Below are 55,521 nucleotides of genomic sequence, written 5' to 3' on the forward strand. Positions count from 1 at the left end.
ACACCCGCGAGAAAGCCGTCACCAGCCGCTGGCTCGACCCCGCCAAGCACGGCGGCATCAACCTCGGCTTCCCCGAGAACGACTGAGCAGCCCAGAACGGCTGAGCCCCGTTCACGACAGGCCGGGACAGACCTCGGGCTTGCACATCCGTTTCCAGAGATCCGGATGCGCAAGCCCGAAGTCTGTGACTGCGTGCGTGCGTACGCCGGGACAGACCTCGGGATTGTGCGTCCCTCGCAAGCAATCCGGATGCGCAAGCCCGAGGTCTGCGACTGCGCGCGTGTGCAAGCCCGGGGTCTGTGACTGCGTGCATGCGCATCCCCGGGCCTGCCGGAGCCTGGGCGTCTTCCGAGGCGAGCAGGTGAGGATGTGCCAGTGCGCATCCTCCTGAAGCTCGAGCTCGACTGCCCAACCGAACTGCTCGCCGACGCTCTCCAGCGGCCGGAAGCCTTCCGCGCAGTGGCGGGCCCCCTCGCGGAAGTGCGCTCGCTCGAACCTGGCGGCTTCCCCGAGCGTTGGTCACCCGACAGCCCGCACCGCGTCGAGATCCGCCTGCTCGGCGTGGTCCCGCTGGGCACGCAGGTCATCGACGGCCAGTACCGCGACCTGGGAGACGGGATGCACGAGCTCCGCGACCGCGGGTACCCGGAATCCGGGCTCATGGCCGTCATGACCACCTTCGATCACCGGATGGTCGTCTCGCCGCTGCCCGGCGGCCGCACGCTCTACCGCGATCAGCTGAAGATGGGCGCCGGCCTCCTGACCCCGTTCGTGTGGCTCGGCATGTGGGCCTTCTGGCAGAAGCGCGCCCTCAGCATGCGGCAGCTCGCGGCGAAGCTCCGCGACGAGCACTGACGGCCCGGCGCGGGCCGCCAGCCGAATCACGTCACGGCCGAGCCGAGTCTCAGGCCGCGTCGCGCCGCGGCCAAGCAGCCGCAGCTCAGGCGTCGTCGAGGAGCCGCATCGCCGACCAGACCTCGGCACGCCCGGCGAAGGTCTGCAGGTCGATGCCGAGCAGCTGCTCGGCGGTCGTGACGCGGCTGCGCAGTGTGTGCCGGTGGATGCCAAGCGACTTCGCGACCGGGTCCCACGCACAGTTCCCCTCGGTCCACGCGGCGAGCGTGTCCAGGAGGAGTCGACCCTGTTCTCCGTGCTCGAGCAGGGGCTGCAGCACACGGCGTGCGGTGACGCGGCCGTCGGCGGCCTCGAGTGCACCGAGCATGCCGGTTGTCGCGAGGTCCTCGAAGCGCACCGAGGGCCGGCTCGGTGTGCTGCGTTCCGCCGCCTTGCGCGCCTCCGCGAGCAGCCGAGGCAGCTCGGCCCAGTCACCCGGTGCGGATGCTCCCGCCGAGAAGCCAGCGTCGGCGAGGGCCTCGACGAGAGTGGCCCCGCCGCCAGCGGGGACGATCGCGATGAGCTCCTGCTCCCTCGCCGCGAAGAACAGGGGCTCGCCGCCAGACCCGGCAAGTCGCTCGAGTCGGTCCAGCAGCGCCTGGCCGGGTTCCCCGCCCCTCGCCTGCACGACGCGGACGGGAGCCGCAGGCAGCTCGCCCCAGACAGTCTCCGCGGTGCGCCTCGCCACCTCCATCTCGCCAGCGAGCAGCAGCTCGAGCAGGCCGACGCGGAGATGCCCGCGCGCTGCGTCGAGCTCCCGATTCTGTTCGAGCGCAATCGACGCGTGGCCGATGGCGCTCGCCACCAGATCATTGCCGGCGAGGTCGAGCGGCGCCCGGCCGCCGACGGCGAGCACCCCGCGCAGCTGCCCGTGCTGGCCGACCGTCTGCAGCGTCACGTCGCCGCTGTCACCGTGCAGACGCGCGCCCGATCGACCCCCGCGAGCGAGGAGGCTCTGCACCATCCGCTCCACCTCGGGCGCCTCGCTCTCGGGCACGCGGATGCGCGTCGGCGCATCCACACGAAGCCCCGTCGAGTCGTAGAGCGCGACCCAGCTCTCCAGCTGCCGTTCGAGCTCGACCAGGATCGCACCGAGCCCGCCGGGCCTGAGCGCCGCTCGTGCAAGCTTTCGCTGCGCCTGCAGGGACCATTCGAGGCGAGCCCGCTGCTCCAGGGCTCGCTGGTCGGCGAGGTAGCGGATGATGCCGATGAACGGGGTCCGCTCGGTCACCTCGACCAGCGTCAGGCCGTGACGCGTGCACGCGGTGACGAGGTCGGCGGGCACCTCCGCGTGGATGACCTCCGTCGCGAAGCCGAGCGCAGCGACGTCCGCTGCGCGAAGCCTCGCCACGTAGGCGTCGAAGAAGCCTTCACTCGCGAGCGCCTGGAACCGCACGGTGGCCGTCGCCGACACGGGTGAGCGCAGGATCGGTGAGCGCGAGACCGGTGCGCGGGAGATCGCGGCGGACGTGCCCACCGCCGCATCAAGGCCGGACGCTTCCGGGTCTTCCGGGGCTTCGGCTACGGCGAACTGCATTCCGTCGGTCAGGAGGAGCTGGCCCGCCTCGAGCCACGGCGTGGGGTCGACCAGGTCGGAGCTGTGCGCCCAGACGACCGCGCGTTCGAGGGCACTGTCGTCTGCGGCGTGCAGCACCCGCAGCTTGAACTCCGTCTCTTCGACGAGTTCGCGCAGCGAGACACTCATGACAGGCCCCACCCTGTCGGGGGTGCGTGACGCTTTTGTCGAGTCATGGCACCCATTCTCGCCGATTTGTTCACCTGCTCCGCGCATCCGCGGCCGCAGAGTTGACGCATGACCGCCCCAACCGTGAGCCGTGCCGCCAGCAACACCGACGTTCGTGACCGCGACCTCGCGTCCGTGTTCCATTCATGGTCTGCCCAGGGCAAGATCTCCCCGCTCCCCATTGCCCGGGGCGAGGGCGCCAAGCTCTGGGACCACGACGGCAACGAGTACCTCGACTTCTCGAGCCAGCTCGTGAACGTCACGATCGGCTACCAGCACCCGAAGGTCATCGCCGCCATTCAGGAGCAGGCCGCGCAGCTCATCCCGATCGCCCCCGCGCACGCCAACGAGACCAGGGCGAGGGCCGCGGAGCTCATCCTGTCGCACGCCCCGGAAGGCTTCTCGAAGGTGTTCTTCACGAACGGCGGAGCGGATGCGATCGAGAACGCGATCCGCTTGGCCCGCCTCTCGACCGGGCGTGACAAGGTCGTCTCCCTGTACCGCAGCTACCACGGCAACACGGGCGCGGCGATCGTCGCGACGGGTGACTGGCGGCGCATCCCCAACGAGTATGCAACCGGGCACGTGCACGCCTTCGGGCCGTACCTGTACCGCTCGGAGTTCTGGGCTGAGACGCCCGAGCAGGAGAGCGAACGCGCGCTGCACCACCTCGAGCGCGTCGTCCAGGCCGAAGGGCCCGCCTCGGTCGCCGCCATCCTGATCGAGAGCATCCCGGGCACGGCCGGCGTGCTCATGCCGCCGCCCGGCTACCTAGCGGGTGTGCGCGAGATCTGCGACCGCTACGGCGTGCGCCTCATCCTCGACGAGGTCATGGCCGGATTCGGGCGCACCGGGGAGTGGTTCGCGTTCGACGCCTTCGACGTGCGCCCCGACCTCATCACCTTCGCGAAGGGCGTCAACTCCGGATACGTGCCCGTCGGCGGGGTTGTCATCTCCGAGGAGATCGCGGCCCAGTTCGACGAGCAGGTCTTCCCCGGCGGTCTCACCTACTCGGGGCATCCGCTCGCCGCCGCCTCGATCGTCGCGACGCTCGAGACCATGGCAGAGGAGGGCATCGTCGAGAACGCGGCCCGCCTCGGCCGTGACGTCATCGGGCCAGCCCTGCACGAGCTCGCGGCCCGCCACGAGGTGGTGGGGGAAGTGCGCGGCAAGGGCGTCTTCTGGGCGATCGAGCTCGTGAGCGACCCCGTGACCCGGTCGCCGCTCGCCGCCGCCGACATGGCCACCATCAAGTCGCAGCTCGTCGCGCGCGGCCTGCTGCCCTTCGTCGCCGACAACCGCATCCACGTCGTGCCACCCGCCGTCATCGCCGACGCGGATGCACGCCGTGGCATCGCGATCATCGACGAGGTGCTCGTGGGCTTCTAGGCGCCCGCAAAGGTTCGCGTGCGTCGGCCGCGGGACGCGCGCTACTTGCCCTTGGGCGTCGGGATGAGCGCGATCAGCGTCGTGATGCCGCCGATGGCAAGCCCGGTCTTGGTGTGCGCGGCAGTCACTCCTCGTTCGGCGCGGCGCTCGCCGAACCGATAGATCCCACGCTCGGCGGCCGCGATTCCGACGACGGTCGCGAGCGCACCCGCGACGCCGACTCCGCTGAGGGCTGCCCGCCTCGCCGGGGTGAGCGAGAGCCAGAACGCGGAGAAGCTGTTCTCCGTCGAGCCAGTGCCGCCCTCGTCACGGGATCCCTCGGCTGGATGCGGCGCGTCGTTCTCGTCGCGCGGGCCGCCGATGAGCTCGCCGGGTGCCTGCGCCGCCGGCTGCACGAGCAGATCCGAGTCTTCGAGGGCTCCCTGCTTCGCGTCGCGGTACTCGAGAACCGCCAGCCCGGTGATGCCGAGCGTGATCGCGGTCTTCAGGACGCCGCGAGCCGCCTTCGAGGGGATGAAGTCGGGGGTGGCGTAGTAGGCGGCGGTCAGCAGCCCCTGCCCGGTCGAGAGGATCGCGCGCTTGCCGAAGGCCTTGCTCTGGGAAGTCATGAGGAGCAGTCTCGCGAGTGCACCTGACCAGACCCTCCGCGTCGGCCCGTCGGCGCTTCATCCGCCGCAGCCGCTGCGCATCCAATGACGGCGCAGCCACCGGCCGCACAGCCACCGACTCGGGATGGCGAAGTCACTTCGCCTCGGAGAACTTTCCTCAACGAAGTGACGTTGCCATCCCGAGTCGAGTGAGGCTAGCTCGCGCCGCCGCCTGCGGCCATGCGCATGAGGTCGGAGCCCAGCTCGATGCCCAGCTCGGTTCCACCCGCGCTGCCGAGCTCGTGCTGGTAGCCGCCCCAGTTGTCGCCGCGGATCGTCTGCTCGACGCCGGCTTCCATGAGGGCAAGCAGTTCGACGGATGCGCGTTCGATGCGGGATCCGAGGCCCGTGTCCTGCCAGTCCTCGGTGGAGGCGAACAGCGACGTCGGCACGGTCATGGTGCGCAGGTAGGCGAACATGGACCGCATCTGCTCGTCGACGACCAGCGCGTGGCGCGCGGTGCCCGCCGTCGCGGCGAGGACGACCGGCTTCGCGATGAGGAGATCGTTGTCGAGCGTCTGGAAGAACGAGGTGAAGAGTCCGCTGGGCCCGGCCTTGTAGACGGGCGCGGCGGCGATGATGCCGTCGGCGTCGCGAAGCGCGCTGATGGCACGCTCGAATTGCGGGCCGAAGCTCTGCGAGCCGAGGGCGGCTGGGAGTTCGGGGAGGAGCATCCGCAGATCGATGTGCGTCGATACAACATCGCGTCCGCGAGTGGATGCGAGCTTCGCGACGCCGCGCTCGATGCGGTCGGCGAGCAGCTTCGTCGATGACGGGTCGCTGATGCCGGCGTTGACGACGACGAGCCGGTAGGCGCCTTGTGCGTTGGTCATGAGAGTCCTTCCGAACATGTTCGAGCCAAGAGGGTGCTGGGCGGGCGGATGCGCGCGGCCGGCCGACGGGGCCGGCCCCGCGCATCCGCTCAACGGCGGGAGCTACGCGACGAGCGCAGTGTCCTGGTAGGGCGAGGAGCCCGTGACGTTGTCGCCGCGGTTCTCGTTGGGGCGCGGCTGACGCGGGGCGGCGTCGCCGTACTTGGCGAGGACGAGCGACTCGTGGGTGGGGGCGTCCGGCACCTCGGCGGGGCGGAGCGCCTCGAGTTCGCGACGCAGGACGGGCACGACTTCGGAGCCGAGCAGCTCGAGCTGGTCGAGCACCATGCCGAGGGGCAGACCGGCGTGGTCCATGAGGAACAGCTGACGCTGGTAGTCGCCGAAGTGCTCGCGGAAGGTCAGGGTCTTGTCGATGACTTCCTGCGGGCTGCCGACGGAGAGCGGCGTCTGCTGCATGAAGTCCTCCATGCGCGGGCCGTGGCCGTAGACGGGCGCCTCGTTGAAGTAGGGGCGGAACTGGTCCTTCGCGTCCTGCGAGTTCTTGGCGATGAACGCCTGCCCGCCGAGGCCGACGATCGCCTGCGACGCCTTGCCGTGGCCGTAGTGCTCGTAGCGCTGGCGGTAGAAGTCGATGAGGCGCATGTAGTGCTCCTTCGGCCAGAAGATGTTGTTCGCGAAGAACCCGTCGCCGTAGAACGCGGCCTGCTCGGCGATCTCCGGGGTGCGGATGGAGCCGTGCCAGACGAAGGGTGCCACGTCGTCGAGGGGGCGGGGCGTGGAGGTGAAGCCCTGCAGGGGTGTGCGGAACTTGCCTTCCCAGTCGACGACGTCCTCACGCCAGAGGCGGTGGAGCAGGTTGTAGTTCTCGAGGGCGAGGGGCAGGCCGGAGCGGATGTCCTTGCCGAACCACGGGTAGACGGGGGCGGTGTTGCCGCGGCCGAGCATGAGGTCCATACGGCCCTTGGAGAGGTGCTGGAGCATCGCGTACTCCTCCGCGATGCGCACGGGGTCGTTGGTCGTGATGAGGGTGGTCGACGTGGAGACCCGGAGCGTCTTGGTAAGGGCCGCGATGTGCGAGAGGAGCACGGCGGGCGATGAGGAGAAGAAGGGCGGGTTGTGGTGCTCGCCGATCGCGAAGACGTCGAGGCCGACCTCTTCGGTCTTCTGGGCGATCTTGACGATCGCGTCGATGCGCTCGGCCTCGCTCGGCGTCTCGCCGGTGACCGGGTTGCGTGTGATGTCGCTGACGGAGAAGATTCCGAACTGCATGATCAGCCCTTTCGTTGTTGGTGCATGGGGCTGGTAGGTCCGGAAGGGGCTGGATCCTGAGTCCCAACTCCATGCATATGCATACAACGTGGTGCGAGCGGAACTATTCCCGGACCTCCAGAAAGGCCATGACTCGGTCCACGATCACTGGAGGAGCATCGTCGACGTCGACCACGACCCCCGCCTCCCAGGCGGCGAGCGGTTCGAGCACCTCGAACTGGCTGTCGAGGAGGGTCGTCGGCATGTACTCGTGCTGACGAGTCGCGAGGCGGGAGGCCACGAGGTCACGCTGGCCGGCGAGGTGGACGAACTGCAGCTCGGGCACGCTCGAGCGCAGCAGCTCCCGGTACCAGCGCTTGAGTGCCGAGCACGCGACGATCGTCGTCCGACCCTCCGCCGCGTTGGCGGCGATCGTCGCACCGACGACCTTGAGCCACGGCACCCGGTCCTCGTCCTCGAGCGGCGTCCCGGCCGCCATCTTCGTCTTGTTGGCGACCGGGTGCAGGTCGTCGCTGTCGATGAAGGCCACGCCGAGCCGCTGCGCGAGCGCCGAACCGATCGTCGTCTTGCCCGTGCCCTGCACACCCATGACGATCATGGGCGGGTGGGTGAGGGCGGGATGCCCGGCTGCGGTTGCGCGCGCCCGCTGTTCGGCCTGGTCAGAGCTCACGAGGCACCCCTTTCTTCTGGTGATCCATCGTCCTCGGGGTCGAAGGAGAGCAGCACCTTCGACGAGCGGGATGCATCGCCGGCGACGGCGAACGCGTCGAGCGCCTGCTCGACGGGGAACTCGTGGGTGAGCACTGCATCCACGACGAGCGATCCGTCGGCGAGGGCGTCGATGACGGCGTCGATCTCGTCGGCGAAGCGGAACGAGCCGACGAGGGTCAGCTCGCGGGTGATCGCGAGAGAGAGGAGTGCTGGCACCTCGCCGCTGCGCTGCAGGCCGAGCAGGACGACACGCCCACCCCGCCCCGCGCCGCGGATGGCGCTCGCGAGCCCGGGCACGGTGCCGGACGATTCGATGACGACGTCGGCGTGCACTGCGGCGATCGCGTCGGCATCGCGCGCGTCGACGACGCGGCTGGCGCCGAGCTCGGTCGCGACGGCGAGCGGCAGCTCGTGGAGGTCGCTCGCGATGATCTCGCCCGCGCCCTGGTGCTTCAGCACGGCGACCACGAGCGCCCCGATCGGGCCGGCGCCGATGACGAGCACCCGCTTGCCCCGGACCTCGCCGGCCTGCCCGACGCCATGCCACGCGACAGCGGCTGGCTCTGCGAGCGACGCCAGCTTGAGGTCGAGCCGGTCCGGCAGCACGCGGAGCATGCGTGCCGGGAGGGCGACTCGGCGGGCAAAGGCCCCCTGCGTGTGCGGGATGCGCGCGGCCGAGCCGAGGTAGGTGCCGGCCGGCGAGAGGTTTGGACGGTCGGCCGGGAAGGGCGTCTCTCCGTCGTCGCCGGGCGTGGCCGGGTGGACCGCCACGCGCTGTCCGACGGAGGGGCCGCTGCCGTCGGCGGCGGCGTGGAGGACGGTGCCGACGATCTCGTGGCCGAGGACCAGCGGGTCGCGGAGGATGGACTCGCCGGCAGCACCGTGCATCCAGTAGTGCAGGTCGGATCCGCAGACGCCGCCGTAGGCGATCGCGACGACCGCCTCGTCAGCGCCCGGCGTGGGCTCGGGCAGCGCGTCGAGCCGCAGGTCGCCCTTGCCGTGGGCGACGACTGCGAGGTTCTCCTGGGTCACGAGCACCCTCCCTTGGTGTCGGGGCGCGCCTGGTTCACACGCACGGGGTGACGAGGGGCACGCCCGCGACGGTGATCTCGACGAGGTCGCCCGGTTGGGCGGGGAACGCCGACTTGGGGGCGCCCGTCATGATGATGTCGCCGGGCCCGAGTGGCACCCAGCTCGTGACGTAGGCGACGCACTCGGCAACGCCGGCGGGCAGCTCATGGCTGCCGGTGAGCACCTTGCGCTCGCCGTTGATGCGGACCTCGAGCTCGGCGCTCGCAAGGTCGGCGCTCGTCTCGATCCACGGTCCGAGCGGCGTGTAGCCGACGCCGCCCTTGCCCTCGAAGTTGCGCGGGTCGACGCTGCCGCGCTCGGGGTTGGAGATGTCGTTGACGGCGGTGAGGCCGAAGATGACGGTGTGGGCGTCCTCGGCGGGCACGTCGGCCGCGTCACGACCGATGACGATGCACACCTCCCCCTCGATGACGACCTTGCCGACGTTGCGGCGCAGCTCGACGGGGGTGCCGCTCGGCACGACCGTCCGGGGGCTCTTCAGCCAGGCCTGCACGGGTGAGGGATGCTCTGGCCCGTTCTGCGCGATGCCGACGACGATGCGCGGCTCGGCCGGCGCGAGCAGCGTCGCGTCGGCGACCGGATCGCCCTGCCGCGCGGGTTCCTCCCCGCGCGCGAAGGCCTCGTAGGGGTCACTGCACGGCACCCACGAGTCGCCCTCGGCGAACGCGTGCGTGACCGTTCCGTCACTGGTCTGGATCCTGGAGATTCGCATCACACAACCGCCGTCATTCCGCCATCGACATAGATCGTCTGGCCGTTCACGAACGCCGAAGCGTCACTGGAGAGGAACACGAGCGTACCGACAAGCTCATCCACGTGGCCCCAACGCCCGGCCGGGGTGCGCTGCGCGACCCAGGCTGAGAACTCTGCGTCGTCGACGAGCGCCTTGGTGAGCTCGGTGGCGAAGTAGCCGGGCGCGAGCGCGTTCACCGTGATCCCCGACGGGGCGAGGTCGGCGCAGAGCCCCTTCGTGAGCATCACGATGGCGCCCTTCGTCGCGCTGTACGGCGCGATCGAGGGCCGGGCGATCTGCGACTGCACGCTGCCGATGTTGACGATCTTCCCGCTGCCCCGCGATTGCATGCCTCTGGCCACCCGTCGCGAGAGGAGGAACGCGCTCGTGAGGTTCGTGGCGAGCAGCTCGTGCCAGTCGGCATCGGAGAACTCGGCGATCGGGGCGCGCCGCTGGATGCCCGCGTTGTTGACGAGGATGTCGACGGTGCCGATGCTCGCCTCGAGTTCGCTGATACCCGCATCCACCGCCGCCGCGTCGGTCACGTCGAAGGTCGAGACGATCGGCTCGGACGCTGTGCCCGCGAGGCCGAGCGTCTCGGCGATGGATGCGGCGGTGCGCTCTGCCTTCGCTCGGTCGCGCCCGTGCACCACCACCCGCGCGCCCGCTGCTGCGAGACCGCCCGCGAGTGCGCGGCCGATGCCCTGGCTCGACCCCGTGACGAGGGCCGTCCGCCCGGTCAGATCGAACGACTTGAGTCCGACCGGCAGGCTCATCGCCCGCTCCCGGCCGCAACCGGCGCGGCCTCGTAGACATCCTGCAGGTCGATCAAACCGGTGTCCTCTTCGTCGGTGGAGACACGGATCGCGTCCTCCTTGCGGAGCAGGTCGCGCCCCTTCGTCTCGGGGACGAGGAACGTCGCTGCGGTGGTGATGGCGGCGAGCGTCGCGAGGTAGAGCCCCATGACCACCCAGTTTCCGCCGGTGAGGGTGAGCAGCCAGGTGCCGAGCACACCGGCGAGGCCGCCGGCGAGCACCGCGGAGATCTCTCGTGCCATCGCGACACCGAGATAGCGGTGCTTGTTGCCGAACAGTTCGGGGAGCATGGCGCACTGCGGTCCGAGCATCGAGTTGACGGCCACGCCGATGCCCACCGCGATGACCGCGATCGTGAGCGGCCCGTTGCCGAGCGAGAGCATCCACCAGGCAGGGAAGGCGAAGAGCAGCATGAACACCGCTCCGAAGCGGTAGACGGCGCGGCGGCCGAACTTGTCGGAGAGGTGGCCGGTGAGGGGCACCGAGAAGATGCCGATGAGCGAGCCGATCGTGACACCCCACGTTGCGACGCCACGGTCGACGGGGTTCGCGATGAAGGTGCCCGCCACGAACGCGAGCGACACGTTCTGGAAGATGTACGAGCCGCCGTTCTCGGCCATGCGAAGGCCGATGCCGGTGATGACGCCTGGCATGCCGCGCGTGAAGATCTCGCGGATGGGGCGGTCGGAGACCTGGTCGCTCTTCTCGAGCTCGACGAACGTCGGCGTCTCGCGGAGGCGCATGCGGATGAAGAGCGCGACGAGGATGAGCAGGAACGATGCGAGGAACGGCACACGCCAGCCCCAAGAGAGGAACGCCTCGTCCGGCATGAGGGTCAGGAGGCTGAAGACGACGGCGGCGAGGAGGGTGCCGGCCTGGATGCCCACGAAGGGCAGCGCCGAGAAGAAGCCGCGACGCTTGACGGGGGCGTACTCGGCCATGAGCACGGTGGCTCCGGCCTGCTCGGCTCCGGCGCCGAAGCCCTGAGCCAGGCGCAGCAGCACGAGCAGCGCTGGAGCCCAGAGGCCGATGGTCTCGTAGGTGGGGAGAAGCCCGATGGCCGTCGAGGCGCCGCCCATGAGGAGGATGGTGATGACGAGCACGCCCTTGCGGCCGAGGCGGTCGCCCATGGTGCCGAAGAAGAGGCCGCCGAAGGGGCGGGCGACGAAGCCGACGCCGTAGATCGCGAAGGCGCCGATGACGGCGACGGCCGGGTCGCTCTGGTCGAAGAAGAGCTTGTTGAAGACGAGCGCCGTCATGAGCCCGTAGAGCGCGAAGTCGAAGTACTCCAGGGCGGAGCCGATGCTGGAGGCCAGCGTGGCTCGGCGCAGGTTGTCGGCGTACTCCGGGTCGTCGGACGGCACGGGGGGCCGGGGGGTCTCAGTCACGGAACATCTCCTTTGATGTGCGGATTGCCGCGGCGTGGGTGACCGAGGCGTCCGGTGGTGCATGCTTCTCACCCCAAGCTAACACTCCACTGGACGACGTTCAACACTTTGAACGCGACGGTTTCGTGAGACCTGGGGAACTACCTCCCGGCGAGCGGGTTCGTGAGCTCCTTGGCAGCCTCGATGAGCGCCTCGCCGACCCTCGCGACGTGCTCTTCACTCGCGAGCTCCGTCGGCAGCGCGGCCCCGAGCGCGAACGGAGGATCGCTCGGCGACCAGGAAGCGAGCGGCACCGCGACCCCCGTCACCCCGCCGACCGAGCCGTTCGCGTCGATCGAGTAGCCGCGCTCACGCGCGACCGCGAGGCAGTCGAGCAGCTCCTGCGTCGTGCCGATGCTCTGCGGCGTCAGCTTCGGGAAGGGTGCGGATGCGCCCACGAGGTCGACAACCTCCTCGTCGTCCAGGCGCATGAGCAATGCCCGGCCGGACGCGGTGAGAGCCGCTGGCAGGCGCGACCCGAGCGGAGTGCCCAGCTGATAGCGTCGCCGCCCCTCGTGCCGGGCGAGGTAGACCGTGTCAGGCCCGTCGAGCATGACCACCTGCACCAGTTCACTGCGCAGCACCAGCGATGCGTCGCACACCCCGAAGAACTCGCGGATCTGGTTGAACTGCTGCGCGTAGGCTCCGCCGAGCTCGGCCGTGCGCCTGCCGAGCTGGTACCCCTGCGGCACGCGCTGCAGCATCCGCCCTTCCTCGAGCACCGTCACGAGGTTCGCCGTCGAGGACTTCGCGATGCCGAGGGCTCTCGCGATATCGCTGAGCGTCATGGGCGCGCCGTCCGCCTCGGCGAGCAGCGTCAGGATGCGCAGCGAGCGCGTGACGGCGGGCGCGAGGTCGCGCTCCGGTGCGTCCTGCTCGCCGGTCTTCGGTGATGCATCCGTTGCGTCTGGCACGGCGCCGCCCCTCGTGGTGAAACGTCCGGTGCTCGTCACGCTGCGACGAGCACCGGCCGTGGAATCAGTAGAACTCGACGATATCGACAACGTTCTTGAGCGGCTCGCCGTCGAGGAGCCTGCGCGCGTTCTCGGCGAAGAGCTTCGCGATGCGCGGCTCCTCGGCGCTCGAGAGTGCGGCCGTGTGCGGGCTGACGAGCACGTTCGGATGCGACCAGAGCGGACTCCCGGTCGGCAGCGGCTCGACCTCGAAGACGTCGAGCGCGGCGAAGCCGACGCGGCCGTCATCGAGCGCCTCAAGCAGCGCGGACTCGTCGATGACCGTTCCACGCCCCACGTTCGAGACGATGACGCCTGGCTTCACGTTCGCGAAGACCTCGGCGCTGAGCAGACCGGTCGTGGCGTCGGTTCCGGGGAGGGTGACGACGATCGCGTCGGCTTCGGACACCGCGGACGCGAGCTCATCGATGGGCACGAGGCGGTCGACACCCTCGACGGCCTCGCCGCTGCGCGTCGTGCCGAGCACGGTTGCGCCGAGCGCCGAGAACTTCGCTGCGGCCGCCTTGCCGATGCCGCCGAGCCCGACGATGAGCACGGTCATCTCATCGAGCTGGCGCATCTCCCAGCGGTCCGTCCACCGCTTGGCCACCTGCTGCTGCTGGAGACGCGGGAGGTCCTTCGCCCCGGCGAGGACACCGAAGAGCGCGAACTCCGCGAGGGTTCCTCCGTGGACGCCGGCGCTCGTCGTGAAGACGATGCGCTCGAGCGCATCCTGGTCGAGACCGGCAGCCTTCACCTGCCCGCCGCCGCCAGCGGCGGTCGCGTGCACCCAGCGGAGTCGCGGGTTCGCGGCGACGGTGCGCGCAAGGGAGGCGGGGTCGACATCGGGAAGCCCGAACAGGATGTCCGCCGAGTCGACGAGCTCGTCGAATGCCGCCTGCTGCTCAGGAGTGCGTGTGACGCTCGGGTCGCCGGACCAGTCGGCGGGTCCGCGCATCGGACGGTAGAAGGAGTGGTCGCGCACGACCTCGAGGCGGGGCTCGAGACGCTCGATGAGCTGGCACAGCTCTTCGCTCAGGTCGACGGCGACGACCGCGCGCAGTGTCTGGGGGCTGTCAGTCATAGGATCCTCTTCGATTCGGTGGCGACAGGGAGAGCTTACGCTGATTCAACACTGTGAACACTGTCCTACACAATGTTCTCGGGGCTAGGGTGTGCTCATGACCACTGCTGCTCACTCCCCTCGCGTCGGCGTCCTCGGCCTCGGCGCCATGGGCCTGCCGATGGCGGGCCACCTGCTCTCTGCACACGGCACGCTGCACCTCACCGGCCGCCGCCCCGAGCGAGCGGCCGAGCTCGTCTCCGCCGGGGCCACCTGGCATAAGACACCGCGCGAGCTGGCCGCCGCCAGCGACGCGGTCCTCGTGATGCTGCCCGACCTGCCCGAGCTCGAGGCCGTGCTCGGCGGCGAAGACGGACTCCTCGCCGGCGCCGGCGAACTGCTCATCATGGTCGGATCGACCGTGTCGCCGACCGGGCTCCGCGAGCTGGCCGACCGCCTCGCCGCCGAAACCGACGGCCGAGTGCGCGTCGTCGACTCCCCCGTCTCCGGCGGGGAGGACGGCGCGAAGGCCGGCACGCTCTCCATCATGCTCGGCGGCCCGGACGACGACGTCGCCACCGCCGCGAGCATCCTGAACACCTGCGGCCGCCCGGTGCACCTCGGTCCGCTCGGCGCGGGCGAGGTCGCGAAGGCCTGCAACCAGATGATCGTCTCGTCCACGATCCTGGCCCTCGGGGAGGCGAGCGTCCTCGCCGAACGAAGCGGCATCGACCTCGACGTGCTCTGGGATCTGCTGGGCGGCGGCTACGCCGGCTCGAACCTGCTCGAGAGCAGGCGGGAGAAGCTCGTCTCCGGCGACGACTCCCCCTCCGGCGTCGCGAAGTACATGGTCAAGGACCTCACCTTCGCCGCCGACGTGGCGTCGGCCACAGGCACGAACACCGTGCTGCTCCCAACCCTCCGGGCGGCCTTCGACGAGCTCGTGGATGCTGGCCTCGGCGAGCGGGACATCGCCGTCACGAGGCGGTTCATCGCCGACCGGTGAGGGCTCTCACGCCCGTCGAGCTCAGGCGAACGGCACCGCTGCGAGGACGCTGACGCGCTGCTGTCCCGCCGGTGGCGTGAAGGTCACGGTGCTGCCGACCGTGCTGCCGACGAGCGCCCGGCCCAGAGGCGAGTCGGCTGAATAGACATCGACCTCGACCGTGGGATCCAGCCCGGCGAGCGCTCGACTGCCGAGCAGGAACGTCGCCTCCCGACCGGTGCTCTCGAAGCGGACGCTCACCTGCATGCCCGGCTCGACACGGCCGTCGTCGGGCTTCGCCGCCACCTCGGCGTGCTCGATGAGCCCACGCAGCTCGCGGGCTCGCGCCGACGACTGGGCACCTCCGCGCGTCAATTCGGCGAGTTCTTCCTGAAGTCGCTGCAATGCCGTCGGCGTCATCCAGATCTTTTCCACGACGTCCTCCATGTGATGCCGCAACGCGGCGCGGGTAAAACCCCCAGCCTAGCCCAGAAGGCACCGGAGCGAGCGATTGGTGACGGCCGAGATATATTCCTTGAAATGGGCTATGGTCATCCGGATACCGCCAGCTGAAGAAAAGGGAAGCGAGTATTTCGATGGCAGAGAGAAAATCCAGGGAAAGCGCGAAGAAGGCACCGCAGCTCACCCTGAAGGAACGTCGGGCGCAGAAGCGCGAGAAGACGCAGGCAGCCGATCCGTTCAAGCGGAAGAGCTAGCCCGCCGGGCGGGCGCAGCCGCGGTGCGACTGCGCCCACCCCACTCCGCCGCCGGCCGCGCCAGTGCGATTCGAGCTGACGGCCAGAGCTCGCCGGAATCGTCGATCAATACATTGTGAAGCGTCACTGCTGTGGACAAGGAGTCACGCCATGACCTCGCCCGAGGCGGCCGGAGATTTCGCGGCGATCTCTCGCGGACCTCGTCGTCGCGAAATGCGTCTATTTCTGCTCGGCGACGCCCTGCCGTGCCTTTCCGCATTCTCGGCGACATATTCCCCCACCGATTGCCCGGCACCGAATTCGGTGCTTTTCGATAAGAATCCAGCCGCCGCGGTGATCGGCGCCGACGCCTCCTCCGCGACAACGCGACGCCAGCTCGCGTGGACGCTGGACTCCACGATCAGGACGGCGATCAAGCTGTCGTCGCGACTCCCGGCGCTTCACCACGTGGTCGTCGTCCTGGACAACCCGACGCTCCCGTCCCGACTCGTCCTCAGATGGGCAGACCAGGCAGCCAATCGCATCCACGAGCAGGTCGCGCGCGAGCACGGTGACTACGTCGTCGTCACCTTCCTCGTCGTCACCGACGCAGTCGATCCCGGGACGCTTGCCGAGCGCATCCACGATCGGATCATGCAGGCACCTGCCTCTGACGTCGCAACAGCGCTGAGCTGGGATGAGGTCGAGCACGGCTCGATCGCGCAGGCCGCGATCAACGACTACCTGTGAGCTCGTCTTCCTGCGCGGCCCGCTCCGTGACCCCGCCGACCCCTGCGACCCGAGAGAGCCGTCGGCGCCAATCTTCGAGCCGGTCGACGAGCTCCGGTGGCCCCACCACTTCACAGGGCGCCTCGAGCCGGGCGAGCAGGTAGACCACGTAGTCGAGTTCGTCAGTGCGCATGCGGACTTCGCTCCAGCCACCCTCGAGCTCGCTGACGCCTCCCCACTGGCCGACCTCCGCCCTCGCCAGCTCGGCCGGCACCTTCACGCGCACAACCGCCTCGTATCGCGCAGGGAGGTTCCGGATGCTGGCCTGCACGAACGCATCCGCATCACCTCCGGGGATGGGGCGGGACCCGAAGCGCTTTGGCCGAGACTCGACACGGCGCATCCGGTCAAGGCGGAATGTGCGCCAGTCGCCGGCGTCACCGTCGAACGCGACGAGGTACCAGCGCCTGGCGACGGGGACCAACGCGTGCGGCTCCACGAGGCGTTCCGAGAGCGCACCGTCGCGTTTCTCGTAGGCGAAAGCGAGCAGCGTGCGGTCGCGGCAGGCCGTGGCGACGCTCGCGAGCACGGCGACCTCCACCTGCGGCGCACCGTCGCGCGCCTGCGCCGCCGAGACCGTCGAGCCGATGCCCGCCGCCAGCTTGCGCACATGCATCGGCAGCACCGGGACGATCTTCGCGAGCGCACCGACCGCCGCATCCTGGACCCCCTGGACCCCGCTCGCCGTCACCGCCCGCAGCCCGAGCACGATCGCGAGCGCCTCCTCATCGCTGACCATGAGCGGCGGCAGCGAACCTCCCGCGCTGAGCCGATAGCCGCCGCCGAGACCGCGCGTGGTCTCCACCGGGTAGCCCAGCTCACGCAGCTGCTCGACGTCGCGGCGCAGGGTGCGCGGGCTCACCCCGAGCTTCGTCGCGAGTTCCTCTCCGGCCCAGAACCGGTGGTTCTGGAGGAGGGTGAGGAGCTGCAGCATGCGGGAGCCGGTGGACATGAATCCATCGTACGAACATTGCGGTCAAGCACTGACCGCAATGGCTGTAAACCTCAGTCCTGCAACCATCACCGAACCGCTTCCGAATGTCGGCGGCCAGGTGAATGATGAGATCACCGATTCACGAGACCAGGAACACTCATGACCGATCAGTCGACCCCGCCCGCTCTCCCGCACCAGGACGTGCCGACGCTCGCGACGCTCCGCAGCTTCTACCAGGTGCTCGTCAACACGCTCATCGCCAACGTCACGACGAGCTACCTGTGGTTCGCGCTCACGTTCTGGGCCTACCTCGAGACCGGCTCTGTGCTCGCGACCTCCATCATCGGCGGCAGCTACATGCTGCTCGTCGCGGTGTTCGGCATGATCTTCGGCGCGATCGTCGACCATCTGAAGAAGAAGGCCGTCATGCTCATCTCGAGCGCGGTCACACTCATCACCTACCTCCTCGCTGGAGTCCTCTACCTGAGCTTCCCCGAAGAGACGCTGGTCGACTGGAACGGCATCTGGTTCTGGCTCTTCGCGGGCGTCATCCTCGTCGGCGGCGTGGTCGAGAACCTGCGCAATATCGCCCTCTCGACGACGGTCACGCTGCTCGTGCCCGCCGATCGCCGAGACAAGGCCAACGGCCTCGTCGGCACAGTGCAGGGAATCGCCTTCATGGTCACGAGCGTGTTCTCGGGGCTCTCGGTCGGACTCCTGGGCATGGGGCCGACCGTGTTCATCGCCATCGTCGCGACTGCCGTTGCGTTCGCCCATCTCCTGTTCGTGTCGATCCCCGAGCGCGGCATCGCACACGACCCCGCTGCCGGAGCCGCGAAGGTCAACTTCCGCGGCGCCATCCCCGCGGTCATGCTCGTGCCCGGCCTGCTTGCGCTCATCCTCTTCACAACGCTCAACAACCTCGTCGGCGGCGTCTTCATGGCGCTCATGGACCCGTACGGTCTGACCCTCTTCTCCGTTGAGATGTGGGGCGTCTGGCTCGGCGTCACGAGCATCGGCTTCATCGTGGGCGGTGGCCTCGTCGCGAAGTTCGGGCTCGGCAAGAACCCGGTCCGCACGCTGCTGCTCGTGAACATCGGCGTCGCGCTCCTCGGGGCGGCCTTCACGATCCGCGAGTACGGCTGGCTGTTCATCGTCGGCATGTTCCTGTTCATGGCGATCATGCCCATCGCGGAGGCCGCCGAGCAGACCGTCATCCAGCGGGTGGTTCCGTTCGAGAAGCAAGGTCGGGTGTTCGGCTTCGCGGCGACCGTGGAGTCGGCGTCGACGCCGATCAGCGCGTTCATGATCGGCCCGATCGCCGAGTTCTGGCTCATCCCCTTCATGGAGACCCGCGAGGGTCAGGAGTCGCTCGGGTGGCTGCTCGGCGACGGGGACGCTCGCGGCATCGCCCTGGTCTTCCTGATCGCGAGCATCCTGCTGCTTGGACTGGTGATCGTCGCGTTCGCGTCACCGCAGTACCGGCTCCTGTCGAAGTCGTACGCGGAGACCCAGCCGCCGAACTCGGAGGCCGCCGAGTCGAAGGCGACGGCAGAAGTGGGCAATGCGGCTGCGGTGCCCACCTCTCCTGAGCCGTCCGAGACTTCAGGGGGCGCTTCTCGGGTCGGTCGAGGAGAATCGCGGCCATGAGCGATCGAGTCTCACCTAGCGAGTTCCGCCAAGCCGACGGCACCGGAGATTGGCGGGTCGTCGGCGACGGCGCCCGCGCGAACTTCCGGACCGGGGACTTCTCGAAGGGGGCCGCGTTCGTCGCCGAGATCGCCCGGGCTGCCGACGACGCGAACCATCACCCGGACGTCGACCTCCGCTACGGCTCCGTCATGGTGCGCCTCATCAGCCACGACGTCGGCGACCTCAGCGAACGCGACATCACCCTCGCGGCACGCATCTCCGAGATCGCACGCGGGCTGGGCATCGAGGCGTCCCCGGACACGGTGCAGAGCATCCAGATCGCGATCGATGTGGTGGACCTCGACGCCGTGCTCCCCTTCTGGGAGGCGGTCCTCGCATACAAGCGGCGAGGTGGTGAAGACCTGGCCGACCCTATCGCCGTCGGCCCCAACGTCTGGCTCCAGCAGATCGACGCGCCCCGCACCGAGCGGAACACGATGCACGTCGACGTCTACGTGCCGCGCGACCAGGTCGATGCGCGCCTCGAGGCGGCCCTCGCCGCCGGAGGGCGGGTCGTCAACGACGCCTCCGCCCCCGAGTACTGGACGCTCGCCGATCCCGAAGGCAACGAGGTCGACCTCGCCCTGTGGAGAGACGACAGCACCTGGAAACCCGAGTAGGGCACGCGTCGCAGTGGGTGCGCCACCACGTGCACCTCGGCTGGCTGCAGAACTCCTCCGCGATCGACCGGGTCGCGCATCCGTCAATAATGATGCCGTGCTTGCAGGATGACGATCCGCTCGTCCTCGACCAGGTACACAAGCCGATTGGTGTCGTCGATCCTGCGCGACCACGCACCGCTGAGCACGTGGCGGAGGGGCTCTGGCTTGCCGATTCCGGAGAATGGATCACGAAGGACATCACCGACGAGTTGATTGATGCGCCTGAGGGTCTTCCGATCCTGAGCCTGCCAGTAGACGTAGTCTTCGCAGCCGTGCGCGTCGAAAGCCAGCTGACGACTCATTCTTCGATGAGGTCGCGTACCGTGACATCACCGTTTCGAGCGCGCTCCATCGACTCCAGCAGCCGCTTCGCGTTCGCAGGACTGCGCAGCAAGTACGCAGTCTCCGCCAAGGCGTCGTAGTCGTCCTTCGACATCAGGACTGCGTTTCCATGCTTTGAGACGACTTCAACGGGTGCGTGATCCTCGTTCACCTGTTGAATCAAACCGAACAGACCCTTGCGTGCTTCCGTGACGCTGATAGCTGCCATAACGCACCTCCAGATGGTACCGGATAGCGTACCACTCCAGCCTCGGGTCAGGGAGTGACAACCACGTCGAGCACCCAGGTCACGCCGAACCGGTCGCGCAGCATCCCGAAACCGGGCGACCAGGCGGATGCGGCCAGCGGTTTGATGACGTCAGCCCCACCCGACAACGCTTCCCAGTAGCCCGTGACCTCGTCGAGCGTCTCGCCGCTCGCCGCGAGGAAGAACGGCGCGCTCGTGACGGTGGCGCCCTGCTCGCGCCTCGTCTCCCCCGCAGTACCGGCGAGCCCCTCCCCTGGCCGGCCCGGGGTGTCGTAGGCGAGGACGCGGAAGCCGTTCGGCGCATCCACTCGCCCGAACACGACGTTGGATGCGCCGGGCAACTCGGCGGGCATCCCGAACTGCGCGTAGGTGGCGATGGAGACCTCGCCGCCGAAGACCTCGGCGTAGAACTCGAGCGCGGCCCGGGCCGTCCCGGTGAAGTTGAGGTGGGTTGTCGTGGTGATGCTCATGGTGTTCCCGCTTCCTTGGTGATGTGCTGGCCGCGGCACCTGCCGCTGCGGTGAGCCTCCCAGCAGTAGAGGACGGGTTCGGTCCGCTACTGCTGGGAGACTGGGCGCATGACCTCGGCTACCTCTTCGCGCATCCTGACGCTGCTCTCGCTGCTGCAGACTCGGCGCGACTGGTCTGGGCAGGAGCTCGCCGACCGCCTCGACGTGACGCCGCGCACGGTGCGCCGCGACATCGACCGGTTGCGCGAGCTCGAGTACCGCATAGAGGGGTGGAAGGGGCCGGCCGGCGGGTATCGCCTGGCTGCGGGCTCTGAGCTGCCACCGCTGCGGTTCGATGACGAGCAGGCCGTCGCGATCGCCGTGGCGCTGCGGGGCGCGCCAGCTCTGGGCGTCGACATCGACGAGGCTGCAGCGCGGGCCCTCCAGACGGTGCGGCAGGTCATGCCGTCGCGGTTGCGGCATCGGGTCGACGGCATCCGGTTCACTGGGTCAGCGGCGGCGATGGTCGAGATGCGCGTGGACCCTGACGTCCTCGAGATCGTGAGCACGGCGACCCGCGATCGCCTCGTTCTCCGGTTCGACTACACCGCGGCGCCGACCGAATCATCCGCCCCAACCGCCGTCTCGACACCGCCCGCCCCTCGCCGGGTCGAACCTCACGCGGTCATCGCGCGCGGCGGGCGCTGGTACCTGGTGGCCTGGAAGCTCGACAGCGCCGAGTGGCGCGTGTACCGCCTCGACCGCATCACCCCCAAGGAACCCCTCGGGGCGCAGTTCGAGGAACGCAGCATCCCGACCGGTGACGCGCGCACGTTCCTCGAAGCCCGATTCAAGGGGGCGAGCGACGCCAACGAGTGGCCGTGCACGGGCGACGTGCTGCTGCGTGTGCCCGCATTCGAAGCGGCGAGCTGGTTGCCGGATGCGTTGATCACCGAAGTAGATGAGACTTCCTGCCTGGTCCGACTCGGCTCGTGGTCGTGGACCGGCCTGCTGGCCTCGATCGCGAGGTTCGACGCCGACTTCGACGTGCTCGGGCCTCCGGAGCTGGCCGAGGCCGCCGCCGCTCTTGCCGCGCGATTCGCCGCGGCCGCCGACGGTGCTCCCTGAGCGCGGCTCCAAGGTCGCCCGCGCAGACTCTCCTGGTGCCTACTCTCATCGTCACCGCGCATCCCGATCAAGATTCCCTGACTCACACGGCGGCGCAGCAGCTGCGAGAACGCCTCGAAGCGGAGGGCGTCGAGGTCGACGTGGCCCACCTCGCGCAGGAGGGCTTCGACCCGCGCTTCTCGGCAAACGACCGGGCCGATTACAAGGGCGGTTCGATCACTGGGCCCGACGTGCTCGCGGAGCAGGCTCGCCTCGACCGTGCCACGGATGTCGTGCTCGTGTTCCCTGTCTTCTGGTGGTCGATGCCCGCGCTGCTAAAGGGGTGGATCGACCGCGTCTTCATCACCGGCTGGGCGTTCGAGCTCGGCGAGAACGACCGGGTCGTGCCGAAGCTGGGTCATCTGACCGCGCACCTGCTGCCCGTGTCCGGCTTCTCGGAGGCTTCGTTCGCGCGGCACGGATATGAGGAGTCGTTCAGCACGCAGATCGAGCACGGGGTCTTCGACTACTGCGGCATGCCCCGAGGGGCGAAGGCGTTCATCCGCGAGTCGGAAGACCCGGATGCGGCGAGGGCCGGTCTCGAGGCTGCCGTCGCGCAGGTCGCAGCCGCGGTCACGACCCCTCGCGGCGACTGAGGCAACGCCGCTACGCTCGCCTCATGACTGACAAGCTCGTCTTCACCGGTGAAATCGTCAACCCCGAGTGGATGCCCTCGTGGTCCGTCATCGAGGTGCCCGGCTCGAAGGACTACTTCGGCACCGGCAAGTCGGTGAAAGCCGACACGACCGTCGACGGCGTCGTCGTGACGTCGGCACTCATGCCAACAGGGCAGGGCGACCACTTCATCTCGGTCAGCGCGGCGCTGCGGAAGAAGCTGAAGAAGGACGTCGGCGACAGCGTCGATGTGGTGATCGGGCGCTTGAACGCCTGATGCCTGGACTCCCGCGCGGACGCAGGTCAGCGTCGGCGCGCATCCAGCAGGAGATCGAGCTGCTGTTGAGCAGCTGAGCGCACCCCGACGAGCACAAACGCGACCATGAGCATGGCGAGTCCGACCAGGAACATGACCGTGCCCACCTTGGTGGGTGTCTCCGCGAGGTCGAAGGTGGCGCGGGTCGTCCCGGCGACCGTCAGGCCGCCGAAGAGCATCAGCAGCGGAGCGACGATGAAGAACGCGACGGCGAGCCAGTGGAGGCGCACGCGAGGGTGGTCGGGAGCGGCGGTGTTCGAGGATGCTGGCTTCGTCACGCAGCAACCCTACCGAGGCGCAGGCTTCGCTCGACCTCGGCTGCGACGGCGCACGCCGCGATCGCGCCGCTGGGCCAACACTCCGATGCACAGTTCCGCTCACGGGCTCGTCCAGCGTGAGCCTTCACGAATACGCTTGCACTGGGCAGTCGTTGTCGCTCGCTGCCAGCCACGCTCCGCTCGATAGATTCGGTCACTGACCGGTCAGCAGCGCAGCACGGGTCCGATTCACGTCAAATGAGGAAATCCCATGCACGAGATCACCTGCCCCCACTGCCACAAGGCCTTCACGATCGATGAGGCCGGCTACGCGGACATCCTGAAGCAGGTGCGGGACGGCGAGTTCGAGAAGGACCTCCACGAGCGGCTCGAGCTGGCCGAGGCGGCGAAGCGCGCCGAGATCGAGCTGGCGCAGGCGAAGGTCGCGCAGGAGTTCGAGGCGGCCGCGGCGAAGCGGAACATCGAGCTGCAGGAGCTGAAGGCGAAGCTCGAGGCCGGCGAGGTCAAGCGGCGGCTCGCCGTCAGCGAGGCGCTGCAGTCGGTGGAGAAGGAGCGCGACACGCTCGCGAACGAGCTCGAGCAGGCCCGCCACGACAAGATCGCCGCAGAGGAACTCGCGGCGGCCAAGCGCGTGAGCGACCTGCAGAAGGCTGCAGCCGAGCGGGAAGCCGAGGTTCAGGCGCTCAAGTCGAAGCTCGACAGCCTCGAGATCACGCAGAAGCTCGCCGTCAACGAAGCCGTCGGGAAGGTCGAGAAGGAACGCGACGAGCTGAAGGGCACCCTCGAGCGGGCCGCCCTGGAACGGCAGCTCGTCGAGACGTCGCTGAAGGACAAGTACGAGACGCAGCTCCGCGACCGCGACGACGCCATCGAGCGCCTCAAGGACATGAAGGCTCGCCTCTCCACGAAGATGCTCGGCGAGACCCTCGAGCAGCACTGCGAGACCGTCTTCAACCAGATCCGCGCCACCGCGTTCCCGACGGCCTACTTCGAGAAGGACAACGACGCTCGCACCGGAAGCAAGGGCGACTACATCTTCCGCGACTCGGACGCGGGCGGCACCGAGATCACCTCGATCATGTTCGAGATGAAGAACGAGGCCGATACGACGGCCACGAAGAAGAAGAACGAGGACTTCCTCAAGGAGCTCGACAAGGACCGGCAGGAGAAGGGCTGCGAGTACGCCGTCCTCGTCACGCTCCTCGAGCCCGACAGCGAGCTCTACAACTCCGGCATCGTCGACGTCTCGCACCGCTTCCCGAAGATGTACGTCATCCGGCCGCAATTCTTCATCCCCATGATCACGCTGCTCCGCAACGGGTCCATGAACGCACTCAAGTACAAGACCGAGCTGGCGTCCGTGAAGGCGCAGAACGTCGACATCACCGACTTCGAGGAGCGCCTCGATGAGTTCCAGAACGCGTTCGGACGCAACTACGAGCTCGCCTCTCGCCGGTTCGGGGAGGCCATCGACGAGATCGACAAGGCCATCGTGCGACTCCAGAAGGTGAAGGATGCGCTGCTCGGATCCGAACGCAACCTGCGCCTCGCCAACGACAAGGCGCAGGACGTGACCATCAAGAAGCTCACCCGCGGCAACCCCACCATGGCGCGCAAGTTCGCCGAGCTCGCGAGCGGCGACGCCGAGCGCTCACAGGACGACGACTCCGCGAGCGCATAGGCTCCCGCGCAGCACATCCGCCAGCACCGGCGGATGGTCGAACACCCCACCGGCAGGAGACGTGCCCATGGCAACGGCGAAGAGCAGAACCCGTGAGCAGCACATCGCAGTGTTCGGCGGCAGCGGCAGCGGCAAGACCGTGCTCGTCTCGTCTTTCTACGGCCCCACGCAGGAGCCGCAGTTCGCGAAGGAGAACCTCTACGAGGTCGTCGCCGACGACACCGGGCAGAGCGACAAGCTGTACCAGAGCTACCTCGGCATGAAGAACGCCGCGAAGGTGCCCGCATCCACCCGCTTCACCCACACCGCGTACTCGTTCCTGGTGAGGCCAAAGGCCTGGTCGGAGGAACGCGCGAAGAACTCGAAGCCGTTCGACGCACTCCGCCTCGTGTGGCACGACTACCCCGGCGAATGGTTCGAGGAGTCCGCGGAGGGCGAGGAGGAGAGCCGCAGGCGTGTCGAGACGTTCACGGCGCTCCTGAGCTCTGATGTCGCGCTCCTGCTCGTCGACGGTCAGCTGCTCCGCGACAATGAGGGCTCAGAGGAGCTGTACCTGAAGTCGCTGCTGACGAACATCCGCTCCGAACTGCTCCGCCTGAAGCCCGAGCTCCTGAAGAACGGCAAGCCCCTCGCGCAGTTCCCTCGCATCTGGGTGCTCGCTGTTTCGAAGTCCGACCTTCTTCCCCAGATGGATGCGCACGCTTTCAAAGCGCTGCTCGTCGAGAAGGTCAGCGACGAGCTCGATCAGCTGCGTCAGGAGCTTCGCGGTTTCGTTCAGGTGCCGGAGGCGATGTCGTTCGCCGAGGACTTCATCCTGCTGTCCTCCGCGAAGTTCGAGCCGGGCAAGATCGAGGTGACGGAGCGCGTCGGCGTCGACGCCGTCCTCCCACTCGCCGCGATCCTGCCCTTCGAACGCCACGTCAGCTGGGCGAAGAAGCTCCACGATGGCGGGAAGGTCGCGGAGAAGATCTTCAGCAAGGCGGGCGGGATGGCCGGCCTCGCCGCGATGGGGGCCCTGTTCGTCGTCAAGAAGATCAAGCTGCCTGGCCCCCTCGGACTCATTGCGGGGTTCGCGGCGTCACTCGTCTCGAAGGACTCCATCGAGCGGGGAGCGGCACTCGCCGGCGAGAAGCTCAAGACTGTCAACGCGGAAGCGCTCGCCAAGCACGACTACCTGACCGCGATGCTCACCCGCTTCAAACTCGACCTCGAAGAGGCAGAACGCAAGGGGATCCTCGTCAGGAGCAAGAAGTGAAGCTCATCTGGGCGACCCGTGGGCGCACGTGGGGGCACCGATTTCTCCTCGACGGCGGCTTCGCGGACCCGCTCCCCGAATACGACAGAGCCTTCGCGCAGCTCGGCGATGACTCGGAGCTCTGGCACCTCGGCGATGACAGGGCGGCGCTGCGCTTCCCTGACCCGGAAGGGCGCACAGACCGCGCCGGCAGGCCCATCACTCACGAGTTCGTGGTGTTCACGCCCGAGCTGCACGAGATCTCGTCCGTTGCCACCGGACTCTCCCTGATCTGGGCCCAGCCGATCGTCTCGGCCCGATTCGCCGACGTCTGGGATCTGCCGAAACCTCCGGCGCGTTCCTGAGCCGCGAGCAGACCGCCCGACCCCGAACTCCGAAGAGACGCGAGGATCCCGATGAACCACCACACTCTGGAGCCAGAAGCCACGGGAACCGTCGGCGACGGCGCCGTATGGACGCAGGACGCATCCGGATCGAGGACCCAGACGGATCCGCTCCGGTGCGAGTTCGCGGGCTGGCTCGGCGACGAGCTCGTCGGCGTCCATCCGGACTTCATCGTGGCCGGTTCACTCGCCGATGCACTGCGCGCTTCCGACCTCTCGGGGTTCGAGTTGCGCGAGGCGACCGTCACGACGTCGCCGGAGTTCGTCTCCTACGCCGGCGGTCTCCCGGAGCGTTGGGAGCGGCTCGAGCCGACCGGCCGCGCAGATGGGAACGACGACTTCGCCCAGCGGGACGGGACGCTGCTGGTCAGCGAACGCGCCCTCGCGCTCCTCAACGAACACCGCATCGTCGAAGCGCAGCTCGTGCCCGCCGAAGAGACCCCCGAGGCATCGCGGTTCGCGCATCACCGCGACGCGGCACGAGCCGCCGCCCGGCTTCGCGAGCGCGCCGGCCAGGAGGCCGAGGCTGACAAGGATGCCCTGGAAGTCGCTCGTCTCACCGCACTCGTCGACGCGCTCGACGCAACCGCATCCACACCGCCGAAAATGCGCGTCAACGGCGACGCGAAGCGCACGGTGGCGGGAGACCTCACCCTGGCCGCGGCCGCGCTCGGCAAGAAGATCGAGGATCCGGCGGCCCTCGCTCTCCTCGGACTCATCGACGGCCCCATCGAGATCAACCGCTCTGGCGCTTACCAGTGCGCCTACCGGAGCGCCGACCGCTCCCTGATCGTGGGGATGAAGGGAGGCGCCGTGAAATGCGTCGAATTTACCTTCCACCCGCACCGCAACGCCCCGGAAGCCAACTACCCGCGCACGGCGCACCTCATCGAGGGGCTTGCGACGTTCACTCGCGAAGGAGTTTTGGAGCATCTCGGGGAGCCCAAGGAGTTCCTGCCTCCGGACGACGAGGAGCGGAGCCGCGACGAGTATCGCATCGGACGACAGCGCGTGATGCTGTACTGGAGAGGGCAGGACTACTCGCCGCGGACGCTGATGGTCGGGCGCAAGGGCTGAGGGCCTCCCCCTGCGTCCGCGCGACTTATCCCCAGGCAGACAGGCGGTCCGTTTTCCCGCCGCACGGAGGGACAGACTGGGGGTCTCACATGAGTCGCCGGCCGGGGATGCCGCGCGGAGAGCACGGGGAGATCGACATGTCAGTGGTGCACGTAGTTGCCAAGAGGTGGCGCGGCGGATGGGAGTTCCACCTCGGGCCTGAGGACGTGACGCAAGGAGCGACGCTCGGTGACGTTGCACGGCAGGTCTTCGACTACCTCGAGACGCGCGAGCCCGGGCTTGACCACAGTGCGACCAGCCTCGGCATCACCTTCGACCTCGGCACGCTCACAGAAGCGGTCGACACGGCGAAGAAAGCGATCGAGAAAGCGCAACATGCGCATCTCGTCGCTGATACGCGCCTCAGGACTGCTGTCGCCGCGATGCACCGCGAACGGTACGCGAACCGCGATATCGCGTTGCTTCTCGAGATCGACCGCGATCGCGTGGAGGAACTGCTCCGAAGCACAGACTCTCGCTGAGCACCGTCCGCTGCGCGGGACTCCGCACATCGCGGACGTGCAAAGAACCGGACGTGCCGGTCGCGGCCTTCGGCCTCCTCCTCAAGACGAACAATCACCCCGTCCGGACGAGAGCAATCGAAGAGCCAGCTCCGCGTCCGATCAGACGGAGCCTGGTATCTGACATAGCCGAGTTGCGAGAACTATGGTCCTCCGCCGTCCGTGGCCCTGCTCAACGCCGCGCGCACCTGCTCGACAAAACGCGTTGGCGTGGGCCAGAGTTGCGATGTGGTCGCCCGGATCGCGAACCAGTCGATCTCCTGCAGACGGTTCACGCGCCCGATGTCCTTGCGCCATTGGCGCTTGTCGGTGCGGTGATGGTCCCCCTCGTACTCGATGGCGATCTTCTGAGCCCGATACGCGAGGTCGACACGCCCCACGAACTCCGACCCGTTCCAGACCTCGACGCCGACCTCCGGTTCCGGAAGCCCGCCAGCGACGATCACCAGCCGCGTCCAGGTCTCCATCGGTGATTCGACGCCTGCACGAACCCGTGCAACGGCCGCCCGCAAGGAGGCCCCACCCACACCGTTGCCCCAGGTTCGCGCGATCTCCTCGAGGTCCTCCAGCGTCGCGAGGGGCGGCGCCGTCCGCGCTCCCTCCGGTGGCTCCTCGGGCCGCACGATGCCCTCATAGTTCGTGGATGTGGCGACGAGGGCATCCCCCAGCACGACCAACTCGTTGACGTCGAGGTGGCGGGCGCAGGTTGCCCAGGTCAGCGCGGGCGACGCGACAGGTGCGCCGCGCAGCTCGCGAGCATCCCACAGCGACGCCCTGATGCTTCGCGACTTGACCCCCAGACCGGCGGGCCGGTTCCTCCCAGCCGGCACGAGGAGGTACACGGTCGAGTCGCGGTCAAGTCGGCGGGGCACGGGCAGACCCCAGATTCTCGCCGCTGTCAGCCCGCCGAGCACACAGCGGTCCTTGATCCTCGGCACGAAGGCGCGTGCGATCTCAAGAGGAGACCGCACTGCCCCTCGCACCCGCACGCCGCGGTGAGGTTTGGAGAATTCGGGGCCGTTCAGTTCCTGCCGTGTCAGGCCCGCGCGCAGCCCATCCCTGAACGCGAAGGGTTCGTTCCCCACTCCGGAGAGCATCTCCTCAGGCTCAGACATGGGCCAAGGGTAGGGGGATGCAGAGCTTGTCTTCCGAGATATCCACAGCCCGAAGGTGCGTTGAAAGCGATACCGAAGGTCGCGGCAGCCCGTCCCGGCGGATCATCCTGATGGGTTTCGCCGAGTCGTGATGGGAATCCCCCCATCGCGAGTCAGATAAACCCATCAATGTGAAGGGCCGACGAGCCCTGCGCCAGACTTCGATGGGTTTTGCCGACCGGTGGTGGGTAACGCCCCATCACGAGTCAGAGGAACCCATCAAAGTGGGCGCAGCTTCAGGAACCGCAGCCGACCTACTCCCCGCCCTCCACGACGTACAGCTTGCGCAGGGGTGCTCCGGTGACGGTCCACCGGGTGCGCATCCCTTCGCCGAGACGCACGATGGAACCCGGTTCGAGGTCGATCGACGGCAGCTCGGGCTCGAGGAACTCGACGGTCGCCGTGCCGCCGATCACGAGGAACACCTCGTCGGCCTCGACGTCGAGCATCGACCCGGCCGACATCTCCCACAGCCCGAACTCCGTGCCCGCGAAGGCGCCGAGCTCGTGCGCCGCGGTCGTCGGCTCGCCGCTCACCTTCTGCCATCCCTCGACGGGTTCGTGTGATAGGGATGCGCCCCGCGCGTGCACGACGGATCCGGGCTGCATCCCGGTCACACCACCGGCACCGGTCACGGCAGCGGCCTCATCGGCTGCGCTCTCACCGCCCGCGCTCACGAGTCGAACCCCAGGCCGACCGCGTCCATCGTCTTCAGCCACAGTCCGCGCTTGCCCTCGTTGCGGTCGGCGCGCGCCATCTCGGCGAGCGACACCTTCGCACCGATCGACGCGAACGGCTCCGGCGGGAACGGCAGCGGCTTCTTCTTCACGAAGTCCATGCGCGTGCGCTCCGTCTCCTCGCCGCTGAGCAGGTCGAGCAGCACGTTCGCCGCGTACCTCGTCGCGCCGACGCCGAGCCCCGTGAAGCCCGCCGCGTGCGCGACCCTGCCGTCGAACTCCGTGTCGAAGAAGGAGAAGAACCGCGTGCACGTGTCGATGACGCCGCCCCACTTGTGCGAGAAGCCGAGACCCTCGAGCTGCGGGTAGGTGGCGATGAAGTGCGCCGCGAGCTTCTCGAACGTCTCGGGGCGCTGGTCGTACTCCTGCTTGATGCGGCCGCCGTAGTTGTAGACGGCGTCGTACCCGCCGTAGAGGATGCGAATGCGGCCGTCGGCGTCCGTGACGAGCCGCGAGTAGTGGAAGCGATTGTTGAGGTCCGTGATGCCCTGCCTCCGCTTCCAGCCGATCGATTCGAGATGCTCGTCGCTCAACGGGTTCGTCATGAGCACGTAGTCGTAGACGGGCACCGTGTAGAAGCGGTCGCGTTTGATGAGCGCCGGGAAGGCGTTCGTGCCGAGTGCCACCCGCTGCGCGTAGATGCTCCCCTCGTCGGTGGTCACCGTGATGCCGCCGCCGTCTGCCTCGAGCGACCTGACGGGAGTGTTCTCGAAGATCGCGACGCCCATGCCGAGCACCACGCGGCGCAGCTCCCACACGAGCTTCGCGGGGTTCACGAGGGCGGTGCCCTCGCGTTCGTAGTTCGCGGCGAGGAACAGCGGGGAGGCGACTTCCTGCTGGAGCGTTTTCCTGTCGAGGAACTCGAGGCCGGAGTCGCCGACCGCCGCCTGCTCGAGCTCGGCGACCTGGTGGGGCTCGGTCGCGACGTTGAGCACGCCCGTCTCCTCGTAGTCGCAGTCCATCGAGTAGCGCTTGACGGTCTCCCCGATCTCGCGCAGGTTCTCGAGGCCGAGCGCTTCGAGCTTCGAGTACTCGTGCGGCAGCCGGTCCTTGCCGTTCGACTCCCCGTGGGTGAGGCTCGCCTCGCAGAACCCGCCGTTGCGGCCGGATGCGGCCCATCCGAGTCGCTTTCCCTCCAGCAGCATGATCTTCCGCTTTGGGTCGCGTTCCTTCGCGAGCAGCGCTGTCCACAGCCCCGTGTATCCGCCACCGACGATCACGAGGTCGGCAGTGTGGTTGCTTCGAAGCGGCGGCGACGCGGCGGGACGAGCCGGGTCGTCGAGCCAGTAGGTCGTCGCCTTCGCTCCGGCGAGAGACGCGGCAATGCGCTCCTCGCTGATCTCGGCTTCCGCTCGATCGAACGTGGTCATTGATGTCCTCCGGGTGGGGGTTGACGGCCATCTGCTGCTTCGTGTCTACCCTGCTTACCTACCGTTTGGGTGGACGCCGTGTCGGTTCGACGCACGACGCGTCGACGATCTGTCCGACAAGCTCAGCACGATCTGCGGCGAATGCACCACCCCCAGCGCTACCCTCGTGGTCACGCGACCCCATGATCGGTGTCGCGTCATCGAACAAGGGGAACCCATGACCGACATCAACGAACTGCTCAAGCTCATTCCAGTCGACGACATCGCCAACCAGCTCGGTGTCGACAAGCAGACCGCCCAGCAGGGGATCCAGGCAGCGTTGCCGACCCTCATCGGCGGTCTCCAGGCGAACGCGGCCGATCCCGCAGGTGCCAAGTCGCTCGAGCACGCGCTCGAGAAGAAGGACACATCCCTCGTCGAGGGCCGCGTCTCGCTCGCCGACATCGACACCAACGACGGCGAGAAGATCGTCAAGAACGTCTTCGGCAGCAACACCGACCAGGTCGCGGCAGCCCTCGGCTCAGCACCGGGCGGCCAGACTTCGGGGCTCGTGCAGAAGCTGCTCCCGATCCTCGCGCCGATCGTGCTCGCGTGGCTCGCGAAGAAGTTCCTCGGCGGCCAGCAGGGCGCATCCACGACCGCGGGCTCGGGTTCGGGCGGCGGGCTCGAGGATCTTCTCGGCGGGATCCTGGGCGGTGGGTCCGGTTCCTCCGCAGGTTCCGCGAACGCGGGCGGCGGGGCGGGCGGCGGACTCGGTGACATCCTCGGGCAGGTGCTCGGCGGCGCGAGCGGTTCCGGCAAGCCAGCAGGTGGAGGACTCGGCGGAGGCCTGGGAGACATTCTCGGCGGGCTGCTCGGCGGCGGCAAGCGCTGACTCGTCGGGCAGCGGATGCGCGCGGGAGGGAGCGCGGGTCGAGCAGCACCGGCCTGCCCCTCCCCCGCATCCCGAAGCGCACCAGACGGCCGAGCACCCAGCGGATCTGACCGCCCCTACCGCCTCGTGAAATGAGCCCAGCATCTTCGACCCCGCCTCCGAGACCTTCGTGCGCGCCCTCGCTCTCGTGGTGTTCGCGCTCGTCACCACCGGCGCGATCGCGCTCCTGTTCACAAGATTGCCGATCCGGCCCAGCTCGCGACTGCTGCTCACGCCGCTCGCAGCGCAGCACCGCCTGACCCGCCTCGACGACGACAGTCGTGGCTGGGAGACGGCGTTCGCGGGCGAACTCGTGTGGCTCGCCCACCGCGGCGCGCTTCGCATCCACGAGGTAGCGGATGCGGGGGCCGCGCAGCGGATCGGAGACGCCGGCTACCGCGCCCCACGATCGACCGGATGGGAGATCGAGTGGCTCGGCGCGGACCCGCTTCTCCCTGGATGGTCCGGCGCCGTCATCGACGCCTACTTCCCTGGCGGCAGGCGCGCCCGCGGCAACCGCGCGCGAGTGGACCGCACTGGTGGAGACGACTCCACCCGCCGCGCCGCCATGAAGTCCGCGGTCGTCGCCGAGCTCGACCGCGCCGGGGTCGACCGCACTGACCGCGACGGCTGGGTCTCACGGCTGCTCGCCAGCCCGTACAGTCGGGCGTTCGCCGGACTGATCATCGTGCCGATCGGGCTGCTCCTGCTCACCCCGTGGCTCCCCGCATGGGCGGTTCCGATCTTCCTCGTCGCACTTGCCACGGTCATCGTGCTCACGTTCATCCGCCCACCGTTGCAGCGACGCTGGACGAAGCTCTGGGAGCGGTACCGGACCGAGAGCCAGCACCTGCACGAGCTCCCCCTCGACGAGCGCGGCACCGGGGCCACTCGAATCGTCTACCTCGACGCGTTCGCCGAGAACCTCGGCTTCGCAGACATCGTCGGATACGGGTCGTCAGAGGACATGGCGCGCGGCTACGCGCAGCAGGCCGACGCGATGGTGCGCGAGGGATTGCTCGACGACATCCGCCCCGAGTGGCTGTCGACAGCCCGCGAACGGCTGACCGAGAAGCAGCTCACCGACCTCATCGACGGGTTCCTCTTCACTGTGCGCTGACGCCGCCGGTGGCCGGATGCTCGGCGTGCGCGGACCCTCCGGCCCGCGCCGTCGGGGCGGGCCCGCGCATCCACACCCCTAGCGGTGTGACGGGATACGGAACGTCTTCACCTTGTCGCCCTCGACCGTGACGAACGCACGCGACGTGCCATTGAAGCGGTTGCTGCGCCAGTCGAAGAACAGCTCGGTCGTGTCGTCCTCGGTGCTGGCGTCCTTGATCACCATCTGGGCGCTCTGCCCGATGGCGTCGCTCTGCGACCAGCTGCTGACACCTTCACGCCCCTCGAGCACGCGACCCCAGTCGTCGACCGAGCCATCCTCGGCGAACGCTTCGACAAACGCCTGCTCGTCTCCGCTGTTGATCGCGTCGACAAGAGCCTGCACCGGTGCAGGCACTGTGAAATCAGTCATGGAACCCCCATCTCTCCGCGGGCGAAGGCCGCCCGAACGGCCACAATGTAGCAAGCCAGCCTCCGGATTCCCGGGCATGGCCGTAAGCTCGGAATCTCAGGATGCGCGGCAACCCGCCCTGCGCTTCCGCCCTCCGCCTCTTTCCAAGGCAAGCCCGGCTCGTCAAAAACAGGCCACGTCAACAAGCAGAAGGTGAATTGAGCATGAGCGACTTCTCGCCCCTTGAAGTATTCGACCGTCGCGAGTCAGAAGTCCGCGGATACATCCGCTCGTTCCCCGTGGTCTTCGACCGCGCGTCCGGCTCCACCCTGGTGACCGCGGACGGCGACGAGTACCTGGACTTCTTCGCCGGCGCCGGCGTGCTCAACTACGGGCACAACAACCCGCTCTTCACGAAGGCCCTCGTCGAGTACATCGAACACGGTGGCATCCTGCACGGGCTCGACATGGCGACATCTGCGAAGCGGGCCTTCATCGAAGCGTTCGAGCAGTACGTGCTCGAGCCCCGCGGCTACGACTACAAGATCCAGTTCACGGGCCCGACCGGCGCGAATGCCGTCGAAGCCGCCCTGAAGGTCGCCCGCCAGGCCACCGGCCGCACCAACGTGGTCGCGTTCACGAACGGCTTCCACGGCCTCAGCCTCGGCGCCGTCGCCGTCACCGGCAACAAGAAGTACCGCGACGCCGCGGGCACGACCCTCGGCGATGTCACCCGCCTCCCCTTCGAGGGCTACCTGGGCGACAAGCTCGACACGCTCGACCTGTTCGAGAAGATGCTCGACGACACCGGCAGCGGCCTCGACCTGCCCGCCGCTGTCATCGTCGAAGCCATCCAGGGCGAGGGCGGCATCAACGTCGCGAGCCCGGAGTGGCTGCGACGCCTCCGCAAGATCACCGAAGAGCGCGGCATCCTCCTCATCCTCGACGAGATCCAGGCTGGCATCGGGCGCAGCGGCTCCTTCTTCGCGTTCGAGGAGTCCGGCATCGTGCCCGACCTCGTCACCGTGTCGAAGTCGATCTCCGCATCCGGACTGCCCATGTCGCTGGTGCTGCTCCGCCCGGCGGTGGATGTGTGGAAGCCGGGCGCCCACACGGGCACCTTCCGCGGCAACAACCTCGCGTTCGTCACGGCGCGTGTCGCCCTCGAGGAGTACTGGGCCGACGACGCCTTCATGACGACGGTCGCCGAGCGCTCCGCCGAGCTCCGCGCGGGCCTCGAGTCGATCGCCGCCGACTACCCGCAGCTCGACTTCACAGTCCGCGGCCGCGGCCTCATGTACGGCATCGTCAGCCTCCGTGACCGCGACCTGCCGTCGCGCGTCTCCGCTGAGGCGTTCCAGCGCGGGCTCGTCATCGAGACCGCTGGCGCCTTCGAGGAAGTCCTGAAATTCCTCCCCGCGCTCACGCTCACGAGCGAGGAGCTGCAGACGGGCCTCCGCATCGTGCGCGAAAGCCTCGACGCCGTCATCGCGGGCGACGACTCCGAGGCGGAGCACGCCGTCGAAGACCACGTCGCCTCGCACGCCTAGTCCTCCCGGCCGCGCAGCTCGACTGCCAGACGCATCCGCCCCACCCCGGTGGGGGACATTCACACGAGAAATGCCTGTTCCTGAGCAAGGGAACAGGCATTTCTCGTGTGGATGCGGATGCGGAAGCGGAAGCGAGCTGGTGCAGGCGCGACCACGGGCGGGTCAGTGCTTGCGGGTGCCGCCTCCGGAGAACGTCGAGCCGTAGGAGTGCGGCGTCGGCGCGGGTCCGAGATCACGGGGTCGCGGCGTCGGTTCGGGTCCGCTGGGCGATGTTTCCGAGCCAGGCGCGTGCGAGACAGGCGCAGGCGAGGCAGGCGCTGGCCAAGCAGGCGCGTGCGGCGCAGGGGCATGGGGCGCTGAACCCTGCGATCCCGAGGCTTGCTGCACCGACGCGGGAAGCCACGACGCTGGCCGCTCGGTCCGTCGAGGCGCGGCGGCCCAGGGCGAGGGAGCGCTGGGCGAGCTGGGAGCCGCATCCGGGATCGGCTGCTGCACAGATAGCCCGAGGAGCGAGATTCCGCCGCTCGTGTCGGTGTCTTCGTGCAGGCCCGCGACTCCCGCCTCTACCGCCTTGCGCCGTTCGGCCTTGCGGAGCTCCGACGCGGCCTTGGCCTTCTTCGTTCGGCGACGCTGCACGAGGATCGCCACGAGCAGACCGAGGCCGAGCACGAGCACGACGATCAGCGCGAACGCGACGATGGTGAAGATCTGATTGGTGCCGGCCATGACTGCGTCAGCTCAGCGCATCGGCCGGATCTTGAGCTCGTCGACCGCCCCACCAGCCGGGGTGTCGACGGCGAGACGCACCGCCTGCGCGACCGCCTGCGGCGTCAGGTAGCGCTCGCGCTCGTAGCTGCCCTGCTCGAGCTGCCGCAGCTCACGCTGCATGTCGGTGTCGACGCGGCCCGGGTGGATGCTGGACACGCGCACGCCGTGCTGGCGTTCTTCCTCGCGGAGCGCGTCGGTCAGCGCGCGCAGGGCGAACTTCGTGCCGCTGTACACGCTGGTGCCCGCGCCGCTCGCGTAGCCGGAACCCGAGTTGATCATGACGATCGTGCCCTCGCTCGTTCGAAGCAGCGGCAGCAGGAGGCGGGTGAGGTCGGCGACGGCGAACACGTTGAGCTCGAAGGCGCGGCGGAATCGCTCGCGCGAGCTCTCAGCGATGGCGTCGTGCCCGCCGAGCACGGCCGCCGAGTGCACGAGCACGTCGAGGCGGCGGATGCTGCGGGCCGCCTCGGCGAGCTGGCGCTCGTCGGTGAGGTCTGCGACGAACGGCGTCGCGCCCGGGATGCGGGCGGCGGCTTCGGCGACGGCGCGTGGCTCGCGCCCGCCGACCAGGACGTGGTGGGTGCGGCTCAGCTCGTGGGCGATGGCTTCGCCGATGCCGCGAGTCGCTCCCGTGACGAGCGCGACCGGCCGTCGGCGTTCGCCGTCGCGCTCACCGTCGATAGGTGACGCGACGTGGCCTGCTTGAGTCATGGATGGTCCCCCGGGTTCTGCACTCTGCGACCGCGGAACGCGGCGGCACCCACATTCTGCCACCGCGCATCCGACGAGCCCCTCCGAAGCGGGTCAGAGGAGCCACTCGGTGAGTGGGTACAGGAAGTACCGCAGGGAGTAGGCCTCCCAGAGCGCTCCCACGACGAGAAGAACGAATGCGGCCAGTGCCAGGATGCCGACGCGTCCGAGGCCGCGGAGGTAGGCGCGACCTCGGGTCGTGGCGCCGACCGTTGTCGGCGACACCCAATGTCGGCCGAGGAGCCATGTGCCGAGCAGGAGCAGAACATACGCCTGCAGTTCGATGACGACGGTGAGCGAGTGAGGGATGAACTGCACCCAGGCGGTCGGCGTCGTGGGCGCCAGCGTGATGCCGGTTTCGACCGCCCAGTACCCGAAGAAGGCGAACCCGGCGAAGGGCACGACCAGCGACGGCAGCACGATCGTCGCCAAGCTGAGCTTGCCGACGTTCACCGCCAGGATCACGAGCGCAAACAGCGGTGGCGTTGCGACCAACCCCTGCACGAGTCCCGCAGTGCCGTCGTCTTCGAGCGCGACGGATCGCGCCGCGTTGAGCGCCGGGAACATCAGACCGACGATGAACCCGACGGTGAAGAGCCCGTAGGCGAAGACGTTCACGAGCAGGTAGGCCCGCAGGTTCGTGCGGATGAGGTGAAATGGTCGCCGCCAGAGAGGTACGGGAGTATCGGGACCCTTCATTGCTGGTGCTGAGGACATACTCCAAGCTCACCGGACCTCGCGAGGTGACGCCAGTGACCCGGCGTCACGAGAACCCGTGACATGTGTCATGCGTCGGCCGACCGTCTCCGCTGCCTGCTCGCCTCGCCGGGCATTCTCTGTGGCAGTCTGGTGCGGCCACCCCGCTCGAGAAAGTTCCCAGTGCTTCCCTTTCCTGCATCCGCTCACGCCGCCGCCACCAGACGATCAAGACGCCGCACGCTCGCAGCGCTCGCCCTCGCCGGTGCCGCGACCCTGCTGGTCGGATGCACGCCCGTGGGCACGCAGTCCACGACACCCGACGGCGCCTCGTCGCCCGAGGCCAGCCAGCTGGTGGCGCTGACCGACGAGGTGGAGGCGGCTTCCGCTGACGGCGACGGGTCGACGTCGTTCGCCGCCGATGCGCTCGACGTGCTCGGCAAGCTCGACGTCGCACCGCGCGATGAGTGGGAGGAGTTCGACCGCGAGGGATCGTTCGGCGAGGGCTGGCAGGACCCGGACGGCAACGGGTGCGATGCACGCAACGACGCCCTGGCCGCATCCATGACCGACGTCGACCTGAACCGCGACGGCTGCCGCGTCGACACGGGCGTCTTCGTCGACCCGTACTCGGGTGACGAGATCGACTTCGAGCGCGGCCCCGACACGAGTCCGCTCGTGCAGATCGACCATGTGGTGGCGCTCGCGAACGCGTGGCGGACGGGCGCGAAGGAGCTGTCGTTCGTGGAGCGGGTCGAGCTGTCGAACGACCCCATGAACCTGCAGGCGACGGCCGGCTGGGTGAATGACGACAAGAAGAGCCAGGATGCGGCGAACTGGCTGCCCCCGCAGGAGTCGTACCACTGCACCTACGTGGCCCGTCAGATCGTGGTGAAGGCCACCTACAACCTCTGGGTCACGCAGGCCGAGCACGACGCGATGCGCGACGTGCTCGAGGGCTGCGCGTAACCGGGCCTTTCGGGGCGCGGGCGGTAGCCGTCGCGGCGCCAGACGGTCACCGTCCCAACGGATGGCGACCGCCCGGCCCGACGTCACACGACCAGCAGGGTGGCCACGAGGATCACGAGCACGATGGCGAGGCCGACCCAGCTGAGCCACGCCCACCTCTTGGGCTGGAACCGGAGCGCCGGGGAGCGCAGCACCCCGACCGCAACCGCCGCGAGCGCGGGAGCGAGGGCCAGCCCGAAAGCCCAGCCGCCGACGGCTGCCCAGGGTCCGGCGAACCAGAGGCTCACGAGGCCGGATGCCGCGAGCAGCAGCCAGTTCACAATGGGCAGGGCGGCCTTCGAGCGGAACGCGAAGAGCAGCGCGAGACCGGACGCAATGAGCGCGAACCCAAACGTCATCCACAGGAGCAGCGACCCCTGGGCGCCGAGGTCGGGCACCTCCGCCTCGGTCAGGAGCGAGACAGCGATGGGGTCGACGATCTGCTGCGTGTTGCCGAGCACCACGACCGCCCTGTCGGCCTCGCGGTCGAGCATGACGACGGACGCGAATCCACCGGTTCCACCGCTGTGCCAGGTGAGACTCGGGTTCGACGTCGCCCTCGGGTTGGTGACCTGCGTCGTCTGCCAGATCCAGCCGATCTCGCTGCCTTCGGCGAACTGCGCCGTCGGTTCGAGTGATGCGACGCCGGGTGCCGTGCCGTCGAGGTTCGCGGACGCCCACGCGGCGAGGTCGGCGACGGTGGTGGTCGTCGAGCTGCCGGTGGGCGCGTACCCCTCGCCCCACCAGTCGTCGGTCGGGATGCCGTTCGTCAGGAATCCGGGCGTCGTGTCCGCAGGAACTTCGGCCTCGGTCGTCGCGATGCTCGTCGACTCCATGCCGACGGGCCCGAGCACCCGCTGCTCGAGGAGCGCCGGGTAGCTGTCGGCGCCCGCCGCGTTCGTGAGCGCCGTGCCGAGCAGCGCGACGCCGAGGTTCGAGTAGACGGGACCCTGCGCTGGGTCGACAGGCGCGGCCGCCGCATCCTGGATCATGACCTCGGTGGTCTGCGGCCCGTACGGGTTGCCGCCGGAGAGCGACGCCGCGAGCGACTCGACGGCGAAGGTCGGCCCCAGGCGCGGGAGACCCGAGCGGTGCTGCGCGAGGCTCGCGAGCGTCACCTCGCCGGCCGGGGTCCCCTCGAGCTCCGGGATGTGCGCCGAGAGCGGGTCCTCCGCGGTCACTTCGCCGCGGTCGATGGCGTCAGCGAACAGCGACGCCGTGAAGGTCTTCGTGACCGAGCCGAGCTCGTACAGCGTCTCGTCCGTGGGAGCCGGGCCGTCGCGACCCTCGCCTGTCTTGCCGACACCCGCCCACGTGGTGCCCTCCGGCGTGACCTCGGCGACGACCACCGACCGGAAGCCGCCATGGCCGCCCACCGCATCCACGACCCGCGCCGCGAGGGCCTCATCACCCGAGGTCTGCGTGCCGAGCACCTGGCGCTGCGGCCCCACGAGCATTCCGAGCACAACCGCGACGACCCCCGCGACAAGGGCGGCGATGAGAAGGATGCGCTTGGCCGGGCCCCGGGGAGTCTCGTCACCGCCCGGAGCGGGTGCGCCGGTCGCCGCGCCCGTCGCGGGAGGAGGCGGAGGCGGCAACTGCGGATACTGCGCCCCCGCCGGGTTCTGCTGCTGGCGTTCGTGTGTCATGCGCTTCCCCTTGCTCTCGATCTGCGCTCGCTACGGTCTTTCGCTGTTCCCTCCAACGCTACGAGCGACCACCGACACCGGCCTCCACCGTGGGCCGGAGATGCCTCCGCCGCCCGCCGGAGATGGCGCACGGAGCGCGCATCCGTCGCACGGCGTCGTCCGGCGGCAAGCCGGGGTTCGGCGTGGGAAGATCGAAGGATGAAGATCCTGTCGATCCAGTCATCGGTCGCCTACGGGCACGTGGGCAATTCGGCTGCGGTGTTCCCGCTGCAGCGTCTCGGACACGAGGTGTGGCCGGTCTCGACCGTCGTGTTCTCGAACCACACGGGCTATGGCGCTTGGCGCGGCCCGCTCCTCCCCGCGTCGGACGTGCGCGACGTGATCCTCGGGGTCGAGGAGCGCGGCGCGCTCGCGCAGGTGGATGCGGTGCTCTCCGGCTACCTGGGCGGCGAGGAGATCGTCGACGTCGTCGTCGACGCGGTGAAGCGCACCAAGGAGCTCAACCCCGCTGCGACGTACACGTGCGACCCCGTCATGGGCAACGCCAAGTCTGGCTGCTTCGTCGCCCCCGCCATCCCCGAGCTCATCCGCGAGCGGGTCGTGCCGGTCGCCGACATCCTCACGCCGAACCAGTTTGAGCTCGGCTTCCTCACGCGCACGACACCCTCGACGATCGACGAGACCCTCGAATCGGTCGACCTGGCACGCGAGCTCGGCCCGCGCACGGTGCTCGTCACGAGCGTCGAGCGCCCAGACCGCCCGGAAGGCACCATCGAGATGATGGCGGTCGACGACACGGGCGCCTGGATCGTGCAGACCCCGTACCTCCCGTTCAAGGCGAACGGATCGGGCGACGTCACCTCGGCGCTCTTCACGGCGCACTACCGCACGTCCGGCTCGGCGTCCGAGGCGCTCGCCGCGACGGTCTCGAGCGTCTTCGACCTGCTGCAGATCACGCTCGACTCGGGTGAGCGCGAGCTGCAGATCGTCGCGGCTCAGGATGCGTTCGCGAACCCGCGCATGCAGTTCCAGGTACGCCAGATCCGCTAGCGGCTGCACTTCGTAGCCGCTGCGCCGCGTAGCCATTGCGCCGCCGTGGCAAAGGTTGTGGCGAAATGCTGTCCGATCACGCCCAGACGGCACTTCGCCACAACCCAGTCGAGGGCTGGCCGGAGCAGGGGCGTTGAGCGCCAGCTCGCGACCGTGCCGCTACACCAGGACGCCGCCCTGCATGACCCAGTCGAGGCGCGACTCGGCGAGCACGCTCACGTCGTCGAGCGGGTCGGCGGATGCGGCGATCAGGTCGGCGTGCGCGCCGGGTGCGACCACGCCGAGTTCCCCTTCGCGCTGCAGCAGGCGAGCCGCGGTCGTCGTGGCGCTGCGGACGATGTCGAGCACCGGCATGAACTCGGCGCGCACCTCGAACTCGCGGGCCTGGTGGCGCTGCATGCCGCCGAGCAGGTCGCTGCCGTAGCAGAGGTTCACGCCGCCCTTGTGGGCTTTCTCGAGTGCGACCTTGCCGCCCTCGAGCACGTCGGAGACCTTCTCCCAGTTGTCCTGCGGCAGCCCGTGCTCGCGTCCCTCTTCCATGAGCGCCCAGTAGGTGACGAGGTTCATGGTGAGGAACGCGTCGTGCTCGAGGAACAGCTCGATCGACTCGTCGTCGAGGAGGTTGCCGTGCTCGATGCCGCGCACGCCCGCCCGCAGGGCGCGATTGATGGCCCGGGCCGTGTACGCGTGCGCCGTGACGTAGCGGTTCGCGGCGGTCGCCTCCTCGACGACGGCCTCGATCTCTTCGACGGAGAACTGCGTGGAGTCGACGCGGTCGGTGGGCGAGGCGACCCCGCCTCCCGCCATGATCTTGATGTGGTGGGCGCCTCGGCGGATCTCGTCGCGGGCCGCGTGGCGGACGGCGGAGATGCCGTCGACGACCCGGCCGATGTGCGAGCAGGTGTACTCGCCGTCGTGGCTGTCGCGGCCACGCGAGCGGGGGTCGCCGTGCCCGCCGGTCTGGGAGAGCGCCTTGCCGCCGAAGAAGAGGCGCGGACCGCGCACGAGTCCGTCGACCTGCGCGTCGTGCAGGCCGAAGTCGGCGCCGGCGACGTCGCGCACGGTCGTGAAGCCCCGGCTGAGCATGTCGCCCATGAGCTTCGCGGCCTGCAGCGCCACGTAGTTCGGCGACTCCTCGCCGATGGAGGCCAGGTCGGCCGTGTGCGCCGTGACGTGCACGTGGCAGTCGATGAGGCCGGGCAGGAGGTAGCGACCGGATGCATCCAGTTCCTCGACCCCGTCGGCCGCGGCGACCTCGCCGCCGATCTGCTCGAAGCGCCCGCCACGGATCGAGAGATCGCCAGTGCGGTACTCCCCCGCGTCGACGTCGAGCCAGGTGGCGTTGCGGATGTTGAGGTCTGCGGTCATGCGGATGCTCCCTGCTGCTTGGCGCTCTCCACGCCGGTGTCGATGATCTGAACGGCGCGCTCCTGCGCCGTCGGGGTGTATGTGCCTTCTGGTGCGCACATGTTGACGGTCGCGAGCGGCGCCCCGTCGGGCCCGGGGATGGGCACGTTGAGGATCGACCCGCAGCCGAGCGCCTTGATGGTGCTGGCGTCGTCGAAGATGCGGTCGAGGTCTGCCGGGGTTGCGCCGAGGAACGGCTCACCGGAGTCGCGGCAGGCGGCCACCCAGTCGGGCGAGACCTGCGTCGCGACCTGCTTCGTGCCGCCCACCGGGTACTCGTCGGCGTGCGAGCTGTAGATGCGCTCCATCACCTCACCGCCCTGGGTGAAGCGCAGCACCGTGAAGAGCACGACCCCGACCTCCTCTTCGATGGTGTGGTGGATGCTCGCCCAGTCGACCGCATCCAGTGCCGTCTCACCGCCCTGCCCGCTCTGGCCCTGCTGTCCGCTTCGCACTCGTGCGCCGTTGGGGGTCATGCGTTGGTGCCTTCCTTGTCGTCGGTCTTGGTGATGGCACCCTTGCCGCTGTTGGTGATGTCCTCGAGCGAGCGCCCGGCCGTGCGCACCGCGAAGAGCAGCGTGCACGCGACGCCGATGACCAGCACGGTCGTCGTCATGCCGAAGACGCCCACGAAGCCCCACTGGGCGGCGAAGGTGCCGATGATGATCGGCGCGGTGATCGAGCCGATGCGGCCGAACGAGGAGCTCATGCCGACGCCCGTGGCGCGCAGCCAGGTCGGGAAGACCTCGGGTGTGTAGGCGTAGACGCCGGCGTAGGTGCCGTTGAGGAAGAACGAGAGCACGATGCCGGCGACGGTGACCATGATCGGGTCGTTGGCCTGGCTCATCCACAGCGCGGCCCCGGCGGAGCCGATCAGGTAGAGCGCGATCGTGAACTTCCGGTCGAGCTTCTCGTTGAGGTAGGCGGCGCTGAAGTAGCCGGGGATCTGCGCGAGGTAGATGTAGAGCGAGTACGTGAAGCTCGTGGTGACGTCGATGCCGCGGTCGACGAGCAGCGTCGGGATCCAGGTGAAGAAGCCGTAGTACGAGAACGTGATGACGAACCAGATGAGCCAGGTGGTCGCCGTGATGCGCCACATCGTGCGGCCCCAGAGGAACTTCACGGCCTTGATGAAGCCGAACTTGACGGGCGCTTCCTCTTCGGGCGCGTTCGGGTCGACGGCCGGGAGGTCGTTGCCGGTGGATGCTCGCACCCGGTCCTCGAAGCTCGCCACGACGGCCTCGGCTTCCGCGTGCCTGCCGACGCTCGCGAGGTAGCGCGGCGACTCGGGGAGCGAGCGCCGCCACCACAGCAGCATGACGATGGGGAGGAAGGTGAGCACCTGCGCCCAGCGCCAGCCGTCGTCGGACGCAGGGACGACGAAGCGGCCGATGAGGGCTGCGGCGACGAACCCGAACGAGAAGAACCCGGCGAGGGTGCCGACAAACCAGCCGCGGCGATGCTTGGGCACGAACTCCGACAGGAAGGGCGCGATGATGGCGCTCTCGGCACCGGCGCCCATGCCGGCGAGGATGCGCATGAAGAGGAAGACCTCGAAGTTCCACGAGAGTGCCGCGACGAGGGAGGCGACCGCGTAGAGCACCAGCGACCACATCATCACCTTCTTGCGGCCGATCTTGTCGCCGAGGTAGCCCGCGAGGAGCGCGCCGAAGAGGAATCCGAACGGTGCGGCCGAGCCGACGAGGCCAAGCTGTGCGGCCTCCAAGCCGAACACGTCGCGGACGCTCGGCATGAGGAAGGCGACGATCGCGCCGTCCATGCCGTCGAAGGTGTAGCCGAGCCCGCCGATGAGCAGGAGCGCGTAGTGGGGTCTGCTGATCGGCAGGCGATCGAGCCGTGCGGTGAGTGACAACGGAGTCTCCTGGGGATCGGGAACGTCGGTGTTCGAGAAAGCTTGATCCAGCAATCACCATCATGCAATACAGATTGCAGAAATGTAACCCACGCGAAATCTCTTGCAGAAGAACCGCCGCCTCAGCCCCGCCCCACGCATCCCGGGCCGGATCCGTGCTGAAATGAGGGCATGTCCGCCGCCGAGCCGCCCACCGCAGACGAGACGCGACTCTCTCCCGACGCCTGGCTGCGCGGGATGCTCGCGGCCCGGAATCTCGGCCCCACCAGCCAGAAGCTCGCGAACTACCTCGTCACGAACATCAACGCGGCCAGCTACGCGCAGGCGTCGGAGATCTCCGCGTCCGCCCAGGTGAGCGCATCCACGACCACGCGCCTCGCACAGCAGCTCGGCTTCAAGGGGTGGCCCGACCTGCAGCAGGCGCTCCGCACCCGCTACCTCGCGCAGCTCTCGATGGTCGATATCGCCGAGATCCACGGTCTCACCGACACCCCGTTCCAGAACGCGCTCCGCAACGACTCCGAGCTGCTCGCCGCGACGATGCGCGACGTCGACGACGTGGCCATCGCCCGCGTCGCGGCGGCCGTGCAGTCAGCGAAGCGGGTGCACGTGACCGCGATGGGCAGCTTCGCCGCGGTCGGGCAGGCGCTCGTCCACAACCTGCAGATCGCCGGCTACCACGTGCACGCGCTCCTCGACCGCGACAGCGCACTCTCGAACAGCGTCGCCCAGATGGGCGACGGTGATCTGCTCATCGTCTGCAGCTACTGGCGGCATTACCGCACGATCGTCGCGGCCGCCAACGCCGCGCACCGCCAGGGTGCGACGGTCGTGGCCCTCACCGACTACCTGCCACCGCAGCTCGAAGGGGCGGTGGATGACCTCATCATGATCCCGGCGGAGGGCACGTCGTTCTTCCCGTCGCTCACCGTGCCGATGGCCGTGCAGCAGGGGCTCGTCGCGACGCTCGCCCAGCTCGACCCGGAGGCCACCAAGGTGCGGATCGACGCGGCCGAGCGACTGTGGAACGAGCTCGACATCCTCATCGACCCGCGCTCGTCGCAGTAGCCCAGGCCGAGCTTTCTGGCCGCTCAGAACATGGGGTGGTCGTGCACGCTCGTTGCGGGCACGGGCTGGAGCACGTCCCAGTGCTCGAACGCTGCGCGGTTGTCGGTCATCGGGAGGTCTCGACCTTCGGCTTGGAGGGAGCGCCGGTGCCGACGCTGGCCTCACCAGCCTGGCCGCGAACGTCCCGAAATGCACATCACGGGCGCGGATGCGGTGCATCAGCCAAAGAGTCGGGAGTGGCTCGCCCGCCCGCTCACCCCTTCGGATGAAAGCGATGACCGGATGCGCGCTCGCGACCATCCGGGTTCGGAATCACCCCTAGCTTGGTGAGCATGCTCCGACTGCGTGATCACCTCACCGCCGCCACCGCGCTGCGGTGGCTCCTCGAACCCGCGGCTGGGGCACTCTTCGTCACGATGTGGTGCTTTGCCGAAGTCGGCCGGTGGGGCAGCTACCTGCCCTTCTACGCCGCGCCACTGATCTACGGCGTCGCCATCGGCATCTCGCGGCGGTTCCCCCGGGTAGCGATCGGCATCGGGCTCCTCGTCCCGCCCCTGCAGCTGACCTGGGCGATCCCGATGGCGGACTCCACGGGCTGGCCCGTCCACTTGGGCATGCCCATCGTGGTGTTCTTCGTCGCGCTGAGCACCGTGGGTCTGACCCGCTGGATCGCGCTGGGAGCCGGCGTCGTGCACGGCATCGGGATCGCGTTCCTGTTCGTGTATGCGGGCCAGTGGCTCCTCTGGTCTGGGCCGCTCGGCGGTGGCACGATGGGGTACCTCTCCGGTGTCAACAACTACACCCCGAGCGGCGAGCTCGTCTATCAAGAGGGTTGGGACGGACCGACGGAGGGGAACAACGTCGCCCAGGTCATGTCCGACGATCAGGGCAACATGCAGTTCATGAGCGTCGGTGGGCCCATGTCCGAGCTCATGCTTCAGACGGCCGCGCAGCTGGCGTTCATCTTCGCGCTCGTGGCCGCGGCGGCCTGGGTTCTCGGCGTCGCCATCCAGTACGCCATCAAGCGCAGCCGCGACCAGGCCATGCGCGCCGCCCTCGCCGGCGAGCTCTCGGCGTCCTCCGCGGAGGTGCTCGTCCTCCAGGAGCGCTCCCGCATCGCTCGCGAGGTCCACGACGTGCTCGCCCACTCGCTGACCGTGACGATCTCGATGGCCGACGGCTCGCGGCTGCTGCGCGAGTCGCGCGGGGAGCCCGCCGACGATCTGCAGAAGATCGCCGACAACGCCCGCAGCACCCTGCTCGAGTTGCAGGGGCTGCTGGAAGGCATCGGCGGCGAGGGGTCCGCGCCGCAGCCGAAGCTGGACGAGCTGGACGCGCTTGTCGAGCAGGCAGCAGAGACCGGGTTGATCGTTGAACTGCGCAACCTCGGAGAACGGAAGCGCCTGTCGCAGGTGCAGGAGCTGAGCGTGTTCCGCATCGTGCAGGAGAGCCTCACGAACGCGATGAAGCACGCCGGTTCCGAGGCGTCGGCAACCGTCTCGCTCGACTGGCGCGGGGCGGGGCTCTCGCTGAACATCGTCAGCATGGGAGTGGGCGACGACGACTCCAAGGCCGAACCCGCGGAACGTTCTGGCCTCGGCGTGGCCGGGATGCGCGAGCGCGCTCGCCTCGCGGGAGGTTGGCTGACCGCCGGGGCAGAGCCTTCCGTGAACCAGACCAGCGGCCATCAGACGTTCGTGGTGACGGCGTTCATCCCGACGCAGGACATCGTGCCGAAGGTCACTACGACCGAGGACGAGCCAGGTGCCGCGGCGGCCACGGTTGAGACCGCATCCGATGAGGAGAAGCCGTGATGGACGACGCCCCCACTCAGCCCGTCACGGCCGTCGGGGCGCAGTCGCAGCAGCCCCCGCGCATCCGCATCGCCCTCGTCGACGACCAGGAGCTGTTCGTCTACGGCATGCGGATGCTCGTGGAGTCGCAGCCGGACCTCGAGCTGATCGGCACCGCGGCGGATGGCGAGGAAGCCGTAGAGCTGGTCATTGCTGAGCGCCCCGACGTGGTGCTCATGGACATCCGCATGCCGGGCCTCAACGGCATCGCCGCGACGAGGCGCATCTTGGAAGCTGCGCCGTACGCCGATGAGACCGGGCCGCGCCCGCGCATCGTCATGCTGACGACGTTCCGGCAGGATGAAGCGGTGCTGCAGGCCATGCACAACGGCGCGAGCGCCTACGTGACGAAGGATGCGACGCCCGAGATGCTGCTCGACACGATCCGCGCCGTGCACGCTGGCGACGCCCCGACCATGCCGGTCGGGCGTATCGCCCGCGGCGCCGCCCCGACCGCGGATCCCGCCGAGATCGCCCCACGCCCGGACCTCGCGATCGCTGCCCTCTCACCCCGCGAGCGCGAGATCTTCCTCCTCGCGGCGAAGGGGCTGCGCAACAGCGAGATCGCGGCAGCCGCGTTCGTGAGCGAGGCGACCGTGAAGACGCACGTGCGCAACGTGCTCGCGAAGCTGGAGCTGTCGAGCCGCGCGCAGATCGTCGTGTTCGCCTACGAGCACCGCCTCGTCACGGGCTGACCGACTTCCTGACGCACGCCCGCGGCGGCCCTCCCGAGCGCAGAGCTTGGGCTCGGTCGGGCGTCGCGCGAGGCTGAACCGGCGGCGCTGCTTCGACGCACCTCGACTTGACACCGCTGTCCTCACGGACAAAAGTACAACTGGTACAGACCAGTGAGTCATCTCGAGAAGCGGAGCCCGCAGAATGATCATCAGCGCCGCGAACGTCATCACTCAGGAACGTCATCTCTCGCCCGGCTGGGTGGAGATCAACGGCGACTCCCTGCTCAGCGTTGCCGCGGGGCGGCCCCCGGCCGACCGGGGCGACGTCGTCGACCTCGGGGACGCGACGATCGCGCCCGGCTTCGTGGACGCGCACGTGCACGGCGGCGGCGGCGCTTCGTTCGATGGCGGCGATCGGGATTCCGCCGCGAAGGCGGCACGCACGCACCTCGAGCACGGCACGACCTCGCTCGTCGCGAGCCTCGTCACGGACGCGGTCCCGGCGATGTGCGATTCGATCTCGGGCCTGGCGACGCTCGTCGAGGAGGGGACGCTCGCGGGCATCCACCTCGAGGGGCCGTGGCTCAGCCCCCTGCACCCGGGCGCCCACGCGCAGCAGCATCTCATCGCGCCGAACGGCGAGGACATCGCCACCCTCCTGAAGGCCGGGCGCGGTCACGTGCGGATGGTCACGCTCGCGCCTGAGCTGCCAGGTGGCCTCGACGCCATCCGGACGCTCACCGAGGCCGGGGTGGTCGCGGCGATCGGGCACACGGATGCGACGTACGACGTCGCCCGTGACGCACTCGACCAGGGCGCTACGGTCGGCACGCACCTGTTCAACGCGATGCGGACGCTGCACCACCGCGAACCCGGCCCGGTCGCGGCGCTCCTCGAGCACCCTGACGCGGTGATCGAGCTCATCGCGGATGGCACGCACCTGCATCCCGCGGCCCTCCGCCTCGCCGCGGTCGCGAAGCCGCACCAGTTCATGCTCGTCACCGATGCCATGTCGGCGGCGTGCATGCACGATGGCGACTACGTGCTCGGCTCGCTCGATGTCGAGGTGCGGGGCGGCGTCGCCCGCCTTACGGAGGGCGGCGCCATCGCCGGGTCGACGCTCACGATGGCCCAGGCCGTGCAGTACGCCGTCGGCGTCGCCGGCCTGCCGCTCGTCGACGTCGTGCGCGCCGCGACTGCGACACCCGCCGCGACCCTCGGGCTCGAGAGAGTCGGTGCGCTGGTCGCCGGGAACTCTGCCGACCTCGTCGTCCTGGATGCGTCGCTTGGCGTGCAGCGCGTCATGCGGCGCGGCGAGTGGGTGCGCTGAGCGTCACCGCTCGGCCGCGGCCCGCTGAGGCCGCGTCCACCCCCGGCGTCGAACCGCCTCAGCCGTTGCACCGTGTTGGCTTTTGCTAACTCTGATGGGTTTTTACCCATCACCAGTCACCGAAACCCATCACGCGCATCCGGAAAACCCATCAGCGTCGCCGGAACCCATCAAACTCGGGCGCGGAAACCACCAGCGACGCGAGAACCCACCACGAACGCCCGTGGCGCGGATCGGCCTGCGACAGCCGATCTGCGCCACCGGCCAGGTGGGCCCGCCTACGCCTGCGGCTGCACCCCGGCGCGGTGCTCGACCGTGTACCGGTAGTAGTCGGCCATGGTGAGCTCGGATGCTGCGGCTTCGTCGATGACGATCGTCGCGCGGCGGTGCAGCTGGAGCACGGAGCCGGGCCACATCGAGGAGACGGGGCCTTCGACCATGGCTGCGACGGCGCGCGCCTTCGACGCGCCTTGGGCGACGAGCACGACGCTTCTCGCGTCGAGGATGGTGCCGAGTCCCTGGGTGAGGCAGTGCACCGGCACGTGTTCCGGCTTGTCGAAGAAGCGCGCGTTGTCGTCACGCGTCTTCGGGGCGAGCGTCTTGACGCGGGTGCGCGAGGAGAGCGAGGACGTGGGCTCGTTGAAGCCGATGTGCCCGTTGGCGCCGATGCCGAGGAGCTGCACATCGACGCCTCCCGCGGCGAGGATCTTGGCCTCGTAGTCGACGCAGGCCGCGTCGAGGTCGGAGGCGAGCCCGTCTGGGACGTGCACGCGTGCAGGGTTCAGTCCGAGCGGTTCGACGACCTCGCGCCCGACCACTGCGTGGTAGGACTCCGGATGCGATCGGGGGATGCCGACGTACTCGTCGAGCGCGAAGGCGGTCACCCGGCTGAAGTCGAGTCCCGCGTCCCTGCGGGCGGCGAGCGTCCGATACGTCTCCAGGGGGCTCGAGCCCGTGGCGACTCCCAGCACTGCTTCCGGGTTTCCCGCGACGACATCCGCGATGCGTCCGCCTGCGAAAGCACCGACTTCTGCCGGCCCGGCCATGATGACAACTTCCATGCGCTGCTCCTAGGGATCGACGAAGATCGGTGTTCCTCAGCCCAGTCTCATGGATCGCGAGCCTGATCAGCGAGGCGTGTTGCGCATCACCTTACCGACAATCCCCCGAGTGGTCTAGTCCAGAAGAACGGAAGGGGTGAGCTGCCGAACCCGGCAGCCCACCTCTCGACCCCGGCGACGGGTCAGCCTCAGCGCAGCTTCAGCTCGATGTCGCCGCCGCCGAGCACGATGACCGGCGTGACGGCGGGATGCCCGGCCGCACGGATGGCCTCGAGGTCGAACCGCAGCAGCGGGGTGCCCTCGGTGACCACATCCCCGACCGAGACGAGGGTCTCGAACCCCTGACCCTTCATCTCCACGGTGTCCACGCCGACGTGGACAAGCACCTCGGTGCCATCGCCGAGCGTCATCGCGACCGCGTGGCTCGTCGGGAAGAGGTGAGCGACCGTGCCGTCGGCAGGAGCCCACACGGTGTCGCCCGCCGGCTCGACTGCGACGCCTGGCCCCATGATGCCCTCGGAGAAGGTCGCATCCGGAACCTCGGAGAGCGGCACGACCCGGCCGGCGACCGGCTGACGCAGCGTGAGCACCGTCTTCGTGGCGACGCCGCCCTGCGAAACCTCGCCCGCGCCTGCATCAGCCGCGACGACCGGCGCGGCGACTGCCCGAGCTGGAGCTTCGACGCGGCCGGCGATGAGGTCCTCCATCGCGTCCTTCACGAACTGCACCTCGAGGCCGTAGATGACCTGCACGGACTTCCCGCCCGGCTTCATGATGCCCGCAGCCCCCGCGCGGCGGATCGCCGCGTCGTCGACCTTCGACACGTCGGCGATCTCCATGCGGAGCCGCGTGGCGCAGTTGTCGAGCTCGAGCACATTGTCCTTGCCGCCGAGCCCCTTGAGGATCGCGGAGGCCTGGCTCAGGAACTTCGACGACCCTGTCGACGTCTCATCCACTTCGACTTCCTCGTCTTCACGACCCGGCGTCTTCAGGTCGAAGCGCTTGATGATGAAGTAGAACGACACGAAGTAGATGACGAACCAGATGGCGCCCGCCAGGAAGATGGCCCACGGGTTCTGCGCCAGCGGGTTGACCCAGCCGAGCATGAGGTCGATGAAGCCTCCGGAGAAGCCGAAGCCCATGCGCACCGGCAGCAGCGCCATGATGAACATCGAGATTCCGGTGAAGATCGCGTGGACGACGTACAGCGCCGGCGCGAGGAACATGAACGCGAACTCGAGCGGCTCCGTGACGCCGACGAAGAACGACGCGAAGGCTCCAGACAGCAGGATGCCCGCGGTGACCTTGCGGCGGTTGGTCTTGGCCGTGAGGTACATGGCGAGTGCGGCACCGGGGAGGCCGAACATCATGATCGGGAAGTAGCCCGTCATGTACTGGCCGGTGACGCCCGCCGTGCCCGTGCCGTTGAGGAAGTTGCCGAGGTCGTTGATGCCGGCGACGTCGAACCAGAACACCGCGTTCAGCGCGTGGTGCAGGCCGAGCGGGATGAGGAGGCGGTTGAAGAAGCCGTAGAGACCGGCGCCGACCGGGCCGAGCCCGACCATCCACTCGCCGAACGAGACGAGGCCGCCGAACAGCACCGGCCACACGAAGTAGAGGACAAGCGCGACGACGAGGGATGCGCCGGTCGTGACGATCGCGACGGAGCGCTTGCCCGAGAAGAACGACAGGGCGGCCGGCAGCTGGACGTCCTTGAACTTGTCGTAGCAGTAGGCGCCGATGAGGCCGCAGATGATGCCGACGAACGCGTTCTCGATGCGACCGAAGCCGATGTTCACGTCCTCGACGGCGACGCCCTGCAGGGTTGCGACCGTCTCAGGGCTCAGGAGCCGCGTGACGACGAGCCAGGACACGAGTCCCGCGAGCGCGGCGGTACCGTCTGGCTTCGATGCCATGCCGATTGCCACGCCGAGCGCGAAGAGCAGGGGCAGGTTGTCGAGGAGCGCGCCTCCCGCTGCAGTGAAGAAGGCCTGGACGAAGTTCTCACCGGCCGTGTTGAGGATCCAGTACCCGATACCGGACAGGATGGCCGCTACCGGCAGGACAGCCACCGGCAGCATGAGCGACTTGCCGAGTTTCTGGAGATATTTCATGACGAGACTCCGTGGTCAAAGGAAAAGTTAGGGGGACTCTACTTGGAAAATCCGCCCTGGTATAGACCAGAGTTCGTCGGTGGTGCCGTTTACTTCACGAGAAGGGCAGCGTGAGGCGCTCCTGCAGGGGGAAGGTGAGCTCGAAACGATCCGCCGGGAACGTCGCACGCGAGTACGACATGGGCAGGCCACGGGCAATCGCGGCTCGCGTGAGGCGCAGAACCGGGTAGCTCGCGGCGATGCCGAGCACCTCGATCTCCTCCGGGCTCGGCAGCGTGGCGGTCACCACCTCGACACCCTCCGTCGGCAGCAGGTCGAGGGTCTCGAGCATCTCGTAGAGGCTGCCCTTCGCCGTCTCCTCGTTGAGCTGGGGAACCAGCGCCGCGGGAAGCCACTCGTCCTCGAGCGCGAGCGGGCGGTCATCGCCCAGGCGCAGCCGGCGCAGGTGGATGGTCTCGGCGCCCCGTGGGAGCTGCAGGTGCTCATCCACTTCGGCCGGGCGGTCGGAGCTCCGGACGAACGACAGCACCTGGGTCTCGGCGCGCATCCCGTGCTCGCGGACGGCGCTCGCGAAGGACCGCAGCCGGACCTGCAGGGACACGGGCGGGGCGAGCTTCTCCGTGCCGATGCCGCGCTTCGTGCGGACGAGGCCCTCGCGCTCGAGGACATCGATCGCTGCACGCACCGTCATCCGCGCGACTCCGAGCTCCGCTGCGAGCGTGCGCTCCGAGGGCAGCAGCTCGCCTGGCGAGAGCGAGGCGGCGAGGGCGCGAACACCCTCGAGAGCTGTTGAACCACTGAGCCTTGCCATGTCGCAAGTATCCCATCGCGTCCGGACCCGGGCGTGGTCATCCGGCTCGCGATCGCCGCCCCCGCATGCGCGGTGGGTCACTTTACGCCCGTTCGCGGCCTCGGGATGGGCTGAAACTGACCCAACGATCAGCTGGGATGTATGGGCGGCAGCGGGAGCCATGTCGCTCGATCAGGCGCGTGCCGCGCTCCTGCGTACCGCGGGGTCTCGGGCGATGGCACTGATGTTCTCGGTGGCCGCCCAGGAGGAGAGCAGCCGCAGGCCTTCCTCAGATGGGCTTGCGGGGAGTGGCGTGTAGACGGTCATCGTGTGGCCGGGGTCGTCTTCGAGGTCCATGGCGTGGTAGTTCAACTCGAGGAGTCCGACCACTGGATGCTGGAACTGCTTCGCCCCCGAGTAGTGGCGGCGGACGTCATGCGCGGCCCAACGGGTGCGGAACTCGTCGCTGCGGACGGAGAGCTCACCGACGAGGTCGGTGAGCCGCTTGTCGAACGGGGATCGGCCGGCTTCGCGGCGAAGGATCTCGACGTTGACGTTCGCCGCGCGCTCCCAGTCGGGGTAGAGATCGTGCGCCCGCGGGTCGAGGAAGATGAACCGGGAGTGGTTCGCCGGACGCGCGCTGCTCCGGTACATCTCGGAGTAGAGGGCGAAACCGAGGTCGTTGGCGGCCACGATGTCCATGCGGTTGTTGCCGATGATGGCGGCGGCTCCCGTTATCGAGTCCAGGAGATGCTGCGCGGTGGGGCGCAACCCGGTGGCACGCGGCTTCGCGGGGCGCACCTGCGCCCCGAAGTTCGCGGTTCGCGCGAGGTCGCGGAGGTGATCGTGTTCGGCGCGGCTGAGCTGCAGCACTCGAGCGACGGCATCGAGCACGTTGTCGGAGACGCCGGTCAGGTTCCCGCGATCGACACGGGTGTAGTACTCGACACTCACCCCAGCGAGGCGCGCGACTTCGTCTCGGCGAAGCCCGGTGACACGTCGTCGCGTCGTCCCAGGGTCGATGCCCGCCTGTTCCGGTGTCAGCCTGCCGCGGCGGGAGCTGATGAATTCTCGTACTTCGCTCCGGTTGTCCATGAAGGTCACGCTACGACGCGGACCCGAGCCTAGGGGTACCTCTGCTGGAACCCCTTTGGCCCGCCCCTCCCTCCTTCTTCGCACGAGGCGTTGACTGCAGGCATGAGAGAACCGAGCCTCGGTCCCTCGGAGAGGAGCACATGAGCACCATCGCGCCAATCGGAACAGCGAGACGGCTCTCGTTCCCGGTCGTCCTGCTCGCAGTGGGCGCCCTGCTCACCGGATGCGCGAGCACCGCAGCGCCAGGCAGCAGCACCACGGCGGCGGTGACGACCGACCCGGGCCAGGTGACGGACCACGAGCCTTCGCCCACGGAGAGCCAGGTCCCCGAATCGGAGGAATTGACGAACATGACGACGAACATCACCATCACCATGGGTGACACCACGGTGCGCGGAACGCTCGACGCGAACGCCACGACTGCCGACCTCATCGCGCAGCTGCCCCACGAGCTCTCCTTCGAGGACTTCGGCGGGCAGGAGAAGATCGCGACGCTCCCGACGGCGCTCTCGCTGGACGGGCTGCCCTCCGGAAGCGATGCACCAGCAGGAACCCTCGGGTACTACGCGCCGGACCAGGGCCTCGTCCTGTATTACGAGTCGGTCGGCTACTACCCGGGCATCATCCCCCTCGGCACGTTCGAGGGCGTCGAGGCGGTCCGTGACGCAGCGCCGTCGACTGGAACGGTGTCCGCGGAATGACCTCCCTGCAGTCGCCGACCTCCGACGTCCCGACGGTCCGGAACAGCGCGGAGCCCACCAAGCTCCGGTTGATGGCGCTCGTCGTGCTCGCCCTCATGGGGTTCATCCTCGTCGCCATGGAGACCATGCCCGCGGGCCTCCTGCCCGAGATCGCCGGCGAGCTGGGCGCCTCGGAGGGAATCATCGGATTGTTCGTGAGCGCCTACGCCCTTGGCACCGTCGTCGTGACCATTCCGGCCATCTCGCTGACGCGTCGATTCCGCCGCAAGCCTCTTCTCCTGGTCGGCATCGCGGGGCTTCTCGTCGCGAATGCGGTCACCGCGATCTCCTCCGACATCGCCTTCTCGCTGGGGGCGCGGTTCGTGGCGGGGGCGTTCTCTGGCGTCATCTGGGGCATGCTCGCCCCGTATGCGATCCGCATCAGCCCACCCGCTAGATTCGGTGCCGCTCTCGCGATCGTGTCGATCGGCGCACCCCTGGGGTTCGCGTTCGGCACGCCGCTCGGCGCGTGGATCGGCGCCGTCTCGGACTGGCGTTGGTCGTTCGCGGGCCTGTCTGTGCTTGCTTTCGTCGTCGCCGTCGCCGTCATCCTCTGGGTGCCGGACGCCCCCGGGCAGCGAGCGGTCGCTGGACTGCCATTGGTGAAGGTCTTCGGGCTGCGTGGTGTGCCGATCGTGCTGTCGGTCATCTTCGTGTGGAT

At 68.6% G+C, this 55,521-nt stretch carries 57 protein-coding genes (1 of these 57 only partly in view); 25 read left to right on the plus strand and 32 right to left on the minus strand.

The genetic code is table 11. The annotated features are described in order from the left end of the window. Positions 1-375 precede the first annotated feature (375 nt). On the plus strand, positions 376-855 hold the full coding sequence (locus C5B97_RS16280) for a hypothetical protein (protein ID WP_104313049.1): 480 nt from the start codon (positions 376-378) through the stop codon (positions 853-855). 85 nt (positions 856-940) lie between these two features. Here C5B97_RS16280 and C5B97_RS17800 read toward each other — a convergent pair whose 3' ends face one another. Beyond that, positions 941-2,599, minus strand: a complete 1,659-nt coding sequence (locus C5B97_RS17800) for a PucR family transcriptional regulator ligand-binding domain-containing protein (RefSeq protein ID WP_181027054.1) — start codon at positions 2,597-2,599, stop codon at positions 941-943. A 108-nt stretch (positions 2,600-2,707) separates the two neighbouring features. On the opposite strand from C5B97_RS17800, the gene C5B97_RS16295 reads away from it, so the two are divergent. After that, entirely contained in the window at positions 2,708-4,027 is a 1,320-nt protein-coding gene (locus tag C5B97_RS16295; protein WP_104313050.1) for an aspartate aminotransferase family protein, read from the plus strand. 41 nt (positions 4,028-4,068) lie between these two features. On the opposite strand, the gene C5B97_RS16300 is transcribed toward C5B97_RS16295, so the two are convergent. From C5B97_RS16300 to C5B97_RS16345, 10 genes are all read right to left on the minus strand, one after another. Then, positions 4,069-4,635, minus strand: coding sequence for a hypothetical protein (locus C5B97_RS16300; RefSeq protein WP_104313051.1), 567 nt, complete (start codon positions 4,633-4,635; stop codon positions 4,069-4,071). A 194-nt stretch (positions 4,636-4,829) separates the two neighbouring features. Continuing rightward, positions 4,830-5,507 (minus strand): CE1759 family FMN reductase, encoded by a 678-nt coding sequence (locus C5B97_RS16305; RefSeq protein WP_104313052.1) that lies wholly within the window; start codon positions 5,505-5,507, stop codon positions 4,830-4,832. 102 nt (positions 5,508-5,609) lie between these two features. Next, positions 5,610-6,776 carry an LLM class flavin-dependent oxidoreductase gene (locus C5B97_RS16310; RefSeq protein ID WP_104244763.1) on the minus strand — a complete coding sequence of 389 codons (1,167 nt, stop codon included), beginning with the start codon at positions 6,774-6,776 and terminating at the stop codon, positions 5,610-5,612. A gap of 103 nt (positions 6,777-6,879) precedes the next feature. Further along, positions 6,880-7,446, minus strand: a complete 567-nt coding sequence (locus C5B97_RS16315; protein ID WP_258068321.1) for a gluconokinase — start codon at positions 7,444-7,446, stop codon at positions 6,880-6,882. Then, the gene (locus C5B97_RS16320) at positions 7,443-8,519 is read right to left on the minus strand and encodes an L-idonate 5-dehydrogenase (protein WP_258068322.1); all 1,077 of its coding nucleotides are present in this window, start codon (positions 8,517-8,519) and stop codon (positions 7,443-7,445) included. Before C5B97_RS16320 ends, C5B97_RS16315 begins: the two co-directional genes overlap by 4 nt. A gap of 34 nt (positions 8,520-8,553) precedes the next feature. Next, positions 8,554-9,291 carry a fumarylacetoacetate hydrolase family protein gene (locus C5B97_RS16325; protein ID WP_104313054.1) on the minus strand — a complete coding sequence of 246 codons (738 nt, stop codon included), beginning with the start codon at positions 9,289-9,291 and terminating at the stop codon, positions 8,554-8,556. Beyond that, entirely contained in the window at positions 9,291-10,088 is a 798-nt protein-coding gene (locus C5B97_RS16330; RefSeq protein WP_104313055.1) for an SDR family oxidoreductase, read from the minus strand. Before C5B97_RS16330 ends, C5B97_RS16325 begins: the two co-directional genes overlap by 1 nt. Continuing rightward, a complete protein-coding gene (locus C5B97_RS16335; RefSeq protein WP_258068323.1) occupies positions 10,085-11,515 on the minus strand; it encodes an MFS transporter in 1,431 nt (476 codons plus the stop codon). The genes C5B97_RS16330 and C5B97_RS16335 overlap by 4 nt, the downstream gene beginning before the upstream one ends. 140 nt (positions 11,516-11,655) lie before the next feature. After that, the gene (locus C5B97_RS16340; RefSeq protein WP_258068325.1) at positions 11,656-12,468 is read right to left on the minus strand and encodes an IclR family transcriptional regulator; all 813 of its coding nucleotides are present in this window, start codon (positions 12,466-12,468) and stop codon (positions 11,656-11,658) included. A 64-nt stretch (positions 12,469-12,532) separates the two neighbouring features. Then, positions 12,533-13,591 carry a D-2-hydroxyacid dehydrogenase gene (locus tag C5B97_RS16345; RefSeq protein WP_104313057.1) on the minus strand — a complete coding sequence of 353 codons (1,059 nt, stop codon included), beginning with the start codon at positions 13,589-13,591 and terminating at the stop codon, positions 12,533-12,535. Between the two features lie 97 nt (positions 13,592-13,688). Between C5B97_RS16345 and C5B97_RS16350 the strand changes: the two genes are divergently transcribed. Further along, positions 13,689-14,576, plus strand: coding sequence for an NAD(P)-dependent oxidoreductase (locus tag C5B97_RS16350; RefSeq protein WP_104313463.1), 888 nt, complete (start codon positions 13,689-13,691; stop codon positions 14,574-14,576). Between the two features lie 21 nt (positions 14,577-14,597). Here the strand turns inward: C5B97_RS16350 and C5B97_RS16355 are convergent, their stop codons facing one another. Next, entirely contained in the window at positions 14,598-14,990 is a 393-nt protein-coding gene (locus C5B97_RS16355) for a GreA/GreB family elongation factor (RefSeq protein ID WP_258068326.1), read from the minus strand. Between the two features lie 614 nt (positions 14,991-15,604). Here C5B97_RS16355 and C5B97_RS16360 point away from each other — a divergent pair. Beyond that, positions 15,605-16,000, plus strand: a complete 396-nt coding sequence (locus C5B97_RS16360) for a hypothetical protein (RefSeq protein WP_104313059.1) — start codon at positions 15,605-15,607, stop codon at positions 15,998-16,000. Here C5B97_RS16360 and C5B97_RS16365 read toward each other — a convergent pair. Next, a complete protein-coding gene (locus tag C5B97_RS16365) occupies positions 15,984-16,991 on the minus strand; it encodes a YafY family protein (protein WP_104313060.1) in 1,008 nt (335 codons plus the stop codon). The two genes, C5B97_RS16360 and C5B97_RS16365, sit on opposite strands and share 17 nt — an antisense overlap. Positions 16,992-17,132: 141 nt before the next feature. On the opposite strand from C5B97_RS16365, the gene C5B97_RS16370 reads away from it, so the two are divergent. Both C5B97_RS16370 and C5B97_RS16375 read left to right on the plus strand, forming a co-directional pair. Further along, positions 17,133-18,623: an MFS transporter gene (locus C5B97_RS16370; protein WP_104313061.1), complete on the plus strand. Its 1,491-nt coding sequence runs from the start codon at positions 17,133-17,135 to the stop codon at positions 18,621-18,623. Continuing rightward, positions 18,620-19,285 (plus strand): VOC family protein, encoded by a 666-nt coding sequence (locus C5B97_RS16375; RefSeq protein ID WP_104313062.1) that lies wholly within the window; start codon positions 18,620-18,622, stop codon positions 19,283-19,285. Before C5B97_RS16370 ends, C5B97_RS16375 begins: the two co-directional genes overlap by 4 nt. An 83-nt stretch (positions 19,286-19,368) precedes the next feature. Here the strand turns inward: C5B97_RS16375 and C5B97_RS16380 are convergent, their stop codons facing one another. From C5B97_RS16380 to C5B97_RS16390, 3 genes are read right to left on the minus strand one after another with little or no spacing between them, the layout of a single operon-like run. Continuing rightward, entirely contained in the window at positions 19,369-19,629 is a 261-nt protein-coding gene (locus C5B97_RS16380; RefSeq protein WP_104313063.1) for a Txe/YoeB family addiction module toxin, read from the minus strand. Further along, positions 19,626-19,877 (minus strand): type II toxin-antitoxin system Phd/YefM family antitoxin, encoded by a 252-nt coding sequence (locus C5B97_RS16385; RefSeq protein ID WP_104254138.1) that lies wholly within the window; start codon positions 19,875-19,877, stop codon positions 19,626-19,628. Before C5B97_RS16385 ends, C5B97_RS16380 begins: the two co-directional genes overlap by 4 nt. A 47-nt stretch (positions 19,878-19,924) precedes the next feature. Beyond that, a complete protein-coding gene (locus C5B97_RS16390; RefSeq protein ID WP_104313064.1) occupies positions 19,925-20,386 on the minus strand; it encodes a VOC family protein in 462 nt (153 codons plus the stop codon). A gap of 108 nt (positions 20,387-20,494) precedes the next feature. Here C5B97_RS16390 and C5B97_RS16395 point away from each other — a divergent pair, with 108 nt between their 5' ends. From C5B97_RS16395 to C5B97_RS16405, 3 genes are read left to right on the plus strand one after another with little or no spacing between them, the layout of a single operon-like run. Beyond that, on the plus strand, positions 20,495-21,493 hold the full coding sequence (locus C5B97_RS16395; protein WP_104313065.1) for a YafY family protein: 999 nt from the start codon (positions 20,495-20,497) through the stop codon (positions 21,491-21,493). Between the two features lie 35 nt (positions 21,494-21,528). Further along, a complete protein-coding gene (locus tag C5B97_RS16400; protein ID WP_104313066.1) occupies positions 21,529-22,128 on the plus strand; it encodes an NAD(P)H-dependent oxidoreductase in 600 nt (199 codons plus the stop codon). A 23-nt stretch (positions 22,129-22,151) separates the two neighbouring features. After that, the gene (locus C5B97_RS16405) at positions 22,152-22,424 is read left to right on the plus strand and encodes a DUF1905 domain-containing protein (protein ID WP_104313067.1); all 273 of its coding nucleotides are present in this window, start codon (positions 22,152-22,154) and stop codon (positions 22,422-22,424) included. Between the two features lie 26 nt (positions 22,425-22,450). Here C5B97_RS16405 and C5B97_RS16410 read toward each other — a convergent pair whose 3' ends face one another. Continuing rightward, positions 22,451-22,741: a hypothetical protein gene (locus C5B97_RS16410; protein ID WP_104313068.1), complete on the minus strand. Its 291-nt coding sequence runs from the start codon at positions 22,739-22,741 to the stop codon at positions 22,451-22,453. Between the two features lie 250 nt (positions 22,742-22,991). Here C5B97_RS16410 and C5B97_RS16415 point away from each other — a divergent pair, with 250 nt between their 5' ends. From C5B97_RS16415 to C5B97_RS16435, 5 genes are all read left to right on the plus strand, one after another. Next, positions 22,992-24,422 (plus strand): DUF2130 domain-containing protein, encoded by a 1,431-nt coding sequence (locus tag C5B97_RS16415; RefSeq protein WP_104313069.1) that lies wholly within the window; start codon positions 22,992-22,994, stop codon positions 24,420-24,422. A gap of 67 nt (positions 24,423-24,489) precedes the next feature. Further along, positions 24,490-25,677, plus strand: a complete 1,188-nt coding sequence (locus C5B97_RS16420; protein WP_104313070.1) for an ATP/GTP-binding protein — start codon at positions 24,490-24,492, stop codon at positions 25,675-25,677. Continuing rightward, complete coding sequence (locus C5B97_RS16425; RefSeq protein WP_104313071.1) at positions 25,674-26,021, plus strand: hypothetical protein; 348 nt, start codon at positions 25,674-25,676, stop codon at positions 26,019-26,021. Before C5B97_RS16420 ends, C5B97_RS16425 begins: the two co-directional genes overlap by 4 nt. Before the next feature lie 51 nt (positions 26,022-26,072). Next, a complete protein-coding gene (locus C5B97_RS16430; RefSeq protein ID WP_104313072.1) occupies positions 26,073-27,137 on the plus strand; it encodes a hypothetical protein in 1,065 nt (354 codons plus the stop codon). Between the two features lie 137 nt (positions 27,138-27,274). Beyond that, positions 27,275-27,658 (plus strand): hypothetical protein, encoded by a 384-nt coding sequence (locus C5B97_RS16435; protein ID WP_146080850.1) that lies wholly within the window; start codon positions 27,275-27,277, stop codon positions 27,656-27,658. 182 nt (positions 27,659-27,840) lie between these two features. Here C5B97_RS16435 and C5B97_RS16440 read toward each other — a convergent pair whose 3' ends face one another. The 3 genes from C5B97_RS16440 to C5B97_RS16450 form a co-directional block, all read right to left on the minus strand. Next, positions 27,841-28,812: a hypothetical protein gene (locus C5B97_RS16440; RefSeq protein ID WP_104313074.1), complete on the minus strand. Its 972-nt coding sequence runs from the start codon at positions 28,810-28,812 to the stop codon at positions 27,841-27,843. A gap of 293 nt (positions 28,813-29,105) precedes the next feature. Then, positions 29,106-29,528 carry a cupin domain-containing protein gene (locus C5B97_RS16445; RefSeq protein ID WP_258068327.1) on the minus strand — a complete coding sequence of 141 codons (423 nt, stop codon included), beginning with the start codon at positions 29,526-29,528 and terminating at the stop codon, positions 29,106-29,108. Further along, on the minus strand, positions 29,525-30,958 hold the full coding sequence (locus tag C5B97_RS16450) for an FAD-binding oxidoreductase (RefSeq protein WP_104313075.1): 1,434 nt from the start codon (positions 30,956-30,958) through the stop codon (positions 29,525-29,527). The genes C5B97_RS16445 and C5B97_RS16450 overlap by 4 nt, the downstream gene beginning before the upstream one ends. 217 nt (positions 30,959-31,175) lie before the next feature. Here C5B97_RS16450 and C5B97_RS16455 point away from each other — a divergent pair, with 217 nt between their 5' ends. Both C5B97_RS16455 and C5B97_RS16460 read left to right on the plus strand, forming a co-directional pair. Next, a complete protein-coding gene (locus C5B97_RS16455; protein ID WP_104313076.1) occupies positions 31,176-31,832 on the plus strand; it encodes a DUF937 domain-containing protein in 657 nt (218 codons plus the stop codon). Positions 31,833-32,001: 169 nt separating this feature from the next. Continuing rightward, positions 32,002-32,991 (plus strand): hypothetical protein, encoded by a 990-nt coding sequence (locus C5B97_RS16460; protein ID WP_104313077.1) that lies wholly within the window; start codon positions 32,002-32,004, stop codon positions 32,989-32,991. Between the two features lie 78 nt (positions 32,992-33,069). On the opposite strand, the gene C5B97_RS16465 is transcribed toward C5B97_RS16460, so the two are convergent. Next, on the minus strand, positions 33,070-33,402 hold the full coding sequence (locus tag C5B97_RS16465; protein ID WP_104313078.1) for a nuclear transport factor 2 family protein: 333 nt from the start codon (positions 33,400-33,402) through the stop codon (positions 33,070-33,072). Positions 33,403-33,605: 203 nt separating this feature from the next. Between C5B97_RS16465 and ectB the strand changes: the two genes are divergently transcribed. Further along, positions 33,606-34,931, plus strand: a complete 1,326-nt coding sequence (gene ectB / locus C5B97_RS16470) for a diaminobutyrate--2-oxoglutarate transaminase (protein WP_104313080.1) — start codon at positions 33,606-33,608, stop codon at positions 34,929-34,931. 162 nt (positions 34,932-35,093) lie between these two features. On the opposite strand, the gene C5B97_RS16475 is transcribed toward ectB, so the two are convergent. The 3 genes from C5B97_RS16475 to C5B97_RS16485 form a co-directional block, all read right to left on the minus strand. Beyond that, the gene (locus C5B97_RS16475; RefSeq protein WP_104313082.1) at positions 35,094-35,657 is read right to left on the minus strand and encodes a hypothetical protein; all 564 of its coding nucleotides are present in this window, start codon (positions 35,655-35,657) and stop codon (positions 35,094-35,096) included. 12 nt (positions 35,658-35,669) lie between these two features. Continuing rightward, positions 35,670-36,410, minus strand: a complete 741-nt coding sequence (locus C5B97_RS16480; RefSeq protein ID WP_104313084.1) for an SDR family oxidoreductase — start codon at positions 36,408-36,410, stop codon at positions 35,670-35,672. Positions 36,411-36,503: 93 nt separating this feature from the next. Further along, entirely contained in the window at positions 36,504-37,148 is a 645-nt protein-coding gene (locus C5B97_RS16485) for a hypothetical protein (RefSeq protein WP_104313086.1), read from the minus strand. 180 nt (positions 37,149-37,328) lie between these two features. On the opposite strand from C5B97_RS16485, the gene C5B97_RS16490 reads away from it, so the two are divergent. Next, positions 37,329-38,114 carry an HNH endonuclease family protein gene (locus C5B97_RS16490; RefSeq protein WP_181027055.1) on the plus strand — a complete coding sequence of 262 codons (786 nt, stop codon included), beginning with the start codon at positions 37,329-37,331 and terminating at the stop codon, positions 38,112-38,114. A gap of 83 nt (positions 38,115-38,197) precedes the next feature. Here C5B97_RS16490 and C5B97_RS16495 read toward each other — a convergent pair whose 3' ends face one another. Further along, a complete protein-coding gene (locus tag C5B97_RS16495) occupies positions 38,198-39,802 on the minus strand; it encodes a serine hydrolase (protein ID WP_104313090.1) in 1,605 nt (534 codons plus the stop codon). Between the two features lie 198 nt (positions 39,803-40,000). Between C5B97_RS16495 and pdxY the strand changes: the two genes are divergently transcribed. Continuing rightward, the gene (gene pdxY / locus C5B97_RS16500; RefSeq protein ID WP_104313092.1) at positions 40,001-40,852 is read left to right on the plus strand and encodes a pyridoxal kinase PdxY; all 852 of its coding nucleotides are present in this window, start codon (positions 40,001-40,003) and stop codon (positions 40,850-40,852) included. Between the two features lie 159 nt (positions 40,853-41,011). Here pdxY and C5B97_RS16505 read toward each other — a convergent pair whose 3' ends face one another. The 3 genes from C5B97_RS16505 to C5B97_RS16515 are packed head-to-tail and all read right to left on the minus strand — an operon-like array spanning position 41,012 to position 44,132. Then, the gene (locus tag C5B97_RS16505) at positions 41,012-42,220 is read right to left on the minus strand and encodes an amidohydrolase family protein (protein ID WP_104313095.1); all 1,209 of its coding nucleotides are present in this window, start codon (positions 42,218-42,220) and stop codon (positions 41,012-41,014) included. After that, positions 42,217-42,735, minus strand: coding sequence for a hypothetical protein (locus C5B97_RS16510; protein ID WP_104313097.1), 519 nt, complete (start codon positions 42,733-42,735; stop codon positions 42,217-42,219). The genes C5B97_RS16505 and C5B97_RS16510 overlap by 4 nt, the downstream gene beginning before the upstream one ends. After that, positions 42,732-44,132, minus strand: a complete 1,401-nt coding sequence (locus tag C5B97_RS16515) for an MFS transporter (protein ID WP_104313099.1) — start codon at positions 44,130-44,132, stop codon at positions 42,732-42,734. Before C5B97_RS16515 ends, C5B97_RS16510 begins: the two co-directional genes overlap by 4 nt. Before the next feature lie 171 nt (positions 44,133-44,303). Here C5B97_RS16515 and C5B97_RS16520 point away from each other — a divergent pair, with 171 nt between their 5' ends. The 4 genes from C5B97_RS16520 to nagA all read left to right on the plus strand — a co-directional run bounded on the left by C5B97_RS16520 (position 44,304) and on the right by nagA (position 49,060). Continuing rightward, positions 44,304-45,200 carry a MurR/RpiR family transcriptional regulator gene (locus C5B97_RS16520; protein ID WP_104313101.1) on the plus strand — a complete coding sequence of 299 codons (897 nt, stop codon included), beginning with the start codon at positions 44,304-44,306 and terminating at the stop codon, positions 45,198-45,200. Positions 45,201-45,532: 332 nt separating this feature from the next. Next, positions 45,533-47,014 (plus strand): sensor histidine kinase, encoded by a 1,482-nt coding sequence (locus C5B97_RS16525; RefSeq protein ID WP_146080851.1) that lies wholly within the window; start codon positions 45,533-45,535, stop codon positions 47,012-47,014. Next, on the plus strand, positions 47,014-47,748 hold the full coding sequence (locus C5B97_RS16530) for a response regulator transcription factor (protein WP_104313105.1): 735 nt from the start codon (positions 47,014-47,016) through the stop codon (positions 47,746-47,748). The genes C5B97_RS16525 and C5B97_RS16530 overlap by 1 nt, the downstream gene beginning before the upstream one ends. Positions 47,749-47,932: 184 nt before the next feature. Then, positions 47,933-49,060, plus strand: a complete 1,128-nt coding sequence (gene nagA / locus C5B97_RS16535) for an N-acetylglucosamine-6-phosphate deacetylase (protein WP_104313107.1) — start codon at positions 47,933-47,935, stop codon at positions 49,058-49,060. Positions 49,061-49,338: 278 nt separating this feature from the next. Here the strand turns inward: nagA and nagB are convergent, their stop codons facing one another. From nagB to C5B97_RS16555, 4 genes are all read right to left on the minus strand, one after another. Continuing rightward, positions 49,339-50,121: a glucosamine-6-phosphate deaminase gene (gene nagB / locus C5B97_RS16540; protein WP_104313109.1), complete on the minus strand. Its 783-nt coding sequence runs from the start codon at positions 50,119-50,121 to the stop codon at positions 49,339-49,341. 188 nt (positions 50,122-50,309) lie between these two features. Further along, positions 50,310-52,235: an N-acetylglucosamine-specific PTS transporter subunit IIBC gene (gene nagE / locus C5B97_RS16545; RefSeq protein ID WP_104313111.1), complete on the minus strand. Its 1,926-nt coding sequence runs from the start codon at positions 52,233-52,235 to the stop codon at positions 50,310-50,312. 94 nt (positions 52,236-52,329) lie between these two features. Further along, positions 52,330-53,046, minus strand: coding sequence for a GntR family transcriptional regulator (locus C5B97_RS16550; RefSeq protein WP_181027056.1), 717 nt, complete (start codon positions 53,044-53,046; stop codon positions 52,330-52,332). A 171-nt stretch (positions 53,047-53,217) separates the two neighbouring features. Beyond that, complete coding sequence (locus C5B97_RS16555; protein ID WP_104313467.1) at positions 53,218-54,120, minus strand: helix-turn-helix transcriptional regulator; 903 nt, start codon at positions 54,118-54,120, stop codon at positions 53,218-53,220. Between the two features lie 140 nt (positions 54,121-54,260). Here C5B97_RS16555 and C5B97_RS16560 point away from each other — a divergent pair, with 140 nt between their 5' ends. Further along, positions 54,261-54,821, plus strand: coding sequence for a cyclophilin-like fold protein (locus tag C5B97_RS16560; RefSeq protein WP_104313115.1), 561 nt, complete (start codon positions 54,261-54,263; stop codon positions 54,819-54,821). Then, positions 54,818-55,521: the 5' portion of an MFS transporter gene (locus tag C5B97_RS16565; RefSeq protein ID WP_104313117.1), read on the plus strand. It continues 538 nt past the right edge of the window; 704 of the gene's 1,242 nt are visible here — the first part of the coding sequence; the start codon lies at positions 54,818-54,820; the stop codon falls past the right edge of the window. The genes C5B97_RS16560 and C5B97_RS16565 overlap by 4 nt, the downstream gene beginning before the upstream one ends.

Origin of the sequence: Pseudoclavibacter sp. RFBB5, assembly GCF_002931555.1 — a bacterium.
Lineage (GTDB): Bacteria > Actinomycetota > Actinomycetes > Actinomycetales > Microbacteriaceae > Pseudoclavibacter.

Excerpts from the sequence above, each read along its gene's own strand:
- C5B97_RS16525 (WP_146080851.1), top strand. The coding sequence starts at position 45,533 with ATGCTCCGACTGCGTGATCACCTCACCGCCGCCACCGCGCTGCGGTGG.
- C5B97_RS16550 (WP_181027056.1), bottom strand. The coding sequence starts at position 53,046 with ATGGCAAGGCTCAGTGGTTCAACAGCTCTCGAGGGTGTTCGCGCCCTC.
- pdxY (WP_104313092.1), top strand. The coding sequence starts at position 40,001 with ATGAAGATCCTGTCGATCCAGTCATCGGTCGCCTACGGGCACGTGGGC.
- C5B97_RS16390 (WP_104313064.1), bottom strand. The coding sequence starts at position 20,386 with ATGAGCATCACCACGACAACCCACCTCAACTTCACCGGGACGGCCCGG.
- C5B97_RS16295 (WP_104313050.1), top strand. The coding sequence starts at position 2,708 with ATGACCGCCCCAACCGTGAGCCGTGCCGCCAGCAACACCGACGTTCGT.
- C5B97_RS16475 (WP_104313082.1), bottom strand. The coding sequence starts at position 35,657 with ATGGCCGGCACCAATCAGATCTTCACCATCGTCGCGTTCGCGCTGATC.
- nagE (WP_104313111.1), bottom strand. The coding sequence starts at position 52,235 with ATGAAATATCTCCAGAAACTCGGCAAGTCGCTCATGCTGCCGGTGGCT.
- C5B97_RS16365 (WP_104313060.1), bottom strand. The coding sequence starts at position 16,991 with ATGTCCACCGGCTCCCGCATGCTGCAGCTCCTCACCCTCCTCCAGAAC.
- C5B97_RS16405 (WP_104313067.1), top strand. The coding sequence starts at position 22,152 with ATGACTGACAAGCTCGTCTTCACCGGTGAAATCGTCAACCCCGAGTGG.
- C5B97_RS16310 (WP_104244763.1), bottom strand. The coding sequence starts at position 6,776 with ATGCAGTTCGGAATCTTCTCCGTCAGCGACATCACACGCAACCCGGTC.
- C5B97_RS16395 (WP_104313065.1), top strand. The coding sequence starts at position 20,495 with ATGACCTCGGCTACCTCTTCGCGCATCCTGACGCTGCTCTCGCTGCTG.
- C5B97_RS16465 (WP_104313078.1), bottom strand. The coding sequence starts at position 33,402 with ATGACTGATTTCACAGTGCCTGCACCGGTGCAGGCTCTTGTCGACGCG.
- C5B97_RS16350 (WP_104313463.1), top strand. The coding sequence starts at position 13,689 with ATGACCACTGCTGCTCACTCCCCTCGCGTCGGCGTCCTCGGCCTCGGC.
- C5B97_RS16505 (WP_104313095.1), bottom strand. The coding sequence starts at position 42,220 with ATGACCGCAGACCTCAACATCCGCAACGCCACCTGGCTCGACGTCGAC.
- C5B97_RS16435 (WP_146080850.1), top strand. The coding sequence starts at position 27,275 with ATGTCAGTGGTGCACGTAGTTGCCAAGAGGTGGCGCGGCGGATGGGAG.
- nagB (WP_104313109.1), bottom strand. The coding sequence starts at position 50,121 with ATGGAAGTTGTCATCATGGCCGGGCCGGCAGAAGTCGGTGCTTTCGCA.
- C5B97_RS16450 (WP_104313075.1), bottom strand. The coding sequence starts at position 30,958 with ATGACCACGTTCGATCGAGCGGAAGCCGAGATCAGCGAGGAGCGCATT.
- C5B97_RS16520 (WP_104313101.1), top strand. The coding sequence starts at position 44,304 with ATGTCCGCCGCCGAGCCGCCCACCGCAGACGAGACGCGACTCTCTCCC.
- C5B97_RS16370 (WP_104313061.1), top strand. The coding sequence starts at position 17,133 with ATGACCGATCAGTCGACCCCGCCCGCTCTCCCGCACCAGGACGTGCCG.
- C5B97_RS16485 (WP_104313086.1), bottom strand. The coding sequence starts at position 37,148 with ATGAAGGGTCCCGATACTCCCGTACCTCTCTGGCGGCGACCATTTCAC.
- C5B97_RS16430 (WP_104313072.1), top strand. The coding sequence starts at position 26,073 with ATGAACCACCACACTCTGGAGCCAGAAGCCACGGGAACCGTCGGCGAC.
- C5B97_RS16345 (WP_104313057.1), bottom strand. The coding sequence starts at position 13,591 with ATGACTGACAGCCCCCAGACACTGCGCGCGGTCGTCGCCGTCGACCTG.
- C5B97_RS16385 (WP_104254138.1), bottom strand. The coding sequence starts at position 19,877 with ATGGCAGCTATCAGCGTCACGGAAGCACGCAAGGGTCTGTTCGGTTTG.
- C5B97_RS16555 (WP_104313467.1), bottom strand. The coding sequence starts at position 54,120 with ATGGACAACCGGAGCGAAGTACGAGAATTCATCAGCTCCCGCCGCGGC.
- C5B97_RS16325 (WP_104313054.1), bottom strand. The coding sequence starts at position 9,291 with ATGCGAATCTCCAGGATCCAGACCAGTGACGGAACGGTCACGCACGCG.
- C5B97_RS16495 (WP_104313090.1), bottom strand. The coding sequence starts at position 39,802 with ATGACACACGAACGCCAGCAGCAGAACCCGGCGGGGGCGCAGTATCCG.
- C5B97_RS16330 (WP_104313055.1), bottom strand. The coding sequence starts at position 10,088 with ATGAGCCTGCCGGTCGGACTCAAGTCGTTCGATCTGACCGGGCGGACG.
- C5B97_RS16305 (WP_104313052.1), bottom strand. The coding sequence starts at position 5,507 with ATGACCAACGCACAAGGCGCCTACCGGCTCGTCGTCGTCAACGCCGGC.
- C5B97_RS16380 (WP_104313063.1), bottom strand. The coding sequence starts at position 19,629 with ATGAGTCGTCAGCTGGCTTTCGACGCGCACGGCTGCGAAGACTACGTC.
- C5B97_RS16420 (WP_104313070.1), top strand. The coding sequence starts at position 24,490 with ATGGCAACGGCGAAGAGCAGAACCCGTGAGCAGCACATCGCAGTGTTC.
- C5B97_RS16300 (WP_104313051.1), bottom strand. The coding sequence starts at position 4,635 with ATGACTTCCCAGAGCAAGGCCTTCGGCAAGCGCGCGATCCTCTCGACC.
- C5B97_RS16510 (WP_104313097.1), bottom strand. The coding sequence starts at position 42,735 with ATGACCCCCAACGGCGCACGAGTGCGAAGCGGACAGCAGGGCCAGAGC.
- ectB (WP_104313080.1), top strand. The coding sequence starts at position 33,606 with ATGAGCGACTTCTCGCCCCTTGAAGTATTCGACCGTCGCGAGTCAGAA.
- nagA (WP_104313107.1), top strand. The coding sequence starts at position 47,933 with ATGATCATCAGCGCCGCGAACGTCATCACTCAGGAACGTCATCTCTCG.
- C5B97_RS16455 (WP_104313076.1), top strand. The coding sequence starts at position 31,176 with ATGACCGACATCAACGAACTGCTCAAGCTCATTCCAGTCGACGACATC.
- C5B97_RS16530 (WP_104313105.1), top strand. The coding sequence starts at position 47,014 with ATGGACGACGCCCCCACTCAGCCCGTCACGGCCGTCGGGGCGCAGTCG.
- C5B97_RS16415 (WP_104313069.1), top strand. The coding sequence starts at position 22,992 with ATGCACGAGATCACCTGCCCCCACTGCCACAAGGCCTTCACGATCGAT.
- C5B97_RS16560 (WP_104313115.1), top strand. The coding sequence starts at position 54,261 with ATGAGCACCATCGCGCCAATCGGAACAGCGAGACGGCTCTCGTTCCCG.
- C5B97_RS16440 (WP_104313074.1), bottom strand. The coding sequence starts at position 28,812 with ATGTCTGAGCCTGAGGAGATGCTCTCCGGAGTGGGGAACGAACCCTTC.
- C5B97_RS16480 (WP_104313084.1), bottom strand. The coding sequence starts at position 36,410 with ATGACTCAAGCAGGCCACGTCGCGTCACCTATCGACGGTGAGCGCGAC.
- C5B97_RS17800 (WP_181027054.1), bottom strand. The coding sequence starts at position 2,599 with ATGAGTGTCTCGCTGCGCGAACTCGTCGAAGAGACGGAGTTCAAGCTG.
- C5B97_RS16375 (WP_104313062.1), top strand. The coding sequence starts at position 18,620 with ATGAGCGATCGAGTCTCACCTAGCGAGTTCCGCCAAGCCGACGGCACC.